This is a genomic window from Klebsiella sp. Q11 (assembly GCF_964241505.1).
Taxonomy (GTDB): Bacteria; Pseudomonadota; Gammaproteobacteria; order Enterobacterales; family Enterobacteriaceae; genus Klebsiella; species Klebsiella michiganensis.
The window spans coordinates 1-56,445 of sequence record NZ_CAXSXW010000020.1; the positions used below are offsets into that span (position 1 = coordinate 1).

The 56,445-nt window shown below is 56.8% G+C and carries 55 protein-coding genes and 1 pseudogene (1 of these 56 only partly in view); 31 read left to right on the top strand and 25 right to left on the bottom strand.

Annotation, left to right across the window (positions count from 1 at the left end):
• Positions 1-96: 96 nt before the first annotated feature.
• Positions 97-336, bottom strand: a complete 240-nt coding sequence (locus ACESQ2_RS25315; protein ID WP_049070000.1) for a DUF1435 domain-containing protein — start codon at positions 334-336, stop codon at positions 97-99.
• A 263-nt stretch (positions 337-599) separates the two neighbouring features.
• On the opposite strand from ACESQ2_RS25315, the gene ACESQ2_RS25320 reads away from it, so the two are divergent.
• Complete coding sequence (locus ACESQ2_RS25320; RefSeq protein ID WP_049069995.1) at positions 600-1,646, top strand: GGDEF domain-containing protein; 1,047 nt, start codon at positions 600-602, stop codon at positions 1,644-1,646.
• A 107-nt stretch (positions 1,647-1,753) separates the two neighbouring features.
• Positions 1,754-2,542, top strand: a complete 789-nt coding sequence (gene fhuF / locus ACESQ2_RS25325; RefSeq protein WP_025106870.1) for a siderophore-iron reductase FhuF — start codon at positions 1,754-1,756, stop codon at positions 2,540-2,542.
• A gap of 46 nt (positions 2,543-2,588) precedes the next feature.
• Here fhuF and ACESQ2_RS25330 read toward each other — a convergent pair whose 3' ends face one another.
• On the bottom strand, positions 2,589-3,932 hold the full coding sequence (locus tag ACESQ2_RS25330) for a PTS sugar transporter subunit IIC (RefSeq protein ID WP_025106871.1): 1,344 nt from the start codon (positions 3,930-3,932) through the stop codon (positions 2,589-2,591).
• A gap of 340 nt (positions 3,933-4,272) precedes the next feature.
• Between ACESQ2_RS25330 and ACESQ2_RS25335 the strand changes: the two genes are divergently transcribed.
• Positions 4,273-4,731 carry a YbaK/EbsC family protein gene (locus ACESQ2_RS25335; RefSeq protein ID WP_014227821.1) on the top strand — a complete coding sequence of 153 codons (459 nt, stop codon included), beginning with the start codon at positions 4,273-4,275 and terminating at the stop codon, positions 4,729-4,731.
• Positions 4,732-4,744: 13 nt separating this feature from the next.
• Here ACESQ2_RS25335 and bglJ read toward each other — a convergent pair whose 3' ends face one another.
• The 4 genes from bglJ to pobA form a co-directional block, all read right to left on the bottom strand.
• Entirely contained in the window at positions 4,745-5,425 is a 681-nt protein-coding gene (gene bglJ / locus ACESQ2_RS25340; protein WP_025106872.1) for a DNA-binding transcriptional activator BglJ, read from the bottom strand.
• Positions 5,386-6,108, bottom strand: a complete 723-nt coding sequence (locus ACESQ2_RS25345; RefSeq protein WP_014227819.1) for a LuxR C-terminal-related transcriptional regulator — start codon at positions 6,106-6,108, stop codon at positions 5,386-5,388. The genes bglJ and ACESQ2_RS25345 overlap by 40 nt, the downstream gene beginning before the upstream one ends.
• A gap of 278 nt (positions 6,109-6,386) precedes the next feature.
• Positions 6,387-7,256: a helix-turn-helix domain-containing protein gene (locus ACESQ2_RS25350; protein WP_049069994.1), complete on the bottom strand. Its 870-nt coding sequence runs from the start codon at positions 7,254-7,256 to the stop codon at positions 6,387-6,389.
• A 22-nt stretch (positions 7,257-7,278) separates the two neighbouring features.
• The gene (gene pobA, locus ACESQ2_RS25355) at positions 7,279-8,463 is read right to left on the bottom strand and encodes a 4-hydroxybenzoate 3-monooxygenase (protein WP_373171492.1); all 1,185 of its coding nucleotides are present in this window, start codon (positions 8,461-8,463) and stop codon (positions 7,279-7,281) included.
• Positions 8,464-8,746: 283 nt separating this feature from the next.
• Here pobA and ACESQ2_RS25360 point away from each other — a divergent pair, with 283 nt between their 5' ends.
• From ACESQ2_RS25360 to opgB, 6 genes are all read left to right on the top strand, one after another.
• Positions 8,747-9,523 carry a threonine/serine exporter ThrE family protein gene (locus ACESQ2_RS25360; RefSeq protein WP_373171494.1) on the top strand — a complete coding sequence of 259 codons (777 nt, stop codon included), beginning with the start codon at positions 8,747-8,749 and terminating at the stop codon, positions 9,521-9,523.
• Positions 9,514-9,987: a threonine/serine exporter gene (locus ACESQ2_RS25365; protein WP_004098364.1), complete on the top strand. Its 474-nt coding sequence runs from the start codon at positions 9,514-9,516 to the stop codon at positions 9,985-9,987. Before ACESQ2_RS25360 ends, ACESQ2_RS25365 begins: the two co-directional genes overlap by 10 nt.
• A 108-nt stretch (positions 9,988-10,095) precedes the next feature.
• Entirely contained in the window at positions 10,096-10,635 is a 540-nt protein-coding gene (gene dnaT / locus ACESQ2_RS25370) for a primosomal protein DnaT (protein WP_009652817.1), read from the top strand.
• 2 nt (positions 10,636-10,637) lie between these two features.
• Positions 10,638-11,375, top strand: coding sequence for a DNA replication protein DnaC (gene dnaC / locus ACESQ2_RS25375; protein WP_014227813.1), 738 nt, complete (start codon positions 10,638-10,640; stop codon positions 11,373-11,375).
• Between the two features lie 65 nt (positions 11,376-11,440).
• The gene (locus ACESQ2_RS25380) at positions 11,441-11,935 is read left to right on the top strand and encodes a DUF2501 domain-containing protein (protein ID WP_014227812.1); all 495 of its coding nucleotides are present in this window, start codon (positions 11,441-11,443) and stop codon (positions 11,933-11,935) included.
• Positions 11,936-12,192: 257 nt separating this feature from the next.
• Positions 12,193-14,484, top strand: a complete 2,292-nt coding sequence (gene opgB / locus ACESQ2_RS25385; protein ID WP_373171496.1) for a phosphatidylglycerol--membrane-oligosaccharide glycerophosphotransferase — start codon at positions 12,193-12,195, stop codon at positions 14,482-14,484.
• 53 nt (positions 14,485-14,537) lie between these two features.
• Here opgB and ACESQ2_RS25390 read toward each other — a convergent pair whose 3' ends face one another.
• From ACESQ2_RS25390 to ACESQ2_RS25435, 10 genes are all read right to left on the bottom strand, one after another.
• Positions 14,538-15,500 carry an Rpn family recombination-promoting nuclease/putative transposase gene (locus ACESQ2_RS25390; protein WP_046877842.1) on the bottom strand — a complete coding sequence of 321 codons (963 nt, stop codon included), beginning with the start codon at positions 15,498-15,500 and terminating at the stop codon, positions 14,538-14,540.
• Between the two features lie 139 nt (positions 15,501-15,639).
• Entirely contained in the window at positions 15,640-16,650 is a 1,011-nt protein-coding gene (locus ACESQ2_RS25395; RefSeq protein WP_025106878.1) for an SIS domain-containing protein, read from the bottom strand.
• Between the two features lie 17 nt (positions 16,651-16,667).
• Complete coding sequence (locus tag ACESQ2_RS25400; protein WP_046877841.1) at positions 16,668-17,729, bottom strand: SIS domain-containing protein; 1,062 nt, start codon at positions 17,727-17,729, stop codon at positions 16,668-16,670.
• 12 nt (positions 17,730-17,741) lie between these two features.
• On the bottom strand, positions 17,742-18,593 hold the full coding sequence (locus ACESQ2_RS25405) for a PTS system mannose/fructose/sorbose family transporter subunit IID (protein WP_014227807.1): 852 nt from the start codon (positions 18,591-18,593) through the stop codon (positions 17,742-17,744).
• A complete protein-coding gene (locus ACESQ2_RS25410; RefSeq protein ID WP_373171498.1) occupies positions 18,571-19,350 on the bottom strand; it encodes a PTS mannose/fructose/sorbose/N-acetylgalactosamine transporter subunit IIC in 780 nt (259 codons plus the stop codon). Before ACESQ2_RS25410 ends, ACESQ2_RS25405 begins: the two co-directional genes overlap by 23 nt.
• An 18-nt stretch (positions 19,351-19,368) precedes the next feature.
• Complete coding sequence (locus ACESQ2_RS25415; RefSeq protein WP_373171500.1) at positions 19,369-19,839, bottom strand: PTS sugar transporter subunit IIB; 471 nt, start codon at positions 19,837-19,839, stop codon at positions 19,369-19,371.
• A gap of 14 nt (positions 19,840-19,853) precedes the next feature.
• Positions 19,854-20,276: a PTS sugar transporter subunit IIA gene (locus ACESQ2_RS25420; RefSeq protein ID WP_373171502.1), complete on the bottom strand. Its 423-nt coding sequence runs from the start codon at positions 20,274-20,276 to the stop codon at positions 19,854-19,856.
• A gap of 99 nt (positions 20,277-20,375) precedes the next feature.
• Positions 20,376-23,141, bottom strand: coding sequence for a sigma 54-interacting transcriptional regulator (locus ACESQ2_RS25425; RefSeq protein ID WP_373171503.1), 2,766 nt, complete (start codon positions 23,139-23,141; stop codon positions 20,376-20,378).
• Between the two features lie 344 nt (positions 23,142-23,485).
• Positions 23,486-24,931: a tagaturonate reductase gene (locus tag ACESQ2_RS25430; RefSeq protein WP_373171504.1), complete on the bottom strand. Its 1,446-nt coding sequence runs from the start codon at positions 24,929-24,931 to the stop codon at positions 23,486-23,488.
• Between the two features lie 11 nt (positions 24,932-24,942).
• Positions 24,943-25,965 (bottom strand): zinc-binding alcohol dehydrogenase family protein, encoded by a 1,023-nt coding sequence (locus ACESQ2_RS25435; protein WP_373171506.1) that lies wholly within the window; start codon positions 25,963-25,965, stop codon positions 24,943-24,945.
• 139 nt (positions 25,966-26,104) lie between these two features.
• On the opposite strand from ACESQ2_RS25435, the gene ACESQ2_RS25440 reads away from it, so the two are divergent.
• Both ACESQ2_RS25440 and ACESQ2_RS25445 read left to right on the top strand, forming a co-directional pair.
• On the top strand, positions 26,105-27,019 hold the full coding sequence (locus ACESQ2_RS25440; protein ID WP_042944243.1) for a GntR family transcriptional regulator: 915 nt from the start codon (positions 26,105-26,107) through the stop codon (positions 27,017-27,019).
• A 178-nt stretch (positions 27,020-27,197) separates the two neighbouring features.
• Entirely contained in the window at positions 27,198-28,559 is a 1,362-nt protein-coding gene (locus ACESQ2_RS25445) for an MFS transporter (RefSeq protein ID WP_014227799.1), read from the top strand.
• 3 nt (positions 28,560-28,562) lie between these two features.
• Here ACESQ2_RS25445 and ACESQ2_RS25450 read toward each other — a convergent pair whose 3' ends face one another.
• Entirely contained in the window at positions 28,563-29,399 is an 837-nt protein-coding gene (locus ACESQ2_RS25450) for a GNAT family N-acetyltransferase (RefSeq protein ID WP_085520268.1), read from the bottom strand.
• A gap of 32 nt (positions 29,400-29,431) precedes the next feature.
• Between ACESQ2_RS25450 and ACESQ2_RS25455 the strand changes: the two genes are divergently transcribed.
• On the top strand, positions 29,432-29,965 hold the full coding sequence (locus tag ACESQ2_RS25455; RefSeq protein ID WP_029946908.1) for a GNAT family N-acetyltransferase: 534 nt from the start codon (positions 29,432-29,434) through the stop codon (positions 29,963-29,965).
• A gap of 70 nt (positions 29,966-30,035) precedes the next feature.
• Positions 30,036-30,899 (top strand): MurR/RpiR family transcriptional regulator, encoded by an 864-nt coding sequence (locus tag ACESQ2_RS25460; RefSeq protein WP_014227796.1) that lies wholly within the window; start codon positions 30,036-30,038, stop codon positions 30,897-30,899.
• Here the strand turns inward: ACESQ2_RS25460 and ACESQ2_RS25465 are convergent.
• The 5 genes from ACESQ2_RS25465 to ACESQ2_RS25485 all read right to left on the bottom strand — a co-directional run bounded on the left by ACESQ2_RS25465 (position 30,896) and on the right by ACESQ2_RS25485 (position 35,784).
• Positions 30,896-31,498: a 2-dehydro-3-deoxy-6-phosphogalactonate aldolase gene (locus ACESQ2_RS25465; RefSeq protein ID WP_373171508.1), complete on the bottom strand. Its 603-nt coding sequence runs from the start codon at positions 31,496-31,498 to the stop codon at positions 30,896-30,898. The genes ACESQ2_RS25460 and ACESQ2_RS25465 overlap by 4 nt on opposite strands.
• Positions 31,485-32,357: a 2-dehydro-3-deoxygalactonokinase gene (locus ACESQ2_RS25470; protein ID WP_373171510.1), complete on the bottom strand. Its 873-nt coding sequence runs from the start codon at positions 32,355-32,357 to the stop codon at positions 31,485-31,487. The genes ACESQ2_RS25465 and ACESQ2_RS25470 overlap by 14 nt, the downstream gene beginning before the upstream one ends.
• Positions 32,354-33,838: a sodium:solute symporter family protein gene (locus ACESQ2_RS25475; protein WP_049069988.1), complete on the bottom strand. Its 1,485-nt coding sequence runs from the start codon at positions 33,836-33,838 to the stop codon at positions 32,354-32,356. The genes ACESQ2_RS25470 and ACESQ2_RS25475 overlap by 4 nt, the downstream gene beginning before the upstream one ends.
• Positions 33,839-33,941: 103 nt before the next feature.
• On the bottom strand, positions 33,942-34,334 hold the full coding sequence (locus ACESQ2_RS25480) for a RidA family protein (RefSeq protein ID WP_038424036.1): 393 nt from the start codon (positions 34,332-34,334) through the stop codon (positions 33,942-33,944).
• Positions 34,335-34,344: 10 nt separating this feature from the next.
• The gene (locus ACESQ2_RS25485) at positions 34,345-35,784 is read right to left on the bottom strand and encodes an amidohydrolase family protein (RefSeq protein WP_373171512.1); all 1,440 of its coding nucleotides are present in this window, start codon (positions 35,782-35,784) and stop codon (positions 34,345-34,347) included.
• A gap of 201 nt (positions 35,785-35,985) precedes the next feature.
• On the opposite strand from ACESQ2_RS25485, the gene ACESQ2_RS25490 reads away from it, so the two are divergent.
• Positions 35,986-37,200 carry an amino acid deaminase gene (locus tag ACESQ2_RS25490; RefSeq protein ID WP_373171514.1) on the top strand — a complete coding sequence of 405 codons (1,215 nt, stop codon included), beginning with the start codon at positions 35,986-35,988 and terminating at the stop codon, positions 37,198-37,200.
• Between the two features lie 121 nt (positions 37,201-37,321).
• Here ACESQ2_RS25490 and hpaR read toward each other — a convergent pair whose 3' ends face one another.
• Positions 37,322-37,759, bottom strand: a complete 438-nt coding sequence (hpaR, locus tag ACESQ2_RS25495) for a homoprotocatechuate degradation operon regulator HpaR (RefSeq protein ID WP_014227790.1) — start codon at positions 37,757-37,759, stop codon at positions 37,322-37,324.
• Between the two features lie 285 nt (positions 37,760-38,044).
• Between hpaR and ACESQ2_RS25500 the strand changes: the two genes are divergently transcribed.
• The 16 genes from ACESQ2_RS25500 to ACESQ2_RS25575 all read left to right on the top strand — a co-directional run bounded on the left by ACESQ2_RS25500 (position 38,045) and on the right by ACESQ2_RS25575 (position 53,575).
• Entirely contained in the window at positions 38,045-38,677 is a 633-nt protein-coding gene (locus ACESQ2_RS25500) for a fumarylacetoacetate hydrolase family protein (protein ID WP_148849622.1), read from the top strand.
• Complete coding sequence (locus ACESQ2_RS25505) at positions 38,674-39,438, top strand: fumarylacetoacetate hydrolase family protein (RefSeq protein ID WP_224385037.1); 765 nt, start codon at positions 38,674-38,676, stop codon at positions 39,436-39,438. The genes ACESQ2_RS25500 and ACESQ2_RS25505 overlap by 4 nt, the downstream gene beginning before the upstream one ends.
• Positions 39,435-40,901 (top strand): 5-carboxymethyl-2-hydroxymuconate semialdehyde dehydrogenase, encoded by a 1,467-nt coding sequence (hpaE, locus tag ACESQ2_RS25510; RefSeq protein WP_004108546.1) that lies wholly within the window; start codon positions 39,435-39,437, stop codon positions 40,899-40,901. The genes ACESQ2_RS25505 and hpaE overlap by 4 nt, the downstream gene beginning before the upstream one ends.
• Before the next feature lies 1 nt (position 40,902).
• Complete coding sequence (gene hpaD, locus ACESQ2_RS25515) at positions 40,903-41,760, top strand: 3,4-dihydroxyphenylacetate 2,3-dioxygenase (RefSeq protein WP_162122028.1); 858 nt, start codon at positions 40,903-40,905, stop codon at positions 41,758-41,760.
• A 12-nt stretch (positions 41,761-41,772) separates the two neighbouring features.
• Entirely contained in the window at positions 41,773-42,153 is a 381-nt protein-coding gene (locus ACESQ2_RS25520) for a 5-carboxymethyl-2-hydroxymuconate Delta-isomerase (protein ID WP_373171517.1), read from the top strand.
• 99 nt (positions 42,154-42,252) lie between these two features.
• Entirely contained in the window at positions 42,253-43,056 is an 804-nt protein-coding gene (hpaH, locus tag ACESQ2_RS25525; RefSeq protein ID WP_004098303.1) for a 2-oxo-hept-4-ene-1,7-dioate hydratase, read from the top strand.
• A 10-nt stretch (positions 43,057-43,066) separates the two neighbouring features.
• Complete coding sequence (gene hpaI, locus ACESQ2_RS25530) at positions 43,067-43,858, top strand: 4-hydroxy-2-oxoheptanedioate aldolase (protein ID WP_373171519.1); 792 nt, start codon at positions 43,067-43,069, stop codon at positions 43,856-43,858.
• Positions 43,859-43,901: 43 nt separating this feature from the next.
• Positions 43,902-45,278, top strand: a complete 1,377-nt coding sequence (gene hpaX, locus ACESQ2_RS25535; protein ID WP_004098301.1) for a 4-hydroxyphenylacetate permease — start codon at positions 43,902-43,904, stop codon at positions 45,276-45,278.
• A 9-nt stretch (positions 45,279-45,287) separates the two neighbouring features.
• On the top strand, positions 45,288-46,178 hold the full coding sequence (gene hpaA / locus ACESQ2_RS25540; protein WP_134897140.1) for a 4-hydroxyphenylacetate catabolism regulatory protein HpaA: 891 nt from the start codon (positions 45,288-45,290) through the stop codon (positions 46,176-46,178).
• A 359-nt stretch (positions 46,179-46,537) separates the two neighbouring features.
• Positions 46,538-48,100, top strand: coding sequence for a 4-hydroxyphenylacetate 3-monooxygenase, oxygenase component (hpaB, locus tag ACESQ2_RS25545; RefSeq protein WP_004128599.1), 1,563 nt, complete (start codon positions 46,538-46,540; stop codon positions 48,098-48,100).
• Between the two features lie 19 nt (positions 48,101-48,119).
• Positions 48,120-48,632 (top strand): 4-hydroxyphenylacetate 3-monooxygenase reductase subunit, encoded by a 513-nt coding sequence (locus ACESQ2_RS25550; protein ID WP_047724590.1) that lies wholly within the window; start codon positions 48,120-48,122, stop codon positions 48,630-48,632.
• Positions 48,633-48,929: 297 nt separating this feature from the next.
• Positions 48,930-51,080, top strand: a complete 2,151-nt coding sequence (btsT, locus tag ACESQ2_RS25555) for a pyruvate/proton symporter BtsT (RefSeq protein ID WP_014227784.1) — start codon at positions 48,930-48,932, stop codon at positions 51,078-51,080.
• A 109-nt stretch (positions 51,081-51,189) separates the two neighbouring features.
• Positions 51,190-51,393, top strand: a complete 204-nt coding sequence (locus tag ACESQ2_RS25560) for a YbdD/YjiX family protein (protein ID WP_004098292.1) — start codon at positions 51,190-51,192, stop codon at positions 51,391-51,393.
• Between the two features lie 11 nt (positions 51,394-51,404).
• Positions 51,405-52,361, top strand: a complete 957-nt coding sequence (gene yjiA / locus ACESQ2_RS25565) for a GTPase (protein ID WP_373171522.1) — start codon at positions 51,405-51,407, stop codon at positions 52,359-52,361.
• A gap of 348 nt (positions 52,362-52,709) precedes the next feature.
• Positions 52,710-53,255 (top strand): YfaZ family outer membrane protein, encoded by a 546-nt coding sequence (locus ACESQ2_RS25570; RefSeq protein ID WP_014227782.1) that lies wholly within the window; start codon positions 52,710-52,712, stop codon positions 53,253-53,255.
• Positions 53,255-53,575, top strand: coding sequence for a hypothetical protein (locus tag ACESQ2_RS25575; RefSeq protein ID WP_004098289.1), 321 nt, complete (start codon positions 53,255-53,257; stop codon positions 53,573-53,575). The genes ACESQ2_RS25570 and ACESQ2_RS25575 overlap by 1 nt, the downstream gene beginning before the upstream one ends.
• A gap of 45 nt (positions 53,576-53,620) precedes the next feature.
• On the opposite strand, the gene ACESQ2_RS25580 is transcribed toward ACESQ2_RS25575, so the two are convergent.
• Both ACESQ2_RS25580 and ACESQ2_RS25585 read right to left on the bottom strand, forming a co-directional pair.
• Positions 53,621-54,991 (bottom strand): NAD-dependent succinate-semialdehyde dehydrogenase, encoded by a 1,371-nt coding sequence (locus ACESQ2_RS25580; RefSeq protein ID WP_373171524.1) that lies wholly within the window; start codon positions 54,989-54,991, stop codon positions 53,621-53,623.
• A gap of 178 nt (positions 54,992-55,169) precedes the next feature.
• A pseudogene (locus ACESQ2_RS25585) lies at positions 55,170-55,676 on the bottom strand (Rpn family recombination-promoting nuclease/putative transposase); the annotation flags it as partial.
• Positions 55,677-55,705: 29 nt separating this feature from the next.
• On the opposite strand from ACESQ2_RS25585, the gene ACESQ2_RS25590 reads away from it, so the two are divergent.
• Positions 55,706-56,445 carry the 5' portion of an AraC family transcriptional regulator gene (locus ACESQ2_RS25590; protein WP_345911832.1) on the top strand. 76 nt of this gene lie beyond the right edge of the window, so the window shows 740 of its 816 coding nt (coding positions 1-740); it begins with the start codon at positions 55,706-55,708; its stop codon lies beyond the right edge, outside the window.

A 56,445-nucleotide genomic window follows, 5' to 3' on the forward strand; every position in this document is an offset into this window, starting at 1 on the left:
CGGAATTGGTAGACGCGCTAGCTTCAGGTGTTAGTGTCCTTACGGACGTGGGGGTTCAAGTCCCCCCCCTCGCACCAATATTCTTACCCTTCCGTTTTATCCCATCAGCTTCAAATTCATTATTACCAGCATCATCCCACTGACCAGCGCCACGCATGATGGCAGCAGAATAAAGTGCCTTAGCTGACGGTGCCAAATCATCACCGCTGACATGAGCATTCCCAGCGTCACCAATCCGCGCCAGGCATCTACCGACAAATCGGCAAACCCGAGGACGGCAATCAGTACGCCAGGGATCAACACGCCCCATCCACTCCCTAAAGTTCGCTGCAACATGTTTTCGCCTCTCACAACGATAATGATAACCAATATCATATGGTAATTTTTATCATTTGTCATCCCGGGAAAATAGCGCGTCCTTATTCTTTACGTTTGTGGTAATGACATACATTCATGAAGGTGATAAATTAAGCGGCAAAAAATAATATATTAAATTATCTGATTATTTCGTAAAAACCTTATTTTGCGCACTGTTTTTTATTATTCACTTCAAACTAACATCACATTGAATTTTAACGATTAATAATGACAACTCCGACATGACTGCACAATCCTGGCGCTCCCATTACGAACAGAAATATCAGTATTCCTTACGGCTATTTTTACTGCTTAATTTAGTTTCATCCGTCTTATCCCTTGTCAGCCCGCTCTTTACCGTCATCACTTTTACATTACCCTGTTTTCTGATAGTTGCCTGCAGCACGGTCCTGCTGCTATGGCACTGTAAATTCTCTCAGCACAAAATAAATATTCCGGTTATTTCTCTGCTATTTGGCCTGCTTTGGGCGTGGCACGTTGCGCTAAAAGCAATGGTGATGGGGCCGCCGCATTTTAACTACCTGGTGATCGCCTTATTAAGCGTGTTATTTATTGGCACCATTGCTTTTTCCAGCAATATCATTGGCTTTACTTTGCACTCTTTACCCACATACCTTATCTGCCTGATTCTTGGCGGAGGAGAACAATGGCTGCGCATGTCCTGGTGCTTTCTGTTGCCTATTGCCGGTATCACCCTGCAAAGCCTTATTCAGAAACGCAGCGATGTATTCACGCAGGGGCTCATGGATAAGCTGCTGAAGGAACGCAATACCCTTAACGATCTCAGTATGTTGGATCCGCTTACCGGTTTGTATAATCGGCGGGGCTTACAAAACCGGCTGGACACCATTCTTTCTCTCGACGGCGACGGGCATTACGTTCTGCTACTGGACATTGATCATTTCAAAGCCTACAACGACCACTACGGGCATATGATGGGCGACCAGGCTTTGATTCAGGTCTCCGCCGCCATTCGTAACGCCGTGCGCTCGCGCGACATCGTTGCCCGCTTTGGCGGCGAGGAGTTTATGGTGCTGTTGACCAGCAGCAGTGCGGAAAACGCCCTTCAGGCCGCAGAGCGCATCCGCCAGCGGGTCTACGATCTAAAAATCCCGCATATGTTTAATGAAAGCGTCGCGACCAACGTGACCATCAGTATCGGCATGACGCCGCTGATGGATGCGGATATCGACAGCGCGCTGAAACGGGCGGACAACGCGCTCTACGAAGCCAAAAATATGGGACGTAACATTATTCTCACCAGCTAGGCCTTTACCGCGCGGCAGGCGTCGCCGCGCGGACAAATCTCTTGCCAAGCCGGTGCCGCGGCATTAGTATCAGAAATCATTATCATTTAGATTTGTATCTGGCACCGATGGCTTACCGTTCACTTGCATTCAACAATGAGATCATCTGGCGGGCTCCGCTCCCTTCGGCTGAGCGTGAACTGGCGAACGCAATACGGGACAAGATTACCGCGTTACGTCCGCATCTGCTGGATTTTATCCGTCTGAATGAAGAAGCCCCTCACCATGCCCTCACCCTGGCTGAGTGGTCGCAGCCCGCGACGCTGAGTTCGTTAATCGCGACGTATTCTGACCATATTTATCGCAACCAGCCCGGGCAAGCCCGTGAGCAAAAACCGCTGCTATCCCTCTGGGCACAATGGTACATCGGTTTACTGGTGCCCCCTTTAATGCTGGCGCTGTTGAGTGAAGAACGCGCCGTTAGCCTGGCGCCGGAGCATTTTCGCGTCGAGTTTCATGAAACAGGCCGTGCCGCCTGTTTCTGGATTGATATCCATTCAGCAGGTACTTCCTCGGCAGAATCCGCGCAGTCCCGGATGGAAAAGCTGGTCACCACCGCTTTGCAACCCGTGGTGCAGGCGCTTGAAGCCACTGGCGATATCAATGGCAAACTTATCTGGAGCAATACGGGTTATTTGATTAACTGGTATCTCGGGGAAATGAGAACCCTGGTCGGAGATGAAAAAGTGGCCGCGCTGCGTCAGCTCTTCTTCTTCAACAAACAGCTATCAGGCGGTGAGGATAACCCGCTGTGGCGTACGGTGGTTTTACGTGAAGGGCAGCTCGTGCGCCGCACCTGTTGCCAGCGCTATCGCCTGCCGGACGTACAGCAGTGCGGGGACTGTACGCTGAAATAATCGATGGTGAAAACAAACGGGCGGCTATTCAGCCGCCCGTTTGTTTTTATGCCGTTTGCTGACTCTCTTCCGCCATGCGCTGCGCCTCTTCGGCCTCCTGCGCGAGCAGCTGTTTCTCGTACACCTTGAAGAACGGGAAGTAGATAATCGCCGAAACGCAGGCCAGGACGACCACCAGAATCGCCGCCCGGAAATCCCACCCCAGCGCCCACGCGCCGCCAATCGGCGCCGGAGCAGTCCACGGAACAACCGAAATCACCCGGCCGATAAGATCCAGCTTCATTGCCGCCCAGGCCAGTACGGCGTTAACCATCGGCGCCAGCAGGAAGGGAATAAAGAACACCGGGTTCATCACGATAGGGGTGCCAAAAATAACCGGCTCGTTAATGTTAAACAGGCTTGGCACCACGCTCAGACGGCCAATCGAACGCAGATGCGCGGAGCGGCTGCGCAGATAGCAGAATACCAGCCCCATCGTCGCCCCTGAACCGCCAATCACAATAAAGAATGTCCAGAACGCTTCCATAAAGATATGCGGCAGCGGAGCCCCCTGAGCCAGGGCCTGCTGGTTCATGCCGAGGTTAGTGAGCCAGAACATTTGCAGCATGCCGGAAACAATGGCCGCACCGTGGATCCCCGCAAACCACAGCAGGTGGCCCACCAGAACCGCCAACAAAATTGCGGGTAAGGAGTCCGCTGCGGAAACCAGCGGCTTAAAGATAGCCATAATCGCCTGAGGGATTAGCATATCGAAATGATGCTGAATAAGCAGGCTCAGGGGATAGAGCGTCAGGACGACAACCAGTACCGGGATCAACAGATCAAACGAGTTTTTGATCATCGGCGGCACCTGATCCGGCAGGCGAATACCGATATTATGCGCCTTCAGGAAGCGCATCATTTCAACGCAGTAGACCGCCACCAGAATCGCCGTAAATATGCCCGTTCCTCCCAGGCTATCTACCGGCAGGTTGCCGTTCGTTTTTGGCGCCGCCACCAGCAGGAAGGCCATGATCGACAGCATGGCGCACATAAAGGGGTCGAGCTGATTGGTTTTTTCGTAATGCTTGCCGAGGTTATAGGCGATCGCGGCGCAAATGTAGATCGACATAATGCCCATCGTCATATCGAACGGCGTCAGAATTCGTCCTTCAAACTCTTTTGCCAGATCCAGCCAGGCGCGGGCAAATCCCCATGTGGTATCCGGTGAAAACGGCGGATACGCAAATACCAGCAGAAAAGAGCCGACAATCATAAACGGCATGGCGGAGATAAAACCGTCGCGGATTGCCATAACGTGGCGCTGAGACGAGATGCGTCCAGCGACAGGGCTGATGTAATTTTCTACGAAGCGAAATATCAGATTAAATGCAGCATGGTTAGCAGACATAGCAGCCCTCCTGACAGGCTAGATGAACAGGCCCAACAACGATTATCTTGCCGTTATGATGAACCCGCTTCGGCGAGGGGGTTACCCAATCGGGTAGCCTGCTGGCCCGACTGCTCAACCAGGTTCGATTCATCTTCGGCTCTTTGTTATAGGTGACGCAGGGAAGTTACCTTGTCAGTATTCCTGTCTCCGTGAATAACCGCAACCGGTTACAGTAACCGGTTGCGGTGAATGTGAAGGAGATCCAGAAATTAAAAAGAATCTTGATTCTCTACCATGGATATTTACACTTTGCGAAGCTTGTGACAGATTTTTAACAAGCCTTAATCAGGAGATTCCAATGAGTCTGCAGTCCGTGCGGCAGTTTTTTACTGACCACGCCCCCGATATCGAAATCATCGAACTTACTCAGAGCACGGCCACGGTAGCGTTAGCCGCAGCGGCGCATAACGTTGAACCCGGGCAAATCGCCAAGACCCTGTCTTTAAAAATAAAAGAAAGGGTTGTTCTCGTTGTCGCGAAAGGCGATGCGCGCCTGGATAATAAAAAGCTAAAGGAAGCCTTTGGCGCTAAAGCCCGTATGCTAAGCAGCGATGAGGTCATTACGCTAACGGGACACCCCATTGGCGGCGTCTGCCCATTTGGCCTGGAAGTTCCGCTGGCTGTGTACTGCGATATCTCACTGAGGCAGTACCCGGAAGTGCTGCCAGCAGCAGGTTCAATATATAGCGCCGTTCGTATTTCACCTGAACGGTTGGCGCAGCTGACTGATGCTAAGTGGATTGACGTGTGTCTTTAACAGACCGCTGAGGTTACTGAGCAAGGCGCATCACCGTGGCATCATCATTATTCGCCGACAGGCGCATGAGTATGTCTGCCGCGCTCAGTAGTCCCATATCAGAACTGACGCCGAGCTTGGTCATGGCGTTAAACTTATGGGCCCGAATCGTTTTGATATTGCGTTCCAGCTGCGTCGCTATTTCCGGCAACGAGTAGCCATAAGACATATATCGCAGGATGGTATGTTCCGTTGGGCTCAAAAGTTGGCTATAGATACTCTGCTTTTGGCTTAACGAGCTCTCATTCGCCGGATAGCTACGATCGAGAAGCTGAAGCAAGCACTCCTGCAGCTGTAGCCGACAGGCCGATTTATTCAAAATACCGTGTAAGCGAGAAGGCGTCAGATGGCTGACCAAACGCATTTCCGCTTCATCATTAGCTAAGATAATTCTTTGCGTGTCGGGACAATAACGCGCGATCTCATGGAGAAAGAGCAAGCTTTCAAGTCGGGATCTGCGGTTACCTGAAAGTGAAAAAATAATCGCAGAAAAATCTCTCGCCTGAAACTCCCGTTTTAATGCCATCGTATCTTTAAAGAACTGAATACGATAATTCTTACCACTTTCATTAATTAATATGTGGCGAAGCGCCACTTCTGTCATCGCACATTTCTCTACGATAGCGACATATCTTGTTGTGAGGTCTTTTTCCATTCTGTTTGATCTCCATAGGCTGAATAAATATTCAGCTCCTTCATTCCCTGTGCACTATTAATCCAGGCATACATCTCTGCATTACTACGCAAAGATAAGCGGCGCATAGCACTATTTTTCTGCGCACTTATGGTTTTATTGCTCTTCTTCAATAAAGCAGCAATTTGATTAATTCCCCATCCTTTTGCAAGAAGCCTCAACACCTTACGCTCAGAAAGAGTCAGAATAACCAGCTTTTGCGGTTCTTCATCGATGCGTTCTACCTCAGGAGAGAACAACGTCTGGCTAATTCGTTCAGCGGCAAGTCCACCCGCGCGCACAACCTCAATGAGACGTTTTACCGGCTCGCTGTCCGAAATTAATGTACTTTCAGGACGCATTAATAATTGAACAGCTAACGGAAAACAGGCGTTGCCTACCATAAAGACCCAGTGTATATCCCTGTATTGAGTCATTAAAGAGTAGTAATGTTCGCAAATATTTCTTGGATGCTCTATTTCACCGGACAAGTCAGCAATGACTAACACTGCACGACGCAGCTGCAGCAAGGTTAGCTCATCCTGAGAACGACAAAAACTCAATTCATAATCAGGGAGATGCTCCCCAACGATGGCTTTTAAGCCGGACTGCATAACCGGTATTCTGCTGATAATAATGCCGAACTTACCTTGTCCTGGTAACATAAACCCTCCGCTTCCTGTCGAAGACTCACCGCCGGCGGAAAAACAATTGGATGCATAATTTAATAGTCATCGTAATTATTTTGCCCAAATGAATCTTTATCATCCCTGGCGGGTGCGCGATATCGCACCCTAAAGCCAACTTAATAATGAGGAGTAACATATTGCTGTTATCCATACCAATGATTAACATTAACACAGGTAGTTGTCATCAATAAATTAGAAATGGTTAACATCGTCGTTAGATACGCTAACTTAAGATATATTAAATAAAGATTTATTTATTTTATTTTTTTCCTAAATACTTTTGGTGATTCACCGCTATAGCGACGAAAGAAGCGAGAAAAATAGGCCGCATCAGTAAACCCTAAGTAATCAGAAAGTTGAGCGATAGTCATGCTGGTGTACTGCAGGTTGCGACGCGCCTCAAGCATCAACCTTTGATGTAAAACTCCCAGTGCGCTGCAGCCATAAAATTCATGACACAAATAATTCAAATGAGTCGCAGACACCCCCACCTCCCTGGCATACCCGGCTAATGGCATATGTTCACGATAGTGGCTTTCGATAAGGCGCGAGAAATGACGCATGACGCTCCGCTTACGTTCCGCTTTGTCCTCCGTTATGAGCTGCGGTTGATATTGCCGATTCAGCCAGACCAACAGCGCTCCCAGCAGTGAATGAAGCATCATTTCGCGCGCATCGTAATCTTCGCGGTACTCCTCTTGCAAAGCGGTAAACAGCGCCCGGATATGGCCCCGGGAGCTCTTCACCGGCACGCAACGCGGGTGGCCGAGCACATCCAGCTGACTGCCAAACTGATTTTCAAGGCTTCCGAGCAGCGGCAGCGCCAGCGACAAAACGTAGCCCTCCGTACCCGGCGAAAAGCGAAATCCATGAATACATAGCGCCGGAACCACCTGAATACAGGACTCCGTCATCACGGTCGTCGCGCCTTCGATTTCAATCTCCGCCTGCCCTTTATGCAGATACAGTAGCTGCACCAGCTCTGCGTGCTGATGCACGCGGATATGCCATTCATAAAGATGGCTGCGCTGGAGTATGGACTCACAGTGCAGAAGATCGGGCGTTGGCCAGCCCTGATCTTCGCCATACAGTTTGAAAACGGGAATGGTACTCGCTGCCTGCATCACGACTCCAGAGCCTTTTCTATTACGCCACGCGTTCCATCGGCAGACCCACATAGTTTTCAGCGATAGTGGTTAACCCGGCGCGTGATTCAAGATAGTAGCGACGATCCGCCGCCTGCATTTTTCTGTCGAACTCGCTTTGTTGCGGAAAATCATGCAGCAGACGCGTCATAAACCAGCTGAATCGCTCACCTTTCCACACCCGATCCAGCGCCAAACGCGAGTAGCTTGCTAAAAGGTCAATACGGCCATGGTGATAATACTCACGCAGGATCCGCCAAAGATAGTTCACATCGGACGCCGCGAGATTCAGCCCCTTCGCCCCGGTAGGCGGTACGATATGCGCCGCATCTCCCAGCAGAAATAGCCTCCCGTACTGCATCGGCTCCACTACATAGCTGCGCAGCGGCGCGATACTCTTCTCAAGTGAGTGACCGGTTACTAACTTATTGGTCAGCTCATCAGGGAGACGCCGCTTGAGCTCAGTCCAGAAGCGTTCATCAGACCACTCCTCCACCTTTTCGCTAAGCGGTACCTGCAGATAATAGCGGCTTCGAGTTAGTGAGCGCTGACTACAGAGCACAAACCCCCGCTCGTGGTGGGCGTAAATCAGCTCCGGGTTCACCGGTGGCGTATCGGCCAGCAGCCCGAGCCAGCCAAACGGCCAGACGCTCTCGTACTCTTTCAGCACCCCTGCCGGGATGCTCTGGCGGGACACGCCGTGAAAGCCGTCGCAGCCGGCAATAAAGTCGCACTCAAGGCGGCAGTTTTCGCCATTGCTGATAAAAGAGACCGACGGTCGATCGCTTTTTGCCTCATTAATGGTGACATCGCTGACGCCATAAATCGTCGCTGCCCCGCATGCCTCCCGCGCCGCCATCAAATCCCGCGTCACTTCAGTCTGGCCATACACCATCACGCTTTTGCCTGCCGTCAGTTCCGTCAGCGGAACCGGTACGCGCTTGCCCTCAAACAAAAATTCGACACCGTGATGGACCAGCCCTTCCGCATCCATTCGCCGCCCCGCCCCGGCTTCGCGCAGCAGTTCTACCGTTCCGCTTTCCAGAATTCCCGCGCGGATCCTCCCCAGCACATACTCAGACGTCTGTCGCTCAAGGATGACGGTCTGAATCCCGGCGTGATGTAATAACTGCCCCAGCAGGAGTCCCGACGGACCCGCTCCGATAATCGCCACCTGTGTTTTCATCGCATCGCCTCAGCATGGTTAATTATTTGTTTGTTTTTTGTTTATTAAAAGTTTGAATTTGCATTTTTGATAACTCTGATGGGAAAAAGAAGGGAGAAACGGGTGCAAAAATTGGACTTTTCACCAATCTTGCGGAAGTGTGGCAGAGTTCAAATTTGAGGGTTCCCGTAGAGCGGGTGGTTTTTTACACATTGTTTGATCCTGACCGCTCAGCTAAAACAAGACTTCAGGTAAAAGTATCGCCAGACACTACGGCAACGGGCATCACGGACAGCAGGTATTTATGCAAGCAGATCGGGCAACTCAGCGCGCTATCACGCGATTGTGTATTCAATGTGGTCTTTTCTTATTACAACACGGCGCGGAAAGCGCGCTGGTTGAGGAGCTCTCAACCCGTCTGGGTCTGGCCTTAGGGATGGATAGCGTGGAAAGCGCCATCTCTTCGAATGCGATTGTTCTCACCACCATTAAGAATGGGGAGTGTCTGACCTCAACGCGAAAAAACACCGATCGCGGCATCAATATGCACGTCGTCACGGAGGTTCAGCATATTGTGATTATGGCAGAGCATAAGCTGCTGGATTATAAGGATGTCGAAAAGCGATTCGCGCAAATCAAGCCGCTGCGCTATCCGCGCTGGCTGCTGGTTTTCATGGTCGGCCTCTCCTGCGCCTGCTTTTGCAAACTTAACAACGGCGGCTGGGACGGTGCGCTGGTCACCTTCTGCGCCAGTACGGTAGCCATGTATATTCGCCAGGTACTCACCCATCGTTCAATGCATCCGCAAATCAACTTTTGCCTCACCGCCTTCGTCGCAACGACTATCTCCGGGCTGATGCTGCGCCTGCCGGCTTTCGCCAGCACGCCGACGATCGCGATGGCCGCCAGCGTGCTGCTGCTGGTACCCGGTTTTCCGCTGATCAACGCCGTTGCCGACATGTTTAAGGGGCATATCAACACCGGTCTGGCGCGCTGGGCCATTGCCAGCCTGCTGACGCTCGCCACCTGTATCGGCGTGGTGATGGCGATGACGATGTGGGGGCTACGCGGATGGGCATAATTTTCTATCTCTACGAACTGGCGCTGGATATGATGCTGGCAGCCATTCCCGCCGTCGGGTTCGCCATGGTGTTCAACGTCCCGCAGCGGGCGCTGCGCTGGTGCGCGCTGCTGGGCGCTATCGGCCACGGCTCGCGCATGGTCATGATGACGGCGGGTTTTAATATTGAGTGGGCGACGTTTATGGCGGCACTGCTGGTTGGCAGCATCGGTATCCAGTGGTCCCGCTGGTATCTGGCGCACCCGAAGATTTTTACCGTAGCGGCGGTGATCCCGATGTTCCCCGGCATCTCCGCCTATACCGCGATGATTTCAGCGGTGAAAATCAGCCATTTCGGCTACTCGGAAGAGATGATGATTATGCTGCTGAGCAACTTCCTTAAGGCTTCATCGATCGTTGGCGCATTATCCATTGGCTTGTCTATCCCCGGGCTTTGGCTGTATCGCAAGCGTCCGCGCGTCTAGCTAATCGCGCCGCCGGGTCGCCCGCGGCGCTCCTTCCTGAGCGACCTCTATGCTACTATGTGTGCAGCTACCCCTCTCTTTTTAGTTGTTCAGAGTTGAGATTGATTTATGTCTTCACGAATATTAACTACCGATTTTAGCGGTCTGGATGACTTCATGCAGGATCACGCAGCGGTACTGGCAAAATCGGCCAGCGGCGCCGTCGCCGTATTTGCCAACAACGCCCCCGCATTCTATGCGCTGACTCCGGAGCGTCTGGCGCAGCTGCTGGAGCTGGAAGCAAAACTCGCGCGTCCTAACAGCGATATTGCGCTGGACGCGCAGTTTTTTGACGAGCCGACGGCGACCCCCGTTGCGGTTCCGATGGGGAAATTTCCGATGTACGCCGACTGGCAGCCGGATGCGGATTTTCAGCGCCTGGCCGCGCTGTGGGGCATCGCCCTGAGCCAGCCCGTTACGCCGGAAGAGTTGGCGGCATTTGTCGCTTACTGGCAGGCTGAAGGTAAAGTCTTTCATCATGTCCAGTGGCAGCAGAAGCTGGCGCGCAGCGTACAGATTGGCCGGGCCAGCAACGGCGGCCAGCCGCGCCGGGACGTCAACGCGATTAGCGAACCTGATAATCACATTCCACGAGGATTCCGAGGATGAGCATGAAAAATGTCGGCGATTTAATGAAGCGCCTGCAAAAGATGATGCCAGCCCATGTCGAACCCGCGTTTAAGACAGGTGAGGAGCTGCTGGCATGGCAAAAAGAACAGGGCAAGCTGCGTTCTGAGGCGCTGGAACGCGAAAACCGGGCCATGAAAATGCAGCGAACCTTTAACCGCTCCGGCATCCGCCCGCTGCATCAGAACTGTTCGCTGGATAACTACCGGGTGGAGTGTGAGGGCCAGATGATTGCGCTGTCCCGAGCGCGCCAGTACGTCGAGGAGTTCGACGGCAATATCGCCAGCTTTATCTTCTCCGGCAAACCGGGTACCGGAAAAAACCATCTCGCCGCCGCGATCTGCAACGAACTGCTGCTTCGGGGTAAGTCGGTGTTGATTATCACCGTCGCCGATATCATGTCAGCGATGAAAGATACCTTTGGCAACCGGGAAACCAGCGAAGAGCAGTTGCTCACCGACCTGAGCAAGGTGGACCTGCTGGTGATTGACGAAATCGGCATGCAGACGGAATCACGCTACGAAAAAGTGATAATTAACCAGATCGTCGATCGCCGCTCTTCGTCAAAGCGCCCTACCGGTATGTTAACCAACAGCACCATGGACGAGATGAACAAGCTGCTCGGCGAGCGCGTGATGGACCGGATGCGGCTGGGCAATAGTCTGTGGGTTAACTTCAACTGGGACAGCTACCGCGATCGCGTAACCGGAAAAGAGTATTAAGATATTTCTGAACCCCGCCGGCGTTATAATCAGGGGATTATTCAGTCACGGCGAAGAGTACGTCTATGAAATCTGCAAAAACGTTGTTCCGCACGGCAATGGTGGCCGGCGCTTTATTGACCTTTGGCGCGCACGCCACCTCCTGGCAGGATTCGCTCTCCAGCGCCGCTAACCAACTCAGCAGTCAGAGCGGAAGCCAGCAAAGCGGCGGTATGTCCCTCTCTTCGCTGACCGGTTTGCTCAACGGCGGCAGCCAGTCGTTGACTTCCAGCAGCATGAATAATGCCGCCGGGATTATGTCTTACTGCGCGAAACAGAAGCTGGCTTCGGTTACCAATACCGAAAACGTTAAAAATCAGGTTCTGGATAAGCTGGGTCTCAGCACGCCGGAAAAACAAAAAGAGGACACCAGCTATCTTGAGGGCCTTCAGGGCTTGCTGACCAGTAAAGACGGCCAGCAGCTGAATCTGAACACCCTTGGCAGCAGCCCGCTGGCGGAAAAAGTGAAAACCAAAGCCTGCGACCTGGTCTTAAAACAGGGCGTGAGCTTCCTCTCCTGATTTTATCCTCTTAATGCCGCGTTTGGCGGGTTACCCTGGCCTGCGCGGCGGCAACGTCTGTTTTTTAACATCTTTCCCCCAAATCCCTTGGCTGACTGGATGTGAGGCAGTTCAAAAACGGCGATTTCTAAACCAATTCTGAACCACAGCACAAATTCATGACGATACAATTGCGGCAATATTGCGCTGCAATTACAGTGTAGCGTGAAAAAAGATCTATCTGGCCAGCCGACAGCTGGCGTGAATGAGGATGAGCTGTGTCAGAGTTGTTATCCATCGCCCTGTTTCTTGCTTCGGTGATGATTTACGCATTAAAAGCCGGTCGTAATACCTGGTGGTTCGCCGCCACCCTCACGGTGCTGGGCCTGTTCGTTGTTCTGAATATTACCCTCTACGCCAGCAATTACTTCACCGGCGACGGTATCAATGACGCGGTACTTTATACGTTGACCAACAGCCTGACGGGCGCTGGCGTGGGCAAATATATTCTGCCGGGCGTGGGGCTGGTCGTCGCGCTGGTCGCGGTATTTGGCGCACTCGGCTGGGTGCTCCGCCGTCGCCGGCATCATCCTCATCACTTTGGTTATAGCCTGGTGGCGCTGGTTCTGGCGCTGGCGTCAGTGGATGCCAGCCCCGCCTTCCGCCAGATTAGCGAGTTGGTTAAATCCCAGTCCCGCGATGGCGATCCTGACTTTGTGGCTTACTACAAAGAGCCGTCAAAAAGCATCGCCAACCCGAAACTGAACCTGGTGTACATTTACGGCGAAAGCCTTGAGCGCACTTATTTTGATAACGATGCGTTCCCGAACCTGACCCCAGAGCTCGGCAAACTGAAAAGCGAGGGGCTGGACTTCAGCAACACCGCCCAGCTCCCCGGTACCGACTACACGATTGCCGGAATGGTCGCCTCCCAGTGCGGGATCCCGCTGTTTGCGCCGTTTGAAGGCAACGCCTCGGCCTCGGTTTCCAGCTTTTTCCCGCAGAATATCTGCCTTGGAGATATCCTGAAAAACTCGGGTTATGAGAACTACTTTGTGCAGGGCGCTAATCTGCGCTTCGCCGGAAAAGACGTTTTCCTTAAATCTCACGGCTTCGATCATCTGTACGGCGCGGAAGAGCTAAAAACCACGGTCGCCGATCCGACCTATCGTAACGACTGGGGGTTCTACGATGATACGGTTCTTGATGAAACCTGGAAAAAATTCGAAGCGCTTTCGCAGTCAGGAAAACGCTTTTCGCTGTTTGCGCTGACGGTCGATACCCATCATCCGGATGGCTTTATCTCCCGCACCTGCCAGCGTAAAAGCTACGATATGGACGGTAAAAAGAATCTTTCGTTCAGCGCCGTCTCCTGTAGTCAGGAGCATATCGCGGCGTTAATCGAGAAGATTAAAGCTTCGCCGTGGTTCAAAAATACGGTCATCGTGGTGTCATCCGATCACCTGGCAATGAAAAACAGCGCCTGGGACTATCTGAATAAGCAGGATCGCAGCAACCTGTTTTTCGTTCTGCGCGGCGATGAGCCCCAGCAGGATACGCTGGCCATCAAGCGTAATACCATGGATAACGGCGCGACGGTGCTCGATATCCTCGGCGGCGATAACTTTATTGGCCTTGGCCGCAGCAGCCTTTCCGGCGAGTCGCTCTCCGCCGTGTTCCTCAATATGAAAGAGAAGGTGCTGGCGTGGAAGCCGGATATCATCCGCCTGTGGAATTTCCCCAAAGAGATGAAGAATTTCACCGTGGATTCACAGAAGAATATGATCTCCTTCTCCGGCAGCCATTTCCGCCTGCCGCTGCTGCTGCGTATCTCCGATAAGCGCGTTGAGCCGCTGCCGGAAAGCGAATACTCCGCGCCGCTGCGCTTCCAGCTGGCCGATTTCGCGCCGCGCGATAACTTCGTCTGGGTCGACCGCTGCTACAAGATGGGTCAGCTGTGGTCGCCGGAAGTGGCGCTCTCTACCGACTGGTGCGTCTCGCAGGGCCAACTGGGGGGCGAACAGAAAGTCCAGCGCGTCGACAAAACCCAGTGGCAAGGTAAAACCGCGTTCAAAGATACCCTTATCGACATGGAGCGTTATAAAGGCAACGTCGATACGCTGAAGATCGTCGATAACGATATTCGCTATAAAGCTGATAGCTTCCTGTTTAACGTCGCCGGCGCGCCGGAAGAGGTCAAGCAGTTCAGCGGCATCTCCCGACCGGAAACCTGGGGGCGCTGGTCTAATGCCCAGCTCGGCAGTGAAGTGAAAATTGAATATAAAGAGCCGCTGCCGGAGAAATTCGATCTGGTGATTACCGCCAAAGCCTACGGGCCGAATGCCAATAAGCCAATTCCGGTACGGGTGGGCAACAGTGAACAAACGATAACGCTGGCCAATGATGTCACCACCACCACCCTGCATTTCGATAATCCGTCGCGCAGCAATACGTTGACGATTGCGCCGCCGGACCCGCAGTCCACGAACGAGGGCAATATTCTCGGCCACTCTCCGCGTCAGCTGGGCATTGGCATGGTTGAAATCAAAGTGGTGAAAAGCGAAGGATAAGCCATCGTGCCCGGCGGCTTTTTGCGCCGGGCCGTGGTGATGATGGGTAGAAATTAGCCATGCAGCGGCTTTAGCTCATCCGCCGACAGTCCGGTAATCCGCTGTACCGTCTCGGTATCTAAACCGTTCTGCAGCATACTGCCGGCAATGCGCAGCGCTTCCCGCCGGCTCCCTTCCTGCAGGCCTTCCAGGCGCCCTTCTTGCCGGCCTTCCTGTCGGCCTTCCTGTATCCCTTCCTGCCTTCCCTCTTGCCGACCTTCCTGCTTGAGCTTTTGAGCGATAGACATCAACCTCTCCTCATAGTGTGGCAGACGGCGGGCCAACCGGCGGAGAAACACGCTCGGATCGGCGCTGTTGCCGTACTGCAGCATATAATGAAACAGCACTCTTAACTGCCTGCGGTTAGTGTATCCCAGCATCACAAGGGTCGCCAACGACTCCGTAATCCCGCTGAGATCGCGCTGACGAATATGCTTTTGCATCAGCTCCAGCAGAGCGACCCGCCGGTGCTGAACGATTTCATCGTCCGGCATCACCGTTACGTCAACCAGCGGAAACGGGCAGGCGTACAGCGTCCTCGCCATCTGCGGGTCGGCAAATTCGTCCAGCCAGTTCAGGGAAAAGGGATAAGGACTGGTCGCGCCGTGATAAAAAAGCATCGGCACCACCAGCGGCAGCGTTTTGTGCCCGGCGTCGAGGTGCCGCTGCATCGCGGCAATCGCATAGCGCATCAGGCGAAAAGCCATATGGTTATCCGGCGAACTCTGGTGCTCTATCACCACATACACATATCCCAGGCCGCAGGGGGTTTGTACCGACCACAGTACGTCCGAGTACCAGGCGCGCAGATCTTCATCAATAAAGCTCGCCGGCTCCAGCCGTAGGGTAGAAAAATCACACCGCTGGCGGATCGCTTCCGGCAGATGCAGCGTGAGAAAATCATTCGCCGTCTCCGGGTGGCGAAGAAATCGCTTAAAGACCGCATCGTGCGGCGTCGAGGTCATCCGTTTTTTCATGGCCGTCCGCTTGCCTGAAAGAGAAGGAAAGCCGGACTCTACCATCGGTTTTTACTTCGTTGGTTTTGGCGATGATTTTATGGGAAGCGCCTCGGAGAATCGCGCAGCGGCCAGCCCGGCTGGCCGCCATCAGCAAAGCTTAGTAATCAAACTGACGATAATAACGGCGGATATTAAGGTCATGCCCGGTATGGTGTTCAAAATGGGCCGCCAGCCTGTCCACCAGCAGGGTGGAAACCACGCACGGCGCCATAATCCAGCGGAAAGCCTCATCAATGCCGTTCAGCGGATAGTCGCGCGGGTCAATCACCACCAGATGGTCGGTGATCTTCTCAGCGAAGCGTTCGACGCGCTCATCCAGCGCCCGGCATTTACCCTCGCCTTTGACCAGGAACAGCGGGACCTCTTTTTCCAGCAGCTCCAGGGTGCCGTGGAAAAACTCGGCTGAACTTACCGACTTGGTCCGCTTCCACTGCATCTCTTCGAGAATACACATTGAGAACAGATAGACCTCACCCCACATTTCCGCCCCGCCGATCCACATCATATAGTCGCAGCCGTGATACTGAGCGGCGATTTTATCCGCCTGCGGATCGAACTGGCGTTTGGCCTGCAGAAGATTTTCCGGCAGCAATTCCAGCTGGCGTGCAAAACGATCGTAATTCGCGAAATCACCGTGACGATAAATGACGCGGAAGAATAACCAGTAGAGCAGCATATATTCATATTCCACGCCGTTCTTGTGGCACATCGGAATATGCCAGCTCGCCGCCTCGGCTAATGGCGAATCGGCATTACGGGTAATGGCCACCACGCGAATCCCCTGCGCTTTGCACCATTCGGCAATGGCTACCGACTCTTTGGTATCGCCGGACTTGGATAACGTCACCACCACCGCATCTTTATTTAATTTTTTATGTCCGCGATGAATTAATTCCGCCGCCTGCTCAAGGTAAACCGGCACGCTGGTTAATTCTTTTGCAAACTCATTTATTGCCATCATCGGCGCCAAAGAACCGCCCACCGAGGCGAAAAATAAGGCGCTACAGCCGCTCTGATAAATATCATCGGCAACGGTTTCCGCCTGTTTGCGCGCAGCGATGATCTCGCGAGCACTGGTCAGGTACTCGTCCTGATTAAAACCCAACATAGTTTTCTCCTGAATAATCAGATTTTACTTTTTAAGACGCGATCAAAATCGTCAAAAATACGTTTAGCCAGATCGATGCCTTTCAGGCCGGCGGTATGCCAGGCCAGCATCTGGACGGGAACAATCAGCAGCAGCGGCGCCAGGTGATGTTCACACGGGCAGCTTAGCGCCAGCGTCTGCGCATCCTCTTCATCGCTCAGCGTCAGCGTAAAGGCGCGGGCAATGGACGGCGCCATATAGTCCCGCAGCGCCCGGCTCCGCGCATCAGGCGCATCTTCAATAAACAGCATCACATGGCGAGCATTGGCTTCCAGATAGGGGCCGTGCATATAGGCCTCAAGTTCAAAACCGCTGGAAGGCACGCGTACCGTTTCGGTAAATTTGGTTTCGAACTCCTTGGCGACGCCCACCAGCGCGCCATAGCCGGTGGCGACGAAGCGCTCGCCGCCCCGCAGCGCTTCGCCATGCCTGTCGATAAACCGCGAGGTGCGGTCAATGACATCCGGGATCGCCGCCGCCAGCCGCTGCAGTTCGGCAAGATAGCGCTGCTCCTCGGCCTCGCTGGCTTTCCCCTGGGCACGGGCAATCATCAGCGCTATCAGCAGCAAATTCAGCACCGTCGCGCTAAACCCGCGGGTGACAAACCCCACGCTCTCGATACCGGTATTGATATCCAGTATCCCGTCGCAGGCCCGGGCGATCGGGCTTTGCGGATCGGAGGTCAGCGCAAAAACCGGCAGGCTCAATGCCTGCACCTTACGCATCGCCGCCAGCGTCGAGGCGCTTTTACCGCTCTGCGAAATCGCCACCACCAGATCGGTATGCGGATCGACCGCCTCGTAGTGCGTAAAGTTGTACGGCTCTTTAATCTCAACCAGGACGCCGAAGCGCTGCTCAAAGAAATAGCGCGCGCACAGGGCGGCGTTCAGCGACGAGCCGGTCGCCAACAGCAGAATGCGGCGCACCGGGTGCTGGCGGGCAAAGGTCTCAATCGCCGCCAGCTTTTGCCGGTAGTCGCGCAGGATCTGCGTCAGACAGGCCGACTCTTCGCTGATATAGGTCATCATCGTTGGTACCATTTTCGACTCCCGTTAAAATAAACCTATCCACGACCCCAGAATGCCCACCAGCGCCATTCCGCCGATAATAGAAAGCGGTTTAACCTTGCGCCCCAGCAGCCAGTAAACGATGCCAAAACTCACCAGCGGCAGCATGCAGGGCAGGATGTCGTTGATAATGTCCTGCACCTGGGTTTTCGCCTCTCCGGCGCCGAATGAGAGGGGGATGGTGATATCAATCATTGAGGCGGTCATCGCCCCGACCACCATCAGGCCGATAATCGACGCGCCGTAGGTCAGGCTCTCCATCATTCCGCTCTTCTGGATCCGCTGCAGTACCCCGGTGCCCAGCACATAGCCCCAGCGGGTAAAGAACCAGCGCACCAGGATGTGCGGCACGTTGAACACCAGTAGAAACAGAATGGGACCGAGAATGTTGCCCTTTAGCGCCAGGCTGGTGCCGATGCCGGTAGCGATCAGGCGCAGCGTGCCCCAGAAAAAGGAGTCCCCCAGCCCGGCCAGTGGCCCCATCAGCGACGCTTTGACGTTATCAATCGCGTTGGCGTCCATGTTCTTCTGCTGGCTATTCTTCTCCTCCATCGCCGTGGTGATCCCCAGCAGCAGGGTGACGATATGCGGCGTGGTATTGAAGAACACCAGATGCCGTTTCAACGCCCCGGCCAGCTCCTCTTTGCGCGGATAGAGCTTTTTCAGCACCGGAATCAGCGCGTAAACAAAGGCGAGATTCATCTGCCGCTCATAGTTCCACGAAAACTCCATCTGGAAGGAGCGCCAGAATACCCGGCGTAGATCGCGCGGCGTGATACGGGCCTCTTCCTGCGCCTGCGGTTGCAGAGTTTCTTCAGAAATCATCTTCGTCGTCATCGCTGACTCCTTGTTCTGTCGTCGTACGAGGTGAGCTCAACGCGGTGACGTTAACCATGACCACCGCCACAATAGCGCCGAGAATAGCGATGCCGGTCACCGGGATTTTCAGGTAGGCCATCAGCACAAAGCCGAGGAAAAAGTACGGCGCGACTTTCTTATTAATCAGCAGCCTGGCGAGCATTGCGAAGCCGAGTGCCGGAATAATGCCGGTAGCGACGCTGAGCCCGTGTTTGATAAATTCCGGGATGGTATCGAGCAGGGATTTCACCGCATTGCTGCCGACCAGGAATGAGATAGTCACCACCGTGGCGAGCATCAGCGACAGCCCGAAGCCAGCAATCAAATGCATACGTTCAATGCCGCGGGTATCCGCCCGCTCCGCATAGCCGTCAGCCTTCTGGCTGAGCATCGGAATAAACATCCCCAGATAGACGTTTTTCAGGATCAGCGTCAGGGTGGCGATGGGCAGGCCAAGCAGCAGCGCCGTTTCCGTTCCCGCGCCAGAGGTAATGGCGAACGCCACGCCGAGAATACCGCCGGTTACTACATCAGGCGGAATCGATGCGCCGACCGAGAAAGAGCCAATAAAAGCCAGCTCAAGCGTCGCGCCCATGATGACGCCGGTTTGTACATCCCCCAGCACCAGCCCGGTCAGCAGCCCGGTCACGATAGGCCGCGAAATCAGCGACGTTCCTAATGCATATTCCGATTGCGCGATAAACGCCACCAGCCCCAGTAAGAGAGCCTCTACCATAATCTGTCCTCCGCGGAATTAAACGCATTGCGCAAAAAGCTGTTTGCGGTCGTTAGGGACCTGGCGAATCTCAACTTCGACGCCTTTCCCGACCAGTTGCTGCAGTTGCTCTATTTCTTCCGGGAGTAAATTAATCGCCTTAGAGATATTTTTACTGCCCTCTTTGGCTTTAATTCCGCCGAGATTAATACTTTTAATTTCCTCGACGGCGCTGGCAATCCGCCAGGCATCATTTACCGATTCCACGACGATAAACAGATTATATTTGTCGGTCACGCCGCTTTTTATCGATTCAATAGCGTCGTTAATATTTTTAATCACCAGTTTGACTGAAGGGGGTTTAGCGAGCTTAATCGTCGTTTTCCGTAGCTCATCATCTGGGACATTATCGTTGGCAATTAAAATGCAATCAGCGCCGACATACTGCGTCCAGGAAAAGGCAACCTGGCCGTGAAGTAATCGATGGTCAACCCTTAATAGCGTAATCATAGTGTTCCCTCATTTCAGAAGTCTTTATCAATAGTCATCGCACAGGCAATCGTCTGATTACAGTACTGAATGCTCTCTTTGGCGCTTGTTAATGCTTCAGAAATTAATTTATCGGTATTTTCTTCGCCTGCGGAAATAAGTAAATCAATAATCAGCGGCAGGTTTAAACCGGACAATAAATGAAAATTAGGGCGCGATAAAAAACGCACAAACTCATTATTGACGCTACCGGCGAAAATATCCGTAATGACAATCAGCTCATCCTGGGCGGGGAAACGCGCCAGCAGCGTCTCCACCTGCTGCGTCAGATCGGCCTCCTCTTCGACGTAGGCGCAGAGAGTATGAATATCCGGCTGCTTACCGAGGATCAGCTCCACGGAGTTCAGCAAACCGTTAGCAAAGGTGCCATGGCTGGCAAAAATATAGTGTCGTTTCATCCTTACCTCGAAAGCGCATTCCACTGCTTTCTTAATTGCAACCGGCGTGCCAGAAACAGTGGCGTGCCGGTTAGCGCAAGGACGAACCGATGACGAGTCTTAAAACTCTTGATCTTCCTGAATAAATTCTGTTTCTCGCGTCAGGATATCGTGAATGTAATACAGCTCAACGGCGGGGATTTTGACACTATATCCGTTCTCAATGACACTAAAGGCCTCGCGCAGAATAACCAGCTCGCTCTCCGGACACTGTTTGCCGGAATAATGGGATGGCGAAGCGTTACGGATCAGGCGTTCTATCAGACAGCTGATATGCACGTACAGCGCCACCTTGCGATCGTTAGGCACATCGCAGCCGGCCAGATGCTCATAGCGCAGTAAAAACTGCTCGACCTGATTGATCACTTTACCGGTATCGAGGATCGTCACCGACTCGATCACCCGGCGCAGCGAGAAATTTTTCAGGATCAGGTTATTGATCTCGCTGACCTGCTCAGCGGAGGCCAGTTCGCCGAAGATACGCATCAGCGGGCGGCTTCCTTCGCCGGAAATCAGCGAATCCAGCGAGATCCACGGCAGATCGGCGAGATGCGGATCGAGGGTGCCGACGATCGCCAGCACCTCATAGCGGCTGAGCATCGGCGCCCGCCGCGCGGGATCGGCGAGGGTTTCCACATCGCATGCCACAATATCGATGCCGAGCGTCTCAGGAATGCTGGCTTTTAACAGCGCCGACAGATTCGCCGCCGCCCCCAGACCGGTGGCGCAGGTTGTAAGAATCGCCCGCGGTTTGTCCGTTTGCGGGTAATAGAGCTGATGCTCTACCGCGAGGTCATTGCCTATCTCCCGGACGATATCTTCCAGCATATCGCCCTGCAAAACCCGCTCCCCGGCGTACATCGCCATCCCGGTCGAGACGTTATTAATAATCGCCATCGGCGTGGACAGCCGGCGGTTGAAGTGGCTGTGAATGGCGTTCAGCGATCCCATATCGACCAGGATGACCAGTCCGGAGGCCAGCGCGTGGCTCTCGATCCAGGCCATCACCTGATCGGCGATAGCCTCCGGCGTCACGTCGAGCGGCATATCGAATGACTCAAACAGCTGGCTTTTCAGCAACCGGTTCGCCACGTTGGCGATGCTGCTGGCGGTGGCGTAACCGTGGGCGAGGATAACTGCCCGGGTCACCTGCTGCTGACTGATAGCGCCGTTTTTCTGTAACCACAGCACCAGCAGCAGCAGGTCAATGCGTCGGGGTTCAATATCCAGCTTCAGCGCCAGCGCGGCGAGGATCTCTTCACAAAAGCGATACAGCAACGGGTATTTCTGCGCCAGGAAATCCTCCAGCTGGCGGCTTTTCTCATTGCTCATCGTCGACTGCGCCTGGCGAGAACGATGAATCAGGTAGTGGCTCAGGGCGTAGATACAGTTGCCGTTAAACTGAATATTGAAGCGCTTTTCAAGGCGATAAAACTCCTCCCGCACCTGATGGGTTATCAGCAGCAGCAGATGCGAGCTGTTGGCATCATGATTATCGAAAATCAGCCGATCGAAGAGGGTTTCCATCTCCTCGCCCATGCTTTTTTGCGCCTCTTCCCAGACCGTTTTTTTACTCAGCACCGCCTCATACAGCGCGAGAACGCGGCACTGAGCATCATAGATCAGCCCCTGAACCGGGTCGCGCGCGCGCAGCAGCCAGACCAGGCTGGTCTGCGGTTCAATAAGCAGCGGCTCCTGCTGGCCCATCGGTTCGCTAAGCGCCGGCGTCGCGGCCATGATATTTTCCGGCAGATCGTGCAGCGTGACGTTTAGCCTCTCGCTGCCCGGAGACCTGGCCCACGCCGACGCGACGGCGTACTTGACGACATTCTTCAGCTCACCGACGTTGCCGCGATAAACGTAGTGCGTCAGCACCTGTAAAAGCCGGGGCGTCAGCTGCAGCCGGGCGGCGAGCGTGCGGGCCTCCTGCCAGAAAAACTGCAGCGTTAACGCTTCTTTCTCGCCGCGGCTGCGGTTTTGTAAATCAGGCAGGCTAATGAGGATCGGGATACGACGAATAAAGGTGGTCAGAAACGTGCTGTGAATATCTTCGGTGGTGGCAAACACCAGCCGCAGCGAAATCGGCATCCCCTGCGCCGTCTCTCCCACCCGATAGATCTCTTTGCGGTCCAGCCAGGTGAAGAGCTTCTCCTGGCCCTGCGCATCGAGGCGGTGGACTTCATCGAGAAACAGCACGCCGCCGTTTGCCGCCTCAAACGCCCCGGCTTTATCGCCCTGCGCGCCGGTAAACGCGCCTTTGACGTAGCCAAACAGGTTGGCGGCCAGCAGCTCCGGGTTGCTGGCGTACTGGGCGCAGTTGAGGCAGACAAAGGGCGCATCGGGCGCCAGCAGTCCCTGGGCGATAGCAAACTCGTGCATCAGCTCCGCCATATAGCTTTTGCCGGTTCCGCTGTCGCCGACGATCAGCAGCGGCAGGCCACCGTTGGGATAAAACAGCGCGGTTTTCATCTGTTCGATAGGCTTGCGCAGGCTACCGTCATGGCCGGTAAGCAATGAAAAATGATCCGCCTGTTCCGGCTGCCGGTCGCTCTCCGCGAGCAGCTCCGCCATACTGGCGTACTCGCTGCGGGAAAGGGGGAAAAACTGCTGGCAGAAGGCGGCCTTATGCAGGAAATAGACCGGACGGGTATTAATCTTCACCAGCACATCCTGGGCCACCAGCTGATTCAGATAGTGGCTGGCGGTGTTTCTTTGCATCGCAAAACGCCGGGCCAGGTAGCCGGCGGTGAAGACCTCGCTCAGGTTATCCGGATCAAAAAAATCGGTCTGATTTTGCAGAAAAGCCAACAGTTCCGTTTTACGCATCGCATCCCCCATCAATGCCATCATAGGTACTTAGAGCCTCTTCCAGTAGGCGTTATTGGCGCAGGCAGTTTGAACACGGCCAGCGCGGAAGAACCGGAGCGTACACGTAGTACGTGAGGATTATTCGCTACGCTCCCCCTCCAGGCCGCCCTGAGGGCGTTCAAAACTCTGCGAGTTTTGTCTGAGCACTGCCCAGGTTCAAAATGGCAAGCAAAATAGCCCTAATGGGATAGGCTCTTATGATGCGGGAAATCCACCAACCATTGGCGCTTAATTTATTTTTTGCGGTTCAGAGCACAAAAAAAAACGACGCCCAAATCCGCGGGCGCCGCACAACAAACCGATTACAGCCGCGACAGGGCCTCCCGCATCCCCGCGCTCAAAATGACTTCCAGATACCGCGTGACCTGTTCGGCAAGCCCCGGTATTGCCGTCAGATCTTCACCCCAGTGCCCGGTATCCTGCAGGACTTCGGTGACCAGTTCATGCAGCGGGCGGCCTTGCGCCACCTGCGCCCATCCTGCGGCAAAACGGCTTAGCCAGACGTCATCATCCTGCAGCGGATACGCCTGCCCGTCGCGCTGCCCGCGATAGAAGGCGATGAGCGCCGCCAGGGCGAACGTTAGCCGCGGCGGGATTGCGCCGTGCTGGCGGATATGCGTCAGCAGCTGCGGCAGGATCCGGGTGCGAAATTTGGTCATGCCGTTCAGGGCGATAGAGAGCAACTGATGGCGAATCCAGGGATTAAGAAAGCGCCCGGTCACGGCATCGGCAAACTGCCTCAGCTCATCGGCCGGTAAATCCAGCGCCGGAATAATCTCCTCGTCGATAGTTTGCTGCACATAATGGCGAATGGTTTCGTCCTGCATCGCTTCGCCAACGGTATCGACGCCGCACAGCCACGCCACCGGCACCAGCGCGGTGTGCGCGCCGTTAAGAATGGCGACTTTGCGCTCTTTATAGGGCCGGATATCCTCTACGAGACGGATATTGAGCGGGTAACGTTCGAGCCGCAGCGTCTTCGCCAGCGCCTGCGGCCCCTGGATAACGAACAGCCAGAAGTATTCGGCGGTATCCAGGAAAGCATCATGGTAGCCCAGCTCCGCTTCGAGCTTTTCCGCTTCCTCGCGCGGGTAGCCGGTGACGATGCGATCAACCAGCGTTGAACAAAACGTATTGGCGGTCTCAACCCAGTCGCGAAAAGCCGCGGGCAATTGCCACTCTTCGGCATAGCGCAGCACCAGCGCCTTCAGCGCTTCGCCGTTGTAGTCGATCAGCTCACACGGAATCATCGTCCATCCCTTATCCGCTGCGCCGTTGAAATGGCGGAACCGTTCGAACAGCAGCTGGGTCAGCTTCGCCGGAAAGCTGACCGGCGGCTTATCGTCAGGCCGGTCTCCGGCGTGATAGCTGATGCCCGCTTCGGTGGTATTTGAAAATACGAACGCGATCGCCGGATTACGAGCCAGCGCCAGATAGCCGGCAAAATCCTGCCACGGGTTGATCTCGTTATTCACCGATCGAATAATCCGCGCCTCGCTCACCGCCTCGCCGCGTTCGTCCAGCCCGCGGATCGCCGTGGTGTAGAGTCCGTCCTGGATATTAAGCGACGGCGGAAACTCGGTATTGATCGGGCGAATGATGGTCACGCCTGCCGCCAGATCGGTTTGCTCATTCAGCAGGTCCAGCTGCCAGTCGATAAACGCCCGCAGGAAGTTGCCTTCGCCGAACTGAATCACGCGCGTCGGGTACCGCGGCCCGGGAAAATCTTTTCTGTTTAACGATTTCATAGCCTTACCTGCTAAAAATGAATGACACCTTTGATAAGCTGGCGATTGTTAATCACATCGCTTTCGTAAATCTCAGCCAGCGACCTGAAATCGTAGCGGTGGGTCAGCATCATCCCGGCGGTCACTTTCCCCTCGGCCATCAGCCGCCCGACTTTGGCAAAATCCTCTTCCGTCGCATTACGGCTGCCCATCATGGTCGTCTCTTTCTTATGAAACTCCGGGTCCGGGATCTGCAGCTCACCTTTAAACAGGCCAACAAAGATGATGCTGCCGCCGTGGCGGATTAAATTCACCGTATTGTTCATCGCCTGCTGATTCCCCGTGGCGTCGATCACCTTCTGCGCCAGCGAACCACCAAACGCGGCACACAGCTGTTCGGTGAACTGCGGGTCGGAAGGGTCGAGCGTGGCCAGACCAAGGTGCTGCGCCACGTGGTCGCGCCGCGCCGGGCTGGTATCCGCCACCACCACCTGCGCCCCGTCGGCTTTGGCGATCGCCGCCGCCCCGAGACCAATGGGGCCCGCGCCGACCACCAGCACCTGCTCTCCCGGCTGGATAGCGGCGCGACGCACCGCATGTGCGCTGATAGCAAAAGGCTCAATCAGCGCCGCGGCTTCCGGCTCGACGTCATCCACCACCAGCAGATTTTTTACCGGCACGCAGAGGTACTCGCTAAACCCGCCGTCCCGATGTACGCCGATCACGGAAATTTTCTCGCAGCAGTTTGTCCGGCCGCTCAGGCAGGCCGGACACTGACCGCAGGCGACGTAGGGTATGACGGCAACCTGCTGTCCGCTTTTCAGATTAAGAATATTTTTACCCAGACCGATAATCTCACCGCATATTTCATGACCGAGCACGCGCGGATAGCTAAAAAAAGGTTGATTCCCTCCCCAGGCATGAATATCCGTACCACAAATCCCCACCGTTTTTATTTTAATAAGCACTTCATCATCGCCGGGAATGGGAATCTGGCGTTTTTCCCAGCGCAATATTTTGGGTTCCTGACACACTAATGTATTCATCGACGTCATAATAATTTCCTCCGTATTTGTTGGTTTAGATATCGATGAAAAACAGAGGTGAGAATAAATTCATTGCAAAAATTGTGAAATCTCGCGCACAAAACTGTTTTAAATCCGGCTTTAATAGCTAAAAAAATGGAGATGCATAATGAGCCGCTCGCAAAACCTTCGTCACAACGTCATTAACCAGGTCATTAACGATATGGCGCGCGGCTTTCTTCCGTCGCCGCTGCCCTCACAAAGCGCACTGGCGGAGATGTACAACATCAGCCGCACCACCGTGCGCCATATCCTCAGCCACCTGTGCGAGCGCGGCGTGCTGCGCCAGAGCGGTCAGGACTACCAGATCCTTCGCCAGCCGGAGATGCAGGACGGCTTCGATGGCTCCAGCGCCTCGCTGGCCGAGCAGAACCGTCTCTTCGAGCAGGCATTTTACACCATGATTAACCAGCGCCAGCTGCGCGCCGGAGAGATATTTTCCGAGCTACAGCTGGCGCGTGCTGCCGGCGTCAGCCCGGTCGTGGTCAGGGAGTTTTTGTTGAAATTCAGCCGCTACAACCTGATTGAAAGCGAAAAGCGCGGCCAGTGGAATATGAAGAAGTTTGAGCAATCCTGGGCCGAGCAGCTGTTCGAACTGCGGGAAATGCTGGAAACCCACGCCCTACAGCACTTCCTCAACCTCCCGGACAACGACGCCCGCTGGCTGCAGGCGAAAACCCTGCTTGAACGCCATCGCGCCCTGCGTGACAGCATCGGCGACAGCTTTCGTATGTTTTCCCAGCTCGATCGCGACTTTCATTCTCTGCTCCTGTCCGCGGCTGAGAATATATTTTTTAATCAATCACTTGAGATTATTTCCGTGATTTTTCACTTTCACTATCAGTGGGATGAGAGCGACCTTAAACAGCGCAATATCATCGCCATTGATGAACATATGACTATCCTGAGCGCGCTTATCTGCCGCAGCGATCTGGACGCCAACCTGGCGCTGCGTAACCACCTGAACTCGGCGAAGCAATCAATGATTAACTCGCTCAGGCAGAGCGAATCCCAGGCTTATTAAGTACCGATTAAAAACAGAAAATGATAATCAGCAGCACAGATCTCAAAATATAAACCAGCGCCAGAAAAAAGGTTATTTATGCTGAAAACAAGTCGACTTACTTTACTGTGAAATAGGTGGGTGGGTTTAAACCATTCGATGTCACTTGTCGTTCAAATAGAATAACCAGGAGTCAGGCGTGGAATCACGAAATATCACTATCGACCCGCAGACAACCTTTGATAAAGGAAAGGCGGAGACGATGACTGTTCCGTTAGATAATACGTTAACGCGTAGCACTCGCATTAAAAAAATTCAGACAACGGCAATGATCCTGTTATTTCTGGCGGCGGTGATTAATTACCTCGACAGAAGTTCATTGTCCGTCGCGAACTTAACGATTCGCGAGGATCTGGGGCTCAGCGCCACCGAAATCGGGGCGCTGCTGTCCGTTTTCTCGCTGGCCTACGGCATCGCCCAGCTCCCCTGCGGGCCGCTGCTGGACCGTAAAGGTCCGCGCATCATGCTGGGGCTGGGGATGTTTTTCTGGTCGCTGTTTCAGGCGGTCTCGGGGATGGTGCACAGCTTTACCCAGTTCGTGCTGGTGCGTATTGGCATGGGGATCGGCGAAGCGCCGATGAACCCCTGCGGCGTCAAGGTGATCAACGACTGGTTTAATATCAAAGAGCGCGGCCGCCCGATGGGCTTCTTTAACGCCGCCTCGACGATTGGCGTCGCGATCAGCCCGCCGATCCTTGCCGCCATGATGCTGATGATGGGCTGGCGCGGGATGTTTATCACCATCGGCGTGCTGGGGATCTTCGTCGCTATCGGCTGGTATATGCTATATCGCAACCGGGAAGATATCTCTCTCACCGCCGACGAGCAGGCCTACCTTAACGCCGGAAGCGTCAACGTTCGCCGCGACCCGCTGAGCTTTGCCGAATGGCGCAGCCTGTTTAAAAACAAAACCATGTGGGGAATGATGCTGGGCTTCAGCGGCATCAACTATACCGCGTGGCTGTATCTGGCCTGGCTGCCGGGTTACCTGCAAACGGCGTATAGCCTCGATCTGAAAAGTACCGGTTTTATGGCCGCCATTCCTTTCCTGTTCGGCGCCGCCGGTATGCTTATCAACGGCTACGTCACCGACTGGCTGGTTAAAGGCGGCATGGCGCCGATCAAAAGCCGTAAAATTTGCATTATTGCCGGGATGTTCTGCTCCGCCGCGTTTACGTTAATTGTGCCGCAGGCCACTACCTCTATCGCCGCGGTGCTGTTAATCGGTATGGCGCTGTTCTGCATCCACTTTGCCGGCACCTCCTGCTGGGGGTTGATTCATGTCGCGGTGGCCTCGAGAATGACCGCATCCGTCGGCAGCATCCAGAACTTCGCCAGCTTTATCTGCGCCTCCTTCGCGCCGGTGGTGACCGGGTTTATCGTCGATACCACCCACTCATTCCAGCTGGCGCTGATTATCTGCGGCTGCGTGACCGCCCTCGGCGCGCTGGCCTATATTTTCCTGGTTCGTCAGCCGATTAGCGACCCGCGTAACGGCTGAATCTCAACGCCCTGCTGGCGGCGGGGCGCTCAACGTTGCGCTCATTTCATACTGTTTTAATGCCATGGGCGTATAGCCGGCGGCGTGAAACAGCGGCGTAAAGCGCTCCGGGATGGTCACCGAGGTCCCGAGCCCCGGAAAGCGTTGGGCGAGCGCCATCAGCATTTCCCGCCCCAGCCCGCGCCCGCGGGCGGCGGGATCGACCCATAAAAACTGCAGCTGCGGCCTGCTGGATAAGGTCGCCAGCACGGCGAAAGCCTGCTGATGGAGGCTCAGCGCCCGGCACGGCAGGGTGCTGAAGGTGAGCGGGTCCATCAGCCACGGCAGCTGGCCGTTAATCTCGGCGCCTGCCCTGCGCGTCAGCGCCAGCACGTCAACATCCTCTAATATGGAGGGCCCGTCACTTCCGGCCTGCGCGCTTAAATAGCCGCACAGCCCGTGCCGCACCTCGAAGCCCAGCGATTGATACAGCGCCACCGCGGCGTGGTTGTCGCGGATAACCTCCAGCCACATCCGCCGTACGCCCTGCTCGCGCAGCGCGTCGATAAGCGGCGACATCAGCCGGCGGCCAACGCCCTTTCCGCGATACGCAGGCCGCACCGCGAACGCCGCCAGCCGGGCTTCATCGCCGCGGCGGGCGACGACCGCCATCGCCGCGGGGACATCTCCATCCAGCCAGACGCAGGAATCCAGCAGGCTCAGCCCTTCGGCGCTAAAACGCTGGACAAAAACCTCTACCGATAGCGTGACGGGAACCAGGTAATCTTCGAAACAGTCGCAGAGGATCGTCGTCAGCTGCGCGACGCTGAACTGGGTGGCGGAAACGGCGGTAAGCTCCATACATTTCTCCCGGAGGCTGCTATGCTGAGGTGATGAAAACTAACACTATAACCGCCGCCGCGACGTTACGCCTGACTGAGGAGCGAGACATCCCTCTTCTGCCCGCCATTGAGCGCTCGGCGGCCCAGGCTTTTCGCCAGATCCCGGCGCTGGCCTGGCTGGCGGAAAGCGAAGTGATAAGCCCCGAGCGCCACCGGCTGTTTCTTGAAACTGACCACAGCCTGCTGGCCGTGGCCGATGACCAACCGATAGGCTTCCTGCTGAGCGAACCGCTGGATGATGCGCTGTTTATCGTGGAGATCGCCGTTCATCAGGCGTGGCAGGGGCGAGGCGTTGGCCGCATGATGCTGGAGCAGGTCATTGAGACAGCCCGCCAGGCGGCGTATCCGGCGGTCACGCTCACCACCTTCCGCGACGTGCCGTGGAACGCGCCGTTTTACACGCGCCTGGGGTTTTCAATGTTAAGCGAGCTAAGGCTACCGGCGGGACTGGCGGCGAAAAGGGAGCTGGAAACGGAACACGGTCTGCCGCCGGAAACGCGCTGCGCCATGCGCTTAGCGCTGTAGCCTCTGGCGCTGATTTCAGCGGCGGAATATGGTACAAAGTACCATTCAAAACTTACCCGTTGATACCCGTATGTCCTGGTCAATCGATATCATTTCCTGCATTACCGATCGCTTTGTGGAACTCACGGCGACCGAAAAACGCATCGCGCAGTTTATTCTCGATGATGTCGCGGCGGCGGCGGAGCTGCCCATCGCGGAGATGGCGCGCCTGACCCACACCAGCCAGGCCTCGGTCACCCGCTTTGCCCGGGCGCTCGGCTGCAAAGACGTCCGCGAGCTGAAGATGAAGCTCGCGCAATCCCTGGCAGTCGGGCAGCGATTTATCCTCGATGTTCCGGATCTTGAGGGCGTGCAGGGGATCTACGAGTCGATCATCGGCGTGCTGGAGACCAACCGCCGGGCGCTGGATATTGAGGCGCTTAAGCGCGCGGTGAGCTGGCTGAGCGACGCGCGGCAGATCCTGGCCCTCGGGATGGGCGGCGGCTCCACCATCTGCGCCCAGGAGATCCAGTACCGTCTGTTTCGCCTCGGTCTGCCGGTGGTCAGCCAGAACGACGGCCTGCTGGTGCGCATGATGAGCTCGGCGGTGACGCCAAAGGATGTGGTTATCGTGCTGTCGCTGGGCGGCTATACCCAGGAAATTATTGAGAGCGCGGCGATTGCCAGGCAGTACGGCGCAAAGGTCATTGCCATCACCCCCGCCGGAACGCCGCTGGCGGAGCAGGCGGATCTGGTGCTGCCGCTGCTGGTGCGCGAAAACGACTATATCTTCAAGCCCAGCACTTCACGCTATGCGATGCTGGCGATGGTTGACGTGCTGGCCACCGAACTGGCGATGGCCAACAAAACCCAGGCAAAGGGCAGGCTGCGCCGGATTAAGCTGGCGCTCGACAGCCATCGCGGCGGCGTCGACAGGCAGCCGCTGGGCGATTAACCGCAGCGGGCGGCGGCGATAAACCTCTCCGCCTGCTGACGGGTACGCTCCACGGCCTGCCCGGCGCGATACAGATCGCTTCCCAGACCGGCGCCGGCGCATCCCGCCTCGACCCAGCTCGCCAGATTCTCCGGCGTCACGCCGCCGACCGCCAGCACCGGCACCTCCGGCGGCAGCACCGCTTTCAGCGCCCGAATATAGTCCGGGCCGAAGGAGGAAGACGGGAAAATCTTCAGCCACTGCGCCCCGGCGTCCAGCGCGCTGAACGCCTCGGTCGCGGTAGCGCACCCGGCGCAGACCCGCATTCCGCGCGCCACCGCCCGGCGGATGGTCGCCGGCTGAGTATTCGGCGTCACGATAAGCTTCGCCCCGGCATCGGCCAGAAAATCGACCTGCTCTACCTTAAGCACCGTTCCCGCGCCAATCACCGCCTGCTCGCCAAAGCGCGCGGCCATCTGCGGAATACTCTGCTGCCAGTCCGGTGAGTTGAGCGGAATTTCGATATAGCGAAATCCAGCATTTATCAGCGTCTCAATATGCTCCGCCGCCTCAGCGGGGCGAATACCGCGTAAAATCGCTACCAGTTTAATCTTGTCCATGCATTATCCTCGCCATGCCGCCCAGCAGCGCCTCATCGCCGCTGCAGCTGTTAACCGTCATTCCGCGCGCCCCCATCGCCCGGCTGTAGCGGGCATTCAGCGCCGGGTCGCCAACCAGCGTGACGCCAGAGGTACGGTAACGCTGCCCGAGGGTCGCCACCTCCGCGCCAATCAGCAGCCCGGAGAGATAGTCGCTGACCGAGGTTACCGCCAGCGCCCCGAGTACCCGGGCGGCTCTGGCAACAAACAGTTCGCTAATCAGCGACGGCTGCGCCAGCCCTTTTTCCAGCCCCTGTTCAAACGCCGCCTCGTCCGCCTGCTGGGCCGGCAGCCCTTTGCCGATAAGCGATTGCGTCATCAGCAGATGGTGCAGTTCGCCAGTCATCGCCGTGGTAAAATGACGCACCATGCCGTCCGTCACCTGTACCCATTTGCAGTGGGTGCCCGGCAGCACGTAGCACTCCGCCGGCGCCAGCTCCATAGCCCCCAGCAGCTGCGTCTCTTCGCCGCGCATCACGTTGAACTCCCCGCCCTGGGCAATCTTGAGCCCGGGAATAATCCACACGCCTTCAGCCACGGCGCATCGCTGCTGCCCCGGCGCGTCGATCGCCGCCGGGCAGGCCACATACGGCACCGCTTGCCAGCCCGCATCGCTGCCGATCATCCCTGCCATCAGCACCGGCAGCGCCTCCGCGCCGCGCCAGAGGGCCAAATGCTCCGCGAATACGTCGGCAGGCGCTCGTCCGTTCAGGCGGGTGATACCCAGTGGCAGCTGCTTTGTTTCGACGCACTGGCCATTGCGAATCAGCCAGCCGCGCAGCTGGGTAGAGCCCCAGTCGACGGCAATATAGTCCTTCATTGTGCTTCTCCTGAGACCTGCACCGTCGTTTTCGCCGGCATCGCCTGCCCTTCCCGCTCCTGCGTGATCATTTCCAGCGCCTGCTCACGGCTGACTTTGCTGGCTGGCGTCAAGAGGGTGACAAAAATCGCGAAAACAAAGCTGCCGACGACCGACGGAATGCACGGGTTCCCCCAGTAAGCCAGCCAGTCGGCTTTCATCAAAACCACAAGAGAAACCAGCATGCCGCTCAGCAGCGCGGTAAACGCGCCCTGCCAGTTGAAGCGCAGCCAGAAGCGGCCGAGAATCGAACAGACGAACAGCCCGGACATCAGCATGGAGATCATTTTGGTGATATAGCTGATGATATCGTTCGAGGTCAGGGCGAAGATCATCGCCAGGCCGATAACGAACGCCAGCATCCAGCGGGAGAGCGTTATTGCTTTATCCGCCGGGGGCATTTTCCCGGTGATGAGGGTATAAACATCACGCATCATGATGGCCACGGCGGCTATCGCATCGGAGCTGGCCGAGGACATGGTGGCCGAAAGCCCGGCAATCAGCACCACCAGCCCGAGGATGGCCGGTAAGAAGCTGGTGGCGAACAGGAAGGCGTAATTACTGTTCTCGAGATTGGGGTTCATGGTCCATGCCGCCATGCCGATAATCGCCGGCAGCACCGAGAAAAACAGATACAGCACGCCGGTATAGACAAACGAGCGGCGCACCGAAGAGACATCTTTCCCCGAGTAAATACGCTGGCGATAGGAAGGGGTCGCCAGCACGCCGACGCCGATGACCATCGCCAGCGATAGCGCCGGAATGGCCCCCAGTTTATCGACCGCAAACAGGCTCATCGCCCTGGGATCCATCGCCTGGACGATGGCATCCCATCCGCCGACGTGAACCACCGCCAGAATCGCCATCAGGATAAAGCCGAAAAAGAGAATTAATGCCTGAATGGTATCCGTCCATACCACCGCAGAATAACCGCCGATGATAACGTAAATCGCAAAGGCCAGGGCAATAATAATTTTAGCCACCGTCAGATTTATCCCCGTCGCCCAGGATAAATACATGCTGCCGCCAAGAATATGCGCCCCCAGCCAGCCAATCGAGGCAACAAATATCATTATGCCAACGATATTTTTAATTAAATGGCTGCCGCCCGTATAATAAGATAGCTCTTCGCTCATGGTCATAAAGCGCAGTTTACGCACCGGGGCAAACAGCCAGGCCACCAGCAAAATACCGATGGCTCCGCCCACGCCGTAGAGCATTCCGGCCCAGCCGTTGCTGTAGCCGAAGCCTACGGCGCCCATGCTTGAACCGGTCCCCACCATGGTCGCCACGGTGGAGCCCAGCGTCAGGAACAGCGGTAAGGAACGGCCGCCGAGTAAAAAATCTTCACCGCTTTTTTGATTACGCGACACGTACCAGCCAAGCCAAATCATGGCCAGCGCGTAAATAATAAAGCCGACTAAAAAGATATGACTATTCATTATTCACATCCTGCCAGTTGAGTATGTAAAAGGTAAAAGGCTACGAAGCGCTGAATGAATTCAGCGCTCAAAAATCCTGTTTATATTTCTGGTTAATAAATTTTTATACGCGAGTCGCGTTATAACAGGTCACATCTACTTCGACTTTACAATCCACCACCAGGTCCGCGACGCAGCAGATACGGGCAGGCGGGTTGTCGCCAAAGAACTCGCGGAACACTTTATTGAAAGACTGGAAATAGCGCGCATCGGTGAGGATCACCTTGACATGCACCACGTCGGCCAGGGTGTAGCCCGCTTCGGTCATGATATCCACGCAGTTCTGAATCGCCAGACGCGCCTGGTCGACAATCCCGCCTTCCACCACTTCACCATCCTTCATCGGCGTCTGGCCGGAAACGTACAGCCAGCCCCCCGCCTCCACCGCGCGCGCGAACGGCAGATGCTGCCCGCCGGTGCCGGTACCGCCTTCTACGCCATAACGTTTAATACTCATTTTGCACTCCTTAGTTCATTTGGCGGCGCAGGAAACGCCCCGCGCGCCCGATAATCTTTTTGTCGCTGCCGTAGCTCATCACGCCGTTGACCATCACCGCCTCGATCCCCTCCGCCGGTTGTTTCGGGTCGGAGAAGCTGGCGACATCGCGCACCGTCTGCGGATCGAACAGCACCAGATCGGCAAAATAGCCCACTTTCACCAGCCCACGCTCTGCCAGCTGGAAACGCGCCGCCGACAGACCGGTCATTTTGTGGATAGCGGTGGTCAGCGGAAACAGCCGTTCATCTCGGCAGTAGTGGCCCAGGACCCGCGGGAACGCGCCCCATAGCCGCGGGTGCGGCATCGGGTCGTTCGGCAGACCGTCTGAGCCGATCATGGTCACCGGATAACGCAGTACCCGCCGCACGTCCTGCTCGTCCATGTTGTAGTAGATGGCACCTGCGGGCATCAGCCGCGCCGCCGCCTCGTGCAGGCTAACCTGCCAGCCGTCAGCAATCTGCTGCAGGGTTTTTCCGGCCTGCTCGGGCTGCGCCTCCGACCAGGTAATGACGATATCGAACTCATCGGTGACCTGCTTCATATCCAGCGTCGACGAGCTGGCAGAATAGGGGTAGCAGTCGCAGGCGATCTCCTGGCGCTGGCGCATCTCATCGAAGAAAGCCAGCGTCTCCTTCGTGCGACCCCAGTTTTTCGCGCCGGCGCACTTATGGTGCGATACCACCACCGGTACGTTACCGTGGCGGCCAATGCGGAACGCCTCGTCGAGCGCATCCAGAATCGGTTCGAACTCCGAACGCAGGTGGGTGGTATAAATTCCCCCTTCTGCCGCCAGCTCCTCGGCCAGCGCCATCACTTCTTCAGTGGTGGACTGAAACGCGCTGGCGTAGGCCAGCCCGCTGCTCAGCCCCAGCGCCCCCTGACGCAGCGCGTCGCGCAGCTGCACCCGCATTCCGGCAATCTCGGTTTCCGTCGCCGGGCGGAACAGATCGTCCATATGGTTATTACGCAGCGCGGTATGGCCAATCAGCGTGCCGACGTTCAATGACGGCTTCGCCGCCTCCACCGCCTGGGCGTAAGCGTCAACGGTGGGGTAAACAAAGTGCTCCTGCTCGCCCAGCAGGTTCATCGGGTCAGGCACGCCGTCGCGCAGGGTCGCCGTCGCCGCGCTGATCCCGCAGTTGCCGACAATCACCGTCGTCACCCCCTGGCTCAGCTTGGGCAAATAGGCCGGCATACGAATGACGTTGATGTCGTCATGGGTATGCACATCGATAAACCCGGGCGCCAGCACGCGCCCCTGCCCGTCAATCACCTGCTCCGCCGGCAGGTTCAGCGCCGGGGCCATATCTACAATCCGATCGCCCTTCACCGCCACGTCGCCGCGAAACTGCGGTCCGCCGCTGCCGTCAATGACCGTGACGTTTTTGAAAAGCCAGTTAACTTTCATCGCAATGACTCCCTTTCAACTCTGTCGACAAGTTAACCATTTACAAGGCGGAAAAACAGTGGAAAACTACGCAAAAACCAGATCAAATTGTGATACTTTTATTCACAAAAAATAAAAATCACATATTAAATTTATATTTTTCAATTAATTAAAATTGATACTCAGCTTTATTCCGAGCATAAACCCTAAAAGGATAGTGTTATGAAATACCACTCCGATACGCTTATTCCGCACAAAGCCGCCGTGATGGCCGCTCCGGCAAATCTGCTGGCGGAGGAGGTCTGCCTCCCCGCCGCGCTGCTGAAAAAAACGGCGCTGGAAAATAACATCGCCTGGATGCAGCGCTACGCCGACGCGCGCGGCGTCTCGCTGGCGCCGCACGGTAAAACAACGATGACGCCGTGGATTTTTCAGGCCCAGCAGCGGGCGGGCGCATGGGGAATCGGCGTGGGCAGCGCCTGGCAGGCCAGCGCGGCGATGGCCAGCGGCGTTGAGCGCGTTCTGATGGTCAATCAGCTGGTCGGCAGGGCGAATATGCAGGCGGTATCGCGCCTGAAAGCGCATTACCGGGCGGCGGAGTTTATCTGCTGCATCGATAGCCTCGCCAACGCCCGCGCGCTGTCGGCCTTTTTCAGCGAACGGCGGCAAACGCTGGACGTGCTGATTGAGCTGGGCGTGGCCGGCGGGCGCTGCGGCTGCCGCAGCGTTGAGGATGCACAGGTTCTGGCGGAGGCCGTCGCGGACCTTCCGGGCCTTAAGCTGCGCGGACTTGAGCTGTATGAAGGGGTGTTGCACGGCGACGATCCGCAGCCGCAGGTGGAGGCTCTGCTGCGCCAGGCCGCCGATTTGGCCTGCCGGATGGAACATCTGGTTGAGGGGGAGTTTGTGCTGACCGGCGCCGGTACCGTCTGGTATGACGTGGTGTGCAATATCTGGCTGGCGGCGAAGAAACCGGCGCGGTGCCGGATCGTTATCCGCCCCGGCTGCTATATCACCCACGATCGGGGGATCTACGATATCGCGCAGAAAGCGCTGGTGGCGCGCGATCCGATCGCCTGCGATCTGGGCGGTGATTTAACCTCGGCGCTGGAACTGATGGCGATGGTCCAGTCGGTGCCGGAAGCGGATCGCGCGGTGGTCAACTTCGGCAAACGCGACTGCGCCTTCGACGCCGGACTGCCGCAGCCGATCGCTCGCTATCGCAACGGCGAGCAGATCTCCGCGGCGGGGATCGAGAGCGTGGGGATCATGGATCAGCACTGTATGCTGCGCCTCGCGCCAGGCAGCGACGTGCAGGTCGGCGATATTCTGGTGTTCGGCACCTCGCATCCGTGCCTGACGTTTGATAAATGGAAAACCCTACTGCTGGTGGACGAGCAGTATAACGTGCTGGAAGAGCTCGATACCCTGTTCTGAGTGGCAGGGAACTCCCCGGATGGCGGCTGGCGCCTTATCCGGGCTACGGGATGGCACCGGCCCGTAGCCCCGGTAAGCACAGTGCGACCGGGGGAATATTTCTAGCTTCACGGAAGGAAAATTACGCTTCTTCCTCTCCACCCACCCCATTCCCCAGGGCGATAAACTCCTCCAGCAGCGCGGTAAGCTGACGCATTTTTTCGACGGTAAATTGGGCTTCTATCTGGCGATAGGCTTCTTCGACCTGGGCCTGGGCGCTTTCATACAGCTTCAGGCCCGCAGGCGTCAGCGAAACGTACAGCTTGCGCTGATCGTTAACCGGTTTTAAACGCAGCACCAGGCCGTCGCGCTCCATGCGGGTCAGAATACCGGTCAGGCTCGGACGTAAAATACAGGCGCGAAAGGCCAGATCGTGAAAATCCATCGACGGATTTTCGGCGAGGATGCGCACGATACGCCACTGCTGCTCGGTCAGATTGTGGCGTTTAACGATGGGCCGAAAGTGGGCCATCGCCGCTTCCCGCGCCTGCAGCAGCGCGATAGTTAACGAATCATGCATCACATACCTCTGATATAAATCCCCAATCTGTTAATAAGTTAATAATTAGCGCTAATTCCTTCTGAAGGCAACCGGTTTCTGCCTCTGAAAAGTACCAGAAGGTACAAGAAAATTAATTATCTAATTGATTAACAACAAATAAAAAATATAACTGTAAATTTATTGTTAATCCGATCACAAAACATTCACTTCTGTTTGCCAAACCTTTCCGCAAAGCATAAAAGATGATCATTAACATATTAATGAATTAACTAGCTTCCTAATTCCGTAGCAGAGGAGTGGTCAATGAAAGGTACCATCTTCGCCGTGGCGCTTAACCACCGCAGCCAGCTCGACGCCTGGCGCGAAGCGTTCCAGCAGGCCCCGTATAAAACCCCGCCGAAGACCGCGGTCTGGTTTATCAAACCGCGCAACACCGTTATCGGCGACGGCGAGAGCATTCCCTACCCGCAAGGCGAAACCGTGCAGAGCGGCGCCACCGTGGCGCTAATCGTCGGTAAAACCGCACGCAAAATCGCCGCGGAAGACGCCGCGGCTTATATTGCCGGGTACGCGCTGGCGAACGACGTCAGCCTGCCGGAAGAGAGCTTCTATCGTCCGGCCATCAAAGCCAAATGCCGCGACGGCTTCTGCCCGCTTGGCGCGCTCGCGCCGCTCAGCAACGTCGATAACCTGACCATCATCACCGAAATCAACGGTCGCGAGGCGGACAGCTGGAATACCGTCGATCTCCAGCGCTCCGCCGCCGAGCTGCTGAGCGCCCTGAGCGAATTCGCCACCCTCAATCCCGGCGATGCGATTCTGATCGGTACGCCCCACTCCCGCGTTACGCTGCGCCCCGGCGATCGCGTACGCATTCTCGCCGAGGGCTTCCCGGCGCTGGAAAACCCGGTGATTGATGAAGGAGAGCTGGCATGAGGCAAGCACGTATTGAGTGGCAGGGACAGCGGCACGATGTCCCGGTGAATGAACGCGGTCAGGTCCAGCTCGCCAACGGCAGGTTACTTCAGGAAGGCGAGTTTCGCTGGCTGCCGCCCGCCGACGGCACCCTGTTCGCGCTGGGCCTGAACTACGCCGATCACGCCAGCGAGCTGGCGTTTACGCCGCCAACCGAACCGCTGGTGTTTATCAAAGCGCCCAACACCTTTATCGGCCATAGGCAAGAGTCGGTGCGCCCGGATAACGTCGAGTACATGCACTACGAGGCTGAACTGGTGGTGGTGATCGGCAAAACCGCGCGTAAGGTCGCCGAAGCCGACGCCATGGAGTACGTAGCCGGGTACACCGTCTGCAACGACTACGCCATCCGCGACTACCTGGAAAACTACTATCGTCCCAACCTGCGGGTCAAAAGCCGCGACACCCTGACGCCGATAGGCCCGTGGATCGTCAGCAAAGAGGCGATCCCCGATCCGCACAACCTGGCGCTGTGCACCTGGGTCAACGGCGAACTGCGCCAGCAGGGCACCACCGCCGATCTGATCTTCAGCATTCCGTTCCTGATCGCTTACCTCAGCGAATTTATGACCCTGCAGCCGGGCGACATGATCGCCACCGGCACGCCGAAGGGGCTGTCGGACGTGGTGCCGGGCGATGAAGTGATCGTCGAAGTGGAAGGCGTCGGCCGCCTGGTCAACCACATCATTAGCCAGCAGGCATATGAGGAGAAGCTGTCATGAAAAAAATTAACCACTGGATCAACGGCAAAAACGTCGCCGCCGCGGAATATTTCCATACCACTAACCCGGCCACCGGCGAAGTGCTGGCGGAAGTCGCCTCCGGCGGCGCCGACGAGGTGAATCAGGCGGTGGCGGCGGCGAAAGAGGCGTTTCCGAAATGGGCCAATCTACCGATGAAAGAGCGCGCGCGTCTGATGCGCCGGCTGGGAGATCTGATCGACCAGAACGTCCCCGAGATCGCCGCCATGGAGACCGCCGATACCGGCCTGCCGATCCACCAGACCAAAAACGTGCTGATCCCGCGCGCCTCGCACAACTTCGAATTCTTCGCCGAAGTGTGCCAGCAGATGAACGGCAAGACCTACCCGGTTGACGACAAGATGCTCAACTACACCCTCGTGCAGCCGGTCGGCGTCTGCGCGCTGGTGTCGCCGTGGAACGTGCCGTTTATGACCGCCACCTGGAAAGTGGCGCCGTGCCTGGCGCTGGGGAATACCGCGGTGCTGAAGATGTCCGAACTGTCGCCGCTAACCGCCGACCGTCTTGGCGAGCTGGCGCTGGAAGCGGGCATTCCAGCGGGGGTGCTGAACGTGGTTCAGGGCTATGGCGCGACGGCGGGCGATGCGCTGGTACGCCACCATGACGTACGCGCGGTATCGTTTACCGGCGGTACCGCCACCGGGCGCAACATCATGAAAAACGCCGGGCTGAAAAAGTACTCCATGGAGCTGGGCGGCAAATCGCCGGTGTTGATTTTCGAAGACGCCGATATTGAGCGCGCTCTCGACGCCGCGCTGTTCACCATTTTCTCGATCAACGGCGAACGCTGCACCGCCGGCTCGCGCATCTTCATTCAGCAGAGCATCTACCCCGAGTTCGTTAAACGCTTTGCCGAACGCGCGAATCGCCTGCGCGTCGGCGACCCTACCGACCCGAACACTCAGGTGGGCGCGCTGATTAGCCAGCAGCACTGGGAGAAAGTCTCCGGCTATATCCGCCTCGGCATTGAAGAAGGAGCGACCCTGCTGGCCGGCGGCGCGGATAAGCCCGCCGATCTGCCCGCCCATCTGAGAAACGGCAACTTCCTGCGGCCAACGGTGCTGGCGGACGTCGATAACCGCATGCGCGTGGCGCAGGAAGAGATTTTTGGCCCGGTAGCCTGTCTGCTGCCGTTTAAAGACGAGGCGGAAGGTCTGCGCCTGGCCAACGACGTGGAGTACGGCCTCGCCTCTTATATCTGGACCCAGGACGTCAGCAAAGTGCTGCGCCTGGCGCGCGGCATCGAAGCCGGAATGGTGTTCGTCAACACCCAGAACGTCCGCGACCTGCGTCAGCCGTTCGGCGGCGTGAAGGCCTCCGGTACCGGCCGCGAAGGCGGCGAATACAGCTTTGAAGTGTTCGCTGAAATGAAAAACGTCTGCATCTCGATGGGCGACCATCCGATCCCAAAATGGGGAGTCTGATATGGGAAAGTTAGCGTTAGCAGCAAAAATTACTCACGTACCGTCGATGTATCTCTCTGAACTGCCGGGTAAAAACCACGGCTGCCGCCAGGGAGCCATCGATGGGCATAAAGAAATCGGCAAGCGGTGTCGCGAGCTGGGTGTGGATACCATCATCGTCTTTGATACCCACTGGCTGGTCAACAGCGCCTACCACATCAACTGTGCCGACCATTTCCAGGGCGTCTACACAAGCAACGAGCTGCCGCATTTTATTCGCGACATGACCTATGACTATGACGGTAATCCGGAGCTCGGCCACCTGATCGCCGACGAAGCGGTCAAACTCGGGGTCCGCGCCAAAGCGCACAACATTCCAAGCCTGAAGCTGGAGTACGGCACCCTGGTGCCGATGCGCTACATGAACAGCGATAAGCATTTCAAAGTGGTCTCTATCTCGGCGTTCTGTACCGTTCATGATTTTGCCGACAGCCGCAGGCTGGGCGAAGCCATTCTTAAGGCTATCGAGAAATATGACGGCACCGTGGCGGTCTTTGCCAGCGGCTCGCTGTCGCACCGTTTTATCGACGACCAGCGCGCCGAAGAGGGGATGAACAGCTATACCCGCGAGTTCGATCACCAGATGGACGAACGGGTCGTGAAGCTGTGGCGCGAAGGCAAATTCAAAGAGTTCTGCACCATGCTGCCGGAGTACGCCGACTACTGCTTCGGCGAAGGCAATATGCACGACACGGTGATGCTGCTGGGCCTGCTGGGCTGGGACAAATACGACGGCAAAGTAGAGTTTATTACCGAGCTGTTCGCCAGCTCCGGCACCGGTCAGGTCAACGCCGTCTTCCCGCTGCCGGAAACGGCGTAAGGAGCACGCAGAATGCCGCATTTTATCGCTGAATGTACCGACAACATCCGCGAGCAGGCTGATTTACCGGGCCTGTTCGGCAAAGTGAACGCCGCGCTGGCGGCCACCGGCATCTTCCCCATCGGCGGCATTCGCAGCCGCGCCATCTGGCTGGATACCAGGCAGATGGCCGACGGCCAGCACGATTACGCCTTTGTGCATATGACGCTGAAAATTGGCGCCGGACGCAGCCTGGAGAGCCGCCAGGACGTGGGCGATATGCTGTTCACGCTGATCAAAGCCCATTTCGCCGCGCTGATGGAGAGCCGCTATCTGGCGCTGTCGTTTGAGATTGATGAACTGCACCCGACGCTGAACTACAAGCAGAACAACGTGCACGCCTTGTTTAAATAGCGTGCGGCCGGTCAGGCCCTCTCCCGCCGGGAGAGGGCGAAACGACGCCGGCTTTTATTTCCGGCGCAGCAGCACCGAATGACGTAACAGGAAGCAACTATGCTCGATAAACATACCCATACCCTGATCGCCCAGCGGCTAAACCAGGCGGAAAAACAGCGTGAACAGATCCGCGCTATTTCGCTGGATCACCCGACGATCACTATCGAAGACGCCTACGCGGTACAGCGCGAATGGGTAAATATGAAAATCGCCGAAGGCCGCGTGCTGAAAGGACATAAAATCGGCCTGACCTCAAAAGCAATGCAGGCCAGTTCGCAAATCAGCGAACCGGATTACGGCGCGCTGCTGGACGATATGTTTTTCCACGACGGCGGCGATATTCCTACCGACCGCTTTATCGTCCCGCGTATCGAAGTGGAGCTGGCCTTCGTGCTGGCCAAACCGCTGCGCGGCCCCCACTGCACCCTGTTCGACGTCTACAACGCCACCGACTACGTGATCCCGGCGCTGGAGCTGATTGACGCCCGCTGCCACAACATCGACCCGGAAACCCAGCGCCCGCGCAAAGTCTTCGACACCATCTCCGATAACGCCGCCAACGCCGGGGTGATCCTCGGCGGCCGTCCGATTAAACCCGACGAGCTGGATCTGCGCTGGATCGCCGCCCTGCTCTATCGCAACGGCGTGATTGAAGAGACCGGCGTCGCCGCGGGGGTGCTGAATCACCCAGCCAACGGCGTGGCCTGGCTGGCGAACAAGCTGGCGCCGTACGACGTCCAGCTGGAAGCCGGGCAGATTATTCTCGGCGGCTCCTTTACCCGGCCGGTACCGGCGCGCAAAGGCGACACCTTCCACGTCGACTACGGCAACATGGGCGCGATTAGCTGTCGCTTTGTCTAGGAGAAACTTGATGCATAACGCCTTTAAAGACGCCTTAAAAACGGGTCGTCCGCAGATTGGCCTGTGGCTGGGGCTGACCAGCAGCTACAGCGCCGAGCTGCTGGCCGGGGCCGGGTTCGACTGGCTGCTGATCGACGGCGAGCATGCGCCAAACAGCGTGCAGACGATCCTGACCCAGCTACAGGCGATCGCTCCCTACCCCAGCCAGCCGGTGGTGCGGCCGTCGTGGAACGACCCGGTACAGATTAAACAGCTGCTGGATATCGGCGCGCAAACCCTGCTGGTGCCGATGGTGCAGAACGCCGACGAAGCGCGGCTGGCGGTGAAAGCCACCCGCTACCCGCCAGCGGGCATTCGCGGCGTCGGCAGCGCGCTGGCCCGCGCCTCGCGCTGGAACCGCGTCCCGGATTATCTCCATCAGGCCAACGACGCGATGTGCGTGCTGGTGCAGATCGAAACCCGCGAAGCGCTCAACAATCTGCCGCAGATCCTCGATGTCGAGGGCGTGGACGGCGTGTTTATTGGCCCGGCGGATCTGAGCGCCGATATGGGCTTCAGCGGCAACCCGCAGCATCCGGAAGTGCAGGCCGCCATTGAGCACGCCATCAGGCAAATTCGCGCGGCGGGCAAAGCGCCGGGGATCCTGATGGCCAGCGAGCCGCTGGCGAAGCGCTACCTGGAACTCGGCGCGCTGTTTGTCGCCGTCGGCGTCGATACCACCCTGCTGGCCCGCGGCGCGGAAGCGCTGGCGGCGCGATTTGGCGCGGAAAAAACCGCCCAGGGTTCGTCAGGCGTCTATTAATACCCGCAGTACCCTACAAAATTCCCATTAGAGGAAAATGATAATGAGCGATACATCATCTGCCATCCCGGAAAAGTTCGATCCGGCTAATCAGCACAAGCAGCTGACGGCGCAGCAGCAGTCGGTTATCAACAAGCTCTTTCGCCGCCTGATCGTCTTTTTGTTTGTGCTGTTTATCTTTTCGTTTTTAGATCGCATCAATATCGGCTTTGCCGGGCTGACCATGGGGCAGGATCTGGGCCTTAACGCCACCATGTTCGGTCTTGCCACCACCCTGTTTTACGCCACATACGTGATATTCGGCATTCCCAGCAACGTGATGCTCAGCATCGTTGGCGCTCGCCGCTGGATCGCCACCATCATGGTGTTGTGGGGCATCGCCTCCACCGCCACCATGTTCGCGACCGGGCCGAACAGCCTCTATATCCTGCGGATGCTGGTGGGCATCACCGAGGCCGGTTTTCTGCCCGGCATTCTGCTCTATCTGACCTACTGGTTCCCGGCCTTTTTCCGCGCCCGCGCCAACGCGCTGTTTATGATCGCGATGCCGGTGACCACCGCGCTGGGGTCGATCGTCTCCGGCTATATCCTGTCGATGGACGGCCTGCTGAACCTGCACGGTTGGCAGTGGCTGTTCCTGCTGGAAGGCTTCCCGTCGGTGCTGCTCGGTATTATGGTCTGGTTCTGGCTTGATGATTCGCCGTCGAAGGCGAAATGGCTGACCGCGGACGATAAAAAATGCCTGCAGGAGATGATGGATAACGACCGCCTGACGCTGGTCCAGCCGGAAGGGGCGATCAGCCATCACGCCATGCAGCAGCGCAGCCTGTGGCGGGAAGTGTTCACGCCGATCGTGCTGATGTACACCCTGGCCTACTTCTGCCTGACCAATACGCTCAGCGCGATCAGCATCTGGACGCCGCAGATCCTCAAAAGCTTTAACGAAAGCAGCAGCAATATCACCATCGGCCTGCTGGCGGCGATCCCGCAGATTTGTACCATTCTGGGGATGATCTACTGGAGCCGCCACTCCGATAAGCATCAGGAGCGTAAGCACCACACCGCCCTGCCGTTCCTGTTCGCCGCCGCGGGCTGGCTGCTGGCGTCGGCCACCGATCACAACCTGATCCAGCTGCTCGGGATCGTGATGGCCTCCACCGGATCGTTTAGCGCAATGGCCATTTTCTGGACCACGCCGGATCAGTCGATCAGCCTGCGCGCCAGAGCGATCGGCATCGCGGTGATCAACGCGACGGGTAATATCGGATCGGCGCTCAGCCCCTTTATGATCGGCTGGCTGAAGGATATTACCGGCAGCTTCAGCAGCGGCCTGTGGTTCGTCGCCGCCCTGCTGGTCATCGGCGCGATGATTATCTGGGCGATTCCGATGAAAGGAACGCGTCCGCGCGCGACGCCGTAAGGAGCCGCCATGTGCCAGAGCCCGATAGCCAATATCGATATTAATAAAGAGTACGATGAGAGCCTGGGAACGGAGGAGGTACATTACCAATCCTTTGCCCGGATGGCGGAGTTCTTTGGCCGCGATATGCAGGCGCACCGTCACGACCAGTATTTTCAGATGCACTTTCTCGATACCGGGCAGATTGAGCTGCAGCTCGACGATCATCGCTATTCGGTGCAGGCGCCGCTGTTTGTCCTGACACCGCCCTCGGTGCCGCACGCTTTTATCACCGAGTCCGATAGCGACGGTCACGTGCTGACGGTGCGCGAGGATTTGGTCTGGCCGCTGCTGGAGGTGCTCTATCCCGGCACGCGGGAGGCTTTCGGTCTGCCGGGCATCTGCCTGTCGCTGGCCGACAGGCCCGAGGAGCTGGCGGCGCTGGCGCACTACTGGCGGCTGATTGAACGGGAATCGACGTCGCAACTGCCGGGGCGGGAACATACCCTGACGCTGCTGGCGCAGGCGGTGTTCACCCTACTGCTGCGCAACGCGAAGCTTGACGATCACGCGGCCAGCGGGATACGCGGCGAGCTCAAGCTGTTCCAGCGGTTTAACCAGCTGATCGACGGCCACTACCATCAGCACTGGACGGTGCCGGATTACGCCAGCGAGCTGCATCTGACCGAATCCCGGTTAACCGATATCTGCCGCCGCTTCGCCAACCGGCCGCCCAAGCGGCTGATTTTCGACAGGCAGCTGCGCGAAGCCAAGAGGCTACTGCTCTTTTCCGACAGCGCGGTCAACGAGATAGCCTGGCAGCTGGGCTTTAAGGATCCGGCCTATTTTGCCCGCTTTTTTAACCGCTTAGTCGGCTGCTCGCCGAGCGCGTTCAGAACGCAAAAAGTACCGGTATCATAAGACCTTACCGGGGACGGCGCGGCGAGTTCGCAGCCGTCTGAGAGGCGGTATCCCGGGCAAGGCGCATCAAGCGCCCCCCGGAGCAGAGCGCAGAGTCGCTGCATTTCCCGGAGGCGATGCTGCGCATCTGTCCGGGCTACAAATTCAAAACCCGCCCTGGCTTGTCGTCGGATCATCGGGGAGCCAGGCCGGAAAATAGAAAAACCAACCCCCGATCACATAACCCAACCCTGCCTGAAAAGTACCGACCGTTGACCTAAAAGTCTCTTCACGAAAGCCGCGTTAACCGCTTCAATTGAACAACAAAAACAAAACATAAATTTAACATCGCATTCCGATTAATACTGAAGAGGTCACCAATGAAACCTGAAAATTTCCGTGCCGACGCTAAACGCCCGTTAACCGGTGAAGAGTACCTGAAGAGCCTGCAGGACGGCCGAGAAATCTATATCTACGGCGAACGCGTTAAGGACGTGACCACCCACCCGGCGTTCCGCAACGCCGCCGCCTCCGTCGCCCAGATGTACGATGCGCTGCATAAACCCGAGCTACAGGATACCCTGTGCTGGGGCACCGATACCGGCAGCGGCGGCTATACCCACAAGTTCTTCCGCGTCGCGAAAAGCGCCGACGATCTGCGCCAGCAGCGCGACGCTATCGCCGAATGGTCGCGCCTGAGCTACGGCTGGATGGGACGTACCCCGGACTACAAAGCCGCGTTCGGCTGCGCGCTCGGCGCAAACCCGGCGTTTTATGGTCAGTTTGAACAGAACGCCCGCAACTGGTACACCCGCATCCAGGAAACAGGCCTCTACTTTAACCACGCCATCGTCAACCCGCCCATCGACCGCCATAAGCCAGCCGACGAAGTGAAAGACGTCTATATCAAGCTGGAAAAAGAGACCGATGCCGGGATCATCGTCAGCGGCGCGAAAGTGGTAGCCACCAACTCGGCGCTCACCCACTACAACATGATTGGCTTCGGCTCGGCGCAGGTGATGGGCGAAAACCCGGACTTCGCGCTGATGTTCGTCGCGCCGATGGACGCCGAAGGGGTCAAGCTTATCTCCCGCGCCTCCTATGAGCTGGTCGCCGGAGCAACCGGATCGCCCTACGATTATCCGCTCTCCAGCCGCTTCGACGAAAACGATGCGATCCTGGTGATGGATAATGTGCTGATCCCATGGGAAAACGTGCTGATCTATCGCGACTTCGATCGCTGCCGCCGCTGGACGATGGAGGGCGGTTTCGCCCGCATGTATCCGCTGCAGGCCTGCGTGCGTCTGGCCGTGAAGCTCGACTTTATCACCGCCCTGCTCAAGCGCTCGCTGGAGTGCACCGGCACCCTTGAATTCCGCGGCGTGCAGGCGGATCTCGGCGAAGTGGTGGCCTGGCGCAATATGTTCTGGGCGCTGAGCGATTCGATGTGCGCCGAAGCCACGCCGTGGGTTAACGGCGCGTATCTGCCGGATCACGCCGCGCTGCAAACCTATCGCGTGATGGCGCCGATGGCCTACGCCAAAATCAAAAACATTATTGAACGCAACGTCACCAGCGGCCTGATCTATCTGCCGTCCAGCGCCCGCGATCTCAATAATCCGCAGATCAACGAATACCTGGCGAAATACGTGCGCGGATCGAACGGCATGGATCACGTCGAGCGTATCAAGATCCTCAAACTGATGTGGGACGCCATCGGCAGCGAGTTTGGCGGCCGTCATGAACTGTACGAAATCAACTACTCCGGTAGCCAGGATGAGATTCGCCTGCAGTGCCTGCGTCAGGCGCAGAGCTCCGGCAACATGGACAAAATGATGGCGATGGTGGATCGCTGCCTGTCCGAGTACGACCAGAACGGCTGGACGGTGCCGCATCTGCACAACAATACCGATATCAACATGCTGGATAAGCTGCTGAAGTAACCGGCAGCGGGAGGTCACAATGCAATTAGATGAACAACGTCTGCGTTTTCGCGATGCCATGGCCAGTCTGTCGGCCGCCGTTAACGTCATCACCACCGAAGGCGAGGCGGGCCGCTGCGGTATCACCGCCACCGCGGTCTGTTCGGTGACCGATACGCCGCCGTCGGTAATGGTCTGCATCAACGCTAACAGCGCGATGAATCCGGTGTTCCAGGGCAACGGCAAGCTGTGCATCAACGTGCTGAACCACGAGCAAGAGGAGATGGCCCGCCACTTCGCCGGCATGACCGGGATGACGATGGACGACCGTTTCGGCCTCAGCGGCTGGCAAAAAGGCGCGCTGGGCCAGCCGGTGCTAAAAGGCGCGCTGGCGAGCCTCGAAGGCGAGATTAGCCAGGTGCAGACCATCGGCAGCCACCTGGTCTATCTGGTGGAAATCAGCAACATTACCCTGAGCCAGCAGGGCCACGGGCTGATCTACTTTAAGCGCCGCTTCCATCCGGTGATGATGGAGATGGACGTCGTGGCGTAGTTTTGCCTTCCCCTCTCTCGCGGGAGAGGGGATTACCTCGCTTCCCCCCATCGTCACGGCGGGAATATTCCTGTGATCTCAATCACATATTTAAACCTACCGGGATTCCTGCCCAACCGCTTACCCTTGCAAGTGACCGCTTAACCCCGGATATAACCACTCACAGATTTACCCAACTTTACGCGCGCGACGTTCTGGCAAGATGGTCCCCAGCATAGCTAATCAATGCCTCCTCAAACACTAACTAAACCCAGACGGCTTCGGCCCATTATTCATCTTATTAAGCCAGGTTTTACTATGGATACTAAAAAGTTATTCAAGCACATACCCTGGGTGATTCTTGGAATCATCGGGGCATTTTGCCTCTCGGTCGTCGCTCTGCGCCGCGGCGAGCACGTCAGTGCGCTGTGGATCGTGGTGGCCTCGGTTTCCGTCTACCTCGTCGCCTACCGTTATTACAGCCTGTACATTGCGCAAAAGGTCATGAAGCTCGACCCTACGCGCTCCACGCCTGCGGTGATTAATAACGATGGCCTGAACTACGTTCCGACCAACCGCTACGTGCTGTTCGGCCACCACTTTGCCGCGATTGCCGGCGCCGGTCCGCTGGTGGGCCCGGTGCTCGCCGCGCAGATGGGCTACCTGCCGGGTACCCTGTGGCTGCTGGCGGGCGTCGTGCTGGCAGGGGCGGTGCAGGACTTTATGGTGCTGTTCATCTCCTCGCGCCGTAACGGTGCCTCGCTGGGGGAAATGATCAAGCAGGAGATGGGTCCGGTGCCGGGTTCCATCGCGCTGTTCGGCTGCTTCCTGATAATGATCATCATCCTTGCGGTGCTGGCGTTAATCGTGGTGAAAGCGCTGGCGGAAAGCCCGTGGGGCGTCTTCACCGTCTGCTCGACCGTGCCGATCGCCCTGTTTATGGGGATCTACATGCGCTTCCTGCGCCCGGGCCGCGTAGGCGAAGTATCGGTGATTGGTATCGTCCTGCTGGTAGCGTCGATTTACTTCGGCGGCGTGATTGCCCACGACCCGTACTGGGGCCCGGCGCTGACCTTTAAAGACACCACCATTACCTTTACCCTGATTGGCTACGCGTTTATCTCGGCGCTGCTGCCGGTCTGGCTGATTCTGGCGCCGCGCGACTACCTGGCGACCTTCCTGAAAATTGGCGTTATCGTCGGCCTGGCGCTGGGCATTGTTATCCTCAACCCGGACCTGAAAATGCCGGCGGTGACCCAGTACATTGACGGTACCGGTCCGCTGTGGAAAGGCGCGCTGTTCCCGTTCCTGTTTATCACTATCGCCTGCGGCGCGGTCTCCGGCTTCCACGCCCTGATCGCCTCCGGCACCACGCCGAAGCTGCTGGCTAACGAAACCGACGCCCGCTTTATCGGCTACGGCGCAATGCTGATGGAGTCCTTCGTGGCGGTGATGGCGCTGGTAGCGGCCTCAATTATCGAACCGGGCCTCTACTTCGCGATGAACACCCCGCCGGCGGGTCTGGGCATCACCATGCCGAACCTGCACGAAATGGGCGGTGAGAACGCCGCGCTGATTGCCGCGCAGCTGAGGGATGTCACCGCACACGCGGCGGCGACCGTCAGCTCCTGGGGCTTCGTGATCTCACCTGAGCAAATCCTGCAAACCGCGAAAGATATCGGCGAACCGTCGGTACTGAACCGCGCGGGCGGCGCGCCGACGCTGGCCGTGGGTATCGCTCACGTGTTCCACAAAATCATCCCGATGGCGGATATGGGCTTCTGGTACCACTTCGGTATTCTGTTTGAAGCGCTGTTTATCCTTACCGCGCTGGATGCCGGTACCCGTGCAGGCCGCTTTATGCTGCAGGATCTGCTGGGCAACTTCGTGCCGTTCCTCAAGAAAACCGACTCGCTGGTGGCCGGTGTTATCGGTACCGCGGGCTGCGTCGGCCTGTGGGGCTACCTGCTGTATCAGGGCGTGGTCGACCCGCTGGGCGGCGTGAAGAGCCTGTGGCCGCTGTTCGGTATCTCTAACCAGATGCTGGCCGCCGTGGCGCTGGTGCTCGGCACCGTGGTGCTGGTCAAAATGCAGCGCACCAAATATATCTGGGTCACCGTGATCCCGGCCGCATGGCTGCTGCTGTGCACCACCTGGGCGCTGGGCCTGAAACTGTTCAGCACCAACCCGCAGATGGAAGGCTTCTTCTTCATGGCGCAGCAGTATAAAGAGAAGATCGCCGCTGGCGGCGAACTGACCGCGCAGCAGATTGCCAACATGAACCATATCGTGGTGAACAACTACACCAACGCGGGTCTGAGCATTCTGTTCCTGGTAGTGGTTTACAGCATCATCTTCTACGGCATCAAAACCTGGCTCAACGTGCGCAACAATAAAGTGCGTACCGACAAAGAGACCCCGTACGTGCCGGTACCGGAAGGCGGCGTGAAGACCTCTTCGCATCACTAAACCTTAATGCCGGATGGCGCTACGCTTATCCGGTCTACACAAACGAATGTTTGTAGGCCGGATGAGGCGCTAGCCGCCATCCGGCTTTATTCGTTCTCTGGGACTCACAATGTTTGGTAACTTAGGTCAGGCAAAAAAATACCTCGGTCAGGCAGCGAAAATGCTGATTGGCATTCCGGATTACGATAATTACGTCGAGCATATGCAGACTAACCATCCGGACAAGCCGTACATGACCTACGATGAATTCTTTCGCGAACGCCAGCAGGCCCGCTATGGCGGCGACGGCAAAGGCGGCGTACGCTGCTGCTAATGGAGACAAACATGGCACCGATTGCAGTCACCCTGCTCACCGGTTTTCTTGGCGCGGGTAAAACCACCCTGCTGCGCCATATCCTGAACGAACGGCACGGCTTTAAAATTGCCGTTATCGAAAACGAATTTGGCGAAGTCGCCGTCGATGACCAGCTTATCGGCGATCGCGCCACGCAGATTAAAACCCTGACCAACGGCTGCATCTGCTGTACCCGTTCCAACGAACTGGAAGACGCCCTGCTCGATCTGCTCGACAGCCGCGATCGCGGAGAAATTGATTTTGACTGGCTGGTGATCGAATGCACCGGCATGGCCGACCCCGGCCCGATCATCCAGACCTTTTTCTCTCACGATGTGCTGTGTGAACGCTATCTGCTGGATGGCGTGATTGCGCTGGTTGACGCGGTGCATGCCGACCAGCAGATGAATCAGTTCACCATTGCCCAGTCGCAGGTGGGCTACGCCGATCGTATCCTGCTCACCAAAACTGACGTGGCGGGCGACAGCGACAAGCTCCGCGAACGGCTGATGCGTATTAACGCCCGCGCGCCGATTTACAACGTCACCCACGGCGATATCGACCTGAATCTGCTGTTTAACACCAGCGGCTTTATGCTGGAAGAGAACGTGGTCAGCAGCAAACCGCGCTTCCACTTTATGGCCGATAAGCAGAACGACGTGTCGTCTATCGTGGTGGAGCTGGATTATCCGGTGGATATCAGCGACGTGTCGCGGGTGATGGAAAACCTGCTGCTCACCTATGCTGAACAGCTGATGCGCTATAAAGGGATGCTGTGGATCGACGGCGAGCCCAACCGCCTGCTGTTCCAGGGCGTTCAACGGCTATACAGCGCCGACTGGGACCGGCCGTGGGGCGATGAGCGGCCGCACAGTACCCTGGTGTTTATTGGGATACAGCTTCCGGAAGATGAGATTCGCAGCGCATTTGCAAGCCTGCGCAAGTAGTCATGTCGCTCGCCCCCCTCTTCTGGAGGGGGAATGCGCGAATGAAATGTAAAATTTTGTTCTTATATGTAACAATAGAAATGTTTTTGGAAATAATTAGAAAGCCAATTATTGCGTCCACAACCGCTTTTTCGCGCCTGTTCAGCGAATATTTAGCCAAAAGATTCAACTCACGCTCAACGGCTAAAGATTACCCATTGACTCCACAGTAAAAACAACTAACAAACAACACAAATAAATATATCTAATAACAAAATTAGCATAAAACAGCCATCACTCGCTGATTTGCAGTCATAAAAATCGATTGTTAAGGTGCCCTCCGCGTAATGTAATGATGAGGCATAAAACATGAAAAAGCTGAATATCCTTCTTCTCTCGGCGTTGGCTGCCGTCTCGGGGTCCGCACTCGCGATGGGCGGCACCGTTGAGCAGGGCAAGAACTTCACCAACCTGAATCTGGAAATGGGGAAATCCTCTTCTGGCCTGTATGTGGAAAGCAACTGGCTCAAAAATACCGATGACGGTACCCAGACAGGCGGCGTAGGCGCGGGTTATAACCTGGAACTCGGCCCGGTGATGTTCAATGCCGGCGCGAAAGCCATCTACCTCGGCCCTAAAAAAGGCGATAACGGCGTGGCCTTCCCCATCGGCGGCGGCGTCAACGTGGCCCTGACCGACAGCATCCATCTCTATGGTGAGGGCTATGCCGCACCGGAGGGCCTGAACAATAGCGTCAAAAACTACGTTGAAGCCAACGGCGGCGTAAGCTGGACGCCAATCACCCCGGTCACGCTGAAAGTGGGCTATCGCCATGTCAGCGTCGACGGCAAGGATGGCCGTCCGGGCCACACGCTGATTGACGGCGCCTATGTCGGCGGCGGGGTTACCTTCTGATGAACGGCCGCTTCGCCGCGCTTTGCGTTCTGAGCTTCACCGTGCTGCTGTCAGGCTGCGTCCAGTACAAATGGGTGAAGCCGGGAGTCAGCGATACGGAGATGAATAAAAAGCTCACGGAGTGCGAAGCGCAGGCGCTGATCGATCTCCCCCCGGATAACGTCGTCACCGGTTCAAGCTCGGAAAAAACGGACAAAAAGAACAAGAAAAAGGATATTTCCACCAGCTATACGGTTGAGGACGCCAATGAGGGGCGCAGGGATACGCTCGTCGACAGCTGCATGTTTAAGAGCGGCTGGGATAAGATTGAAGTTCAGTGAACGCCAAAAAAACCTGCCAGATGGCAGGTTTTTGTCTTTACGCCGTTATTTATGCACCACCACCAGCTTCTGATTCACAAACTCTTTAATCCCGAGATCGGAAAGCTCGCGGCCGAACCCGGAGCGTTTAACGCCGCCAAACGGCAGCTCCGGCGCGGTATCGGTTAGCCAGTTGATATAGACCATACCGGTTTCAATCCGCGACGCCATGCGTTTCGCCCTTTCGATATCCTGGCTGAATACGGCTCCGCCAAGGCCATAGTGCGAATCGTTGGCCAGCTTCACCGCCTCATCGTCATCTTTCACCACGTAGATTTGCGCGACCGGGCCGAAGAACTCTTCGAAATAGGCCGGGTTATCGCGGGTAATGCCGGTCAGTATAGTGGGTTCGAAAAAGCTGCCTTCCCGCTGCGCAGGTTTGCCGCCCAGATGCAGCTTCGCGCCGTTTTTCACCGCCTCGTCAACCTGTTTGGTCAACGTTTCCAGCGCGTCTTTTGAGGAGAGCGGGCCCAGCGTGGTACTTTCGTCCAGCGGATCGCCGATTTTCACCTGACGGAAGGCCTCGGTAAACTGGCTCAGGAACGCGTCGGCAATTTTTTCATGCAGGATAAAGCGCTTCGCCGCGGTGCACACCTGGCCTGCGTTGTTGAGCCGCGCCTGCACGCCGATCTTCACCGCCTTCTCCAGATCGGCGTCGTCCAGGACCACAAAGACATCGTTGCCGCCCAGTTCAAGCGTCGCTTTCTTGATGTGTTTAGCCGCCTGCGCCGCCACCACGCTACCGGCTTTTTCCGAGCCGGTCAGGGCCGCACCCTGTACGCGATCGTCGGCGATAATCTTCGCCACCTGATCCTGAGAAATAAACAGGTTAGTCCACGCGCCCTCCGGCGCACCGGCTTCGCGTACCAGGTTGCCGAAGGTTTCCGCGCAGTGCGGGACGATGCTGGCATGTTTGGCGATAACCGGGTTCCCCGCCGCCAGGTTCGGCGCCAGTACGCGCATAAGCTGATAATAAGGGAAGTTCCACGGTTCTACCGCCATCAGTACGCCGATGGGATGGTGTTCGACCCAGGCTTCACCCAGCTCGGACGGATACTTTACCGGCGCCAAAAACTGTTTGGCGTTGTCGGCGTAGTAGCGGGCAATTTGCGCGCACAGCTTCACTTCACCGCGGCTTTGCTCAATGAGTTTGCCCATTTCCTGGCTGGCGATTTTCGCCAGCTCGTCAACACGGCCGTCGATCAGATCCGCCAGCTTGTGCAGCACCGATAGCCGCTGCGCTATGTCGCCTTTCGACCACGACGAATGATATAGCGCATCCGCCTTCTGCAGAGCCGCTTCCACGTCCGCGTCGCTGTGTGCCGGGTACGCTTTGATAAGCTGATTGTTTGCAGGATTCACCGTCTGATAAGCCATATCGCATGTCTCCTTGTTATCGCTGTTAACGCAGTCATAAATACCGCACAGGATATTAAGGGTAGTCGAGATAACTGAGGATGCGGCCAAACTCAGAGAGATACGGAATTTTCCCGAAATGGAACGGAGCGCGCTATCGGCATAAATCGCCCATAAACAACACCGTAATATCAATAATTTAGTGAGTAACCGCCCGGATATCCGCCTCCGACAAACCGGTAATTCTCAGCACCGTTTCCAGGGCCATACCTTCGGCGAGCATCGTTTGAGCAATACGCCGCGCTTCGGCGCGCTGCCCCTCCTCAACGCCCTCAAGTCGTCCCTTTTCGAGACCTTCCTGGCGACCTTCCCGCTTCCCCTGCCTGCGCCCCACTTCACGTAACCTTTCGGCGATAGTCATGAGCTTCTCCTTATGCTGCGGAACACGCTGAGCCACTTCGCGGATAAATTTCCCCAACCGAAGCGCTTTGCCCGAGTGAATCAGGTAATTAAACAGCGTTTTTAGCTGCCTGTCATTAGCGTATCCGCTAAGCAAAATGGCCGTCAGATGTTCCACAATGCCCAGCAAATCGCGCTGACGAATATGTTTTTGCATCAGCTCCAGTAAGGCGACTCTTCGATGCTGGACAATTTCGTCATCAGGCACGACGGTAATATCCACCAGCGGAAACGGCATGGTATAAACAGCTATCCCCCTCAGCTAAGGAGCCCACCGTGAGCCATACGCGCGATATTCAGCAAACCTTCTGGCGCGACGAACAGCTGCCCTGGCTGGAGCTGCGCAGCACCTGGCAAAGCCGTCAGGCCTATAAACGTCACCGCCATCCGCAGCTCTCCGTAGGGGCGATTATCGAGGGGGAAACGCGCTGTATCTGCAACGGGCAGGAGTATCTGCTGCGGCCGGGCGATCTGATTATTATCCCCGCCCAGGCGCCCCACAGCTGCAATCCGCGCGACGGCCAGCCGCGCAGCTACCATATGCTCTATCTCGAGCTAAGCTGGTGCTGGCGACAGCTGGCAAACGATGCGCATCACGAGCGGCTGATAACCTCCCGGCCGGTGATTCGCGATGCCGGGCTCTTTGCCCGGTATCTGCAGATCGTGGCGTTGATGACTCAGCAAAACACCGCCGCGTTACCCGTCAGCGTCGCCCGGTTCCTGCGCGACCTGCCGCTGCGCCCGCTCGCGCCTGTGGCGCTTAGCCAGACCAGCGCGCGTTTGTTCAGTCGTCTGGCAACCAATCTGCAGGCGCCGCCGACGCTGGATAGCCTCGCCGATGAGTTTGCGCTGCGCAAAGAGACGCTGATCCGCGCCTTCAAGCAGGATACCGGCCTGACGCCCGCCAGCTTTATCAATATCGCGCGGATTGAGTTCGCCAAAACGCGCCTGCGCGCCGGGGATACTATCGCCGATGTCGGCTACCAGGCCGGGTTTGCCGACCAGAGCCACTTTCA

Bases quoted from the DNA above. Each gene is read 5' to 3' on its own strand.
- ACESQ2_RS25315 (WP_049070000.1), bottom strand. From the start codon at position 336: ATGTTGCAGCGAACTTTAGGGAGTGGATGGGGCGTGTTGATCCCTGGC.
- ACESQ2_RS25320 (WP_049069995.1), top strand. From the start codon at position 600: ATGACTGCACAATCCTGGCGCTCCCATTACGAACAGAAATATCAGTAT.
- fhuF (WP_025106870.1), top strand. From the start codon at position 1,754: ATGGCTTACCGTTCACTTGCATTCAACAATGAGATCATCTGGCGGGCT.
- ACESQ2_RS25330 (WP_025106871.1), bottom strand. From the start codon at position 3,932: ATGTCTGCTAACCATGCTGCATTTAATCTGATATTTCGCTTCGTAGAA.
- ACESQ2_RS25335 (WP_014227821.1), top strand. From the start codon at position 4,273: ATGAGTCTGCAGTCCGTGCGGCAGTTTTTTACTGACCACGCCCCCGAT.
- bglJ (WP_025106872.1), bottom strand. From the start codon at position 5,425: ATGGAAAAAGACCTCACAACAAGATATGTCGCTATCGTAGAGAAATGT.
- ACESQ2_RS25345 (WP_014227819.1), bottom strand. From the start codon at position 6,108: ATGTTACCAGGACAAGGTAAGTTCGGCATTATTATCAGCAGAATACCG.
- ACESQ2_RS25350 (WP_049069994.1), bottom strand. From the start codon at position 7,256: ATGCAGGCAGCGAGTACCATTCCCGTTTTCAAACTGTATGGCGAAGAT.
- pobA (WP_373171492.1), bottom strand. From the start codon at position 8,463: ATGAAAACACAGGTGGCGATTATCGGAGCGGGTCCGTCGGGACTCCTG.
- ACESQ2_RS25360 (WP_373171494.1), top strand. From the start codon at position 8,747: ATGCAAGCAGATCGGGCAACTCAGCGCGCTATCACGCGATTGTGTATT.
- ACESQ2_RS25365 (WP_004098364.1), top strand. From the start codon at position 9,514: ATGGGCATAATTTTCTATCTCTACGAACTGGCGCTGGATATGATGCTG.
- dnaT (WP_009652817.1), top strand. From the start codon at position 10,096: ATGTCTTCACGAATATTAACTACCGATTTTAGCGGTCTGGATGACTTC.
- dnaC (WP_014227813.1), top strand. From the start codon at position 10,638: ATGAAAAATGTCGGCGATTTAATGAAGCGCCTGCAAAAGATGATGCCA.
- ACESQ2_RS25380 (WP_014227812.1), top strand. From the start codon at position 11,441: ATGAAATCTGCAAAAACGTTGTTCCGCACGGCAATGGTGGCCGGCGCT.
- ACESQ2_RS25390 (WP_046877842.1), bottom strand. From the start codon at position 15,500: ATGAAAAAACGGATGACCTCGACGCCGCACGATGCGGTCTTTAAGCGA.
- ACESQ2_RS25395 (WP_025106878.1), bottom strand. From the start codon at position 16,650: ATGTTGGGTTTTAATCAGGACGAGTACCTGACCAGTGCTCGCGAGATC.
- ACESQ2_RS25400 (WP_046877841.1), bottom strand. From the start codon at position 17,729: ATGGTACCAACGATGATGACCTATATCAGCGAAGAGTCGGCCTGTCTG.
- ACESQ2_RS25405 (WP_014227807.1), bottom strand. From the start codon at position 18,593: ATGACGACGAAGATGATTTCTGAAGAAACTCTGCAACCGCAGGCGCAG.
- ACESQ2_RS25410 (WP_373171498.1), bottom strand. From the start codon at position 19,350: ATGGTAGAGGCTCTCTTACTGGGGCTGGTGGCGTTTATCGCGCAATCG.
- ACESQ2_RS25415 (WP_373171500.1), bottom strand. From the start codon at position 19,839: ATGATTACGCTATTAAGGGTTGACCATCGATTACTTCACGGCCAGGTT.
- ACESQ2_RS25420 (WP_373171502.1), bottom strand. From the start codon at position 20,276: ATGAAACGACACTATATTTTTGCCAGCCATGGCACCTTTGCTAACGGT.
- ACESQ2_RS25425 (WP_373171503.1), bottom strand. From the start codon at position 23,141: ATGCGTAAAACGGAACTGTTGGCTTTTCTGCAAAATCAGACCGATTTT.
- ACESQ2_RS25430 (WP_373171504.1), bottom strand. From the start codon at position 24,931: ATGAAATCGTTAAACAGAAAAGATTTTCCCGGGCCGCGGTACCCGACG.
- ACESQ2_RS25435 (WP_373171506.1), bottom strand. From the start codon at position 25,965: ATGACGTCGATGAATACATTAGTGTGTCAGGAACCCAAAATATTGCGC.
- ACESQ2_RS25440 (WP_042944243.1), top strand. From the start codon at position 26,105: ATGAGCCGCTCGCAAAACCTTCGTCACAACGTCATTAACCAGGTCATT.
- ACESQ2_RS25450 (WP_085520268.1), bottom strand. From the start codon at position 29,399: ATGGAGCTTACCGCCGTTTCCGCCACCCAGTTCAGCGTCGCGCAGCTG.
- ACESQ2_RS25455 (WP_029946908.1), top strand. From the start codon at position 29,432: ATGAAAACTAACACTATAACCGCCGCCGCGACGTTACGCCTGACTGAG.
- ACESQ2_RS25460 (WP_014227796.1), top strand. From the start codon at position 30,036: ATGTCCTGGTCAATCGATATCATTTCCTGCATTACCGATCGCTTTGTG.
- ACESQ2_RS25465 (WP_373171508.1), bottom strand. From the start codon at position 31,498: ATGGACAAGATTAAACTGGTAGCGATTTTACGCGGTATTCGCCCCGCT.
- ACESQ2_RS25470 (WP_373171510.1), bottom strand. From the start codon at position 32,357: ATGAAGGACTATATTGCCGTCGACTGGGGCTCTACCCAGCTGCGCGGC.
- ACESQ2_RS25475 (WP_049069988.1), bottom strand. From the start codon at position 33,838: ATGAATAGTCATATCTTTTTAGTCGGCTTTATTATTTACGCGCTGGCC.
- ACESQ2_RS25480 (WP_038424036.1), bottom strand. From the start codon at position 34,334: ATGAGTATTAAACGTTATGGCGTAGAAGGCGGTACCGGCACCGGCGGG.
- ACESQ2_RS25485 (WP_373171512.1), bottom strand. From the start codon at position 35,784: ATGAAAGTTAACTGGCTTTTCAAAAACGTCACGGTCATTGACGGCAGC.
- ACESQ2_RS25490 (WP_373171514.1), top strand. From the start codon at position 35,986: ATGAAATACCACTCCGATACGCTTATTCCGCACAAAGCCGCCGTGATG.
- hpaR (WP_014227790.1), bottom strand. From the start codon at position 37,759: ATGCATGATTCGTTAACTATCGCGCTGCTGCAGGCGCGGGAAGCGGCG.
- ACESQ2_RS25500 (WP_148849622.1), top strand. From the start codon at position 38,045: ATGAAAGGTACCATCTTCGCCGTGGCGCTTAACCACCGCAGCCAGCTC.
- ACESQ2_RS25505 (WP_224385037.1), top strand. From the start codon at position 38,674: ATGAGGCAAGCACGTATTGAGTGGCAGGGACAGCGGCACGATGTCCCG.
- hpaE (WP_004108546.1), top strand. From the start codon at position 39,435: ATGAAAAAAATTAACCACTGGATCAACGGCAAAAACGTCGCCGCCGCG.
- hpaD (WP_162122028.1), top strand. From the start codon at position 40,903: ATGGGAAAGTTAGCGTTAGCAGCAAAAATTACTCACGTACCGTCGATG.
- ACESQ2_RS25520 (WP_373171517.1), top strand. From the start codon at position 41,773: ATGCCGCATTTTATCGCTGAATGTACCGACAACATCCGCGAGCAGGCT.
- hpaH (WP_004098303.1), top strand. From the start codon at position 42,253: ATGCTCGATAAACATACCCATACCCTGATCGCCCAGCGGCTAAACCAG.
- hpaI (WP_373171519.1), top strand. From the start codon at position 43,067: ATGCATAACGCCTTTAAAGACGCCTTAAAAACGGGTCGTCCGCAGATT.
- hpaX (WP_004098301.1), top strand. From the start codon at position 43,902: ATGAGCGATACATCATCTGCCATCCCGGAAAAGTTCGATCCGGCTAAT.
- hpaA (WP_134897140.1), top strand. From the start codon at position 45,288: ATGTGCCAGAGCCCGATAGCCAATATCGATATTAATAAAGAGTACGAT.
- hpaB (WP_004128599.1), top strand. From the start codon at position 46,538: ATGAAACCTGAAAATTTCCGTGCCGACGCTAAACGCCCGTTAACCGGT.
- ACESQ2_RS25550 (WP_047724590.1), top strand. From the start codon at position 48,120: ATGCAATTAGATGAACAACGTCTGCGTTTTCGCGATGCCATGGCCAGT.
- btsT (WP_014227784.1), top strand. From the start codon at position 48,930: ATGGATACTAAAAAGTTATTCAAGCACATACCCTGGGTGATTCTTGGA.
- ACESQ2_RS25560 (WP_004098292.1), top strand. From the start codon at position 51,190: ATGTTTGGTAACTTAGGTCAGGCAAAAAAATACCTCGGTCAGGCAGCG.
- yjiA (WP_373171522.1), top strand. From the start codon at position 51,405: ATGGCACCGATTGCAGTCACCCTGCTCACCGGTTTTCTTGGCGCGGGT.
- ACESQ2_RS25570 (WP_014227782.1), top strand. From the start codon at position 52,710: ATGAAAAAGCTGAATATCCTTCTTCTCTCGGCGTTGGCTGCCGTCTCG.
- ACESQ2_RS25575 (WP_004098289.1), top strand. From the start codon at position 53,255: ATGAACGGCCGCTTCGCCGCGCTTTGCGTTCTGAGCTTCACCGTGCTG.
- ACESQ2_RS25580 (WP_373171524.1), bottom strand. From the start codon at position 54,991: ATGGCTTATCAGACGGTGAATCCTGCAAACAATCAGCTTATCAAAGCG.